General features: G+C 61.6%; 60 protein-coding genes and 1 tRNA gene (2 of these 61 only partly in view). 22 read left to right on the top strand and 39 right to left on the bottom strand.

Annotation, left to right across the window (positions count from 1 at the left end; translation table 11 throughout):
• The 6 genes from AACZ65_RS02345 to AACZ65_RS02320 form a co-directional block, all read right to left on the bottom strand.
• Positions 1-519: the 5' portion of a hypothetical protein gene (locus tag AACZ65_RS02345; protein WP_339667731.1), read on the bottom strand. It extends 420 nt beyond the left edge of the window; the window shows 519 of its 939 coding nt (coding positions 1-519); it begins with the start codon at positions 517-519; its stop codon lies off the left edge, out of view.
• 18 nt (positions 520-537) lie between these two features.
• Positions 538-1734 (bottom strand): integrase arm-type DNA-binding domain-containing protein, encoded by a 1197-nt coding sequence (locus AACZ65_RS02340; protein WP_339667730.1) that lies wholly within the window; start codon positions 1732-1734, stop codon positions 538-540.
• 164 nt (positions 1735-1898) lie between these two features.
• Positions 1899-1974 (bottom strand) — tRNA-Thr (locus tag AACZ65_RS02335).
• A 44-nt stretch (positions 1975-2018) separates the two neighbouring features.
• Positions 2019-3491 carry a heme biosynthesis HemY N-terminal domain-containing protein gene (locus AACZ65_RS02330; protein ID WP_339667729.1) on the bottom strand — a complete coding sequence of 491 codons (1473 nt, stop codon included), beginning with the start codon at positions 3489-3491 and terminating at the stop codon, positions 2019-2021.
• 19 nt (positions 3492-3510) lie between these two features.
• Entirely contained in the window at positions 3511-4728 is a 1218-nt protein-coding gene (locus AACZ65_RS02325; RefSeq protein ID WP_339667728.1) for a mitofilin family membrane protein, read from the bottom strand.
• A gap of 48 nt (positions 4729-4776) precedes the next feature.
• On the bottom strand, positions 4777-5508 hold the full coding sequence (locus AACZ65_RS02320) for a uroporphyrinogen-III synthase (RefSeq protein WP_339667727.1): 732 nt from the start codon (positions 5506-5508) through the stop codon (positions 4777-4779).
• 73 nt (positions 5509-5581) lie between these two features.
• On the opposite strand from AACZ65_RS02320, the gene tsaD reads away from it, so the two are divergent.
• The 4 genes from tsaD to AACZ65_RS02300 are packed head-to-tail and all read left to right on the top strand — an operon-like array spanning position 5582 to position 8320.
• Complete coding sequence (gene tsaD / locus AACZ65_RS02315; protein ID WP_339667726.1) at positions 5582-6679, top strand: tRNA (adenosine(37)-N6)-threonylcarbamoyltransferase complex transferase subunit TsaD; 1098 nt, start codon at positions 5582-5584, stop codon at positions 6677-6679.
• Positions 6676-7632: an NAD(P)H-dependent glycerol-3-phosphate dehydrogenase gene (locus AACZ65_RS02310; protein WP_339667725.1), complete on the top strand. Its 957-nt coding sequence runs from the start codon at positions 6676-6678 to the stop codon at positions 7630-7632. The genes tsaD and AACZ65_RS02310 overlap by 4 nt, the downstream gene beginning before the upstream one ends.
• Complete coding sequence (locus AACZ65_RS02305; protein ID WP_339667724.1) at positions 7632-7901, top strand: YciI family protein; 270 nt, start codon at positions 7632-7634, stop codon at positions 7899-7901. Before AACZ65_RS02310 ends, AACZ65_RS02305 begins: the two co-directional genes overlap by 1 nt.
• Positions 7901-8320: an EVE domain-containing protein gene (locus AACZ65_RS02300; RefSeq protein WP_339667723.1), complete on the top strand. Its 420-nt coding sequence runs from the start codon at positions 7901-7903 to the stop codon at positions 8318-8320. Before AACZ65_RS02305 ends, AACZ65_RS02300 begins: the two co-directional genes overlap by 1 nt.
• Here the strand turns inward: AACZ65_RS02300 and zapE are convergent.
• Both zapE and pip read right to left on the bottom strand, forming a co-directional pair.
• On the bottom strand, positions 8317-9378 hold the full coding sequence (zapE, locus tag AACZ65_RS02295; RefSeq protein ID WP_339667722.1) for a cell division protein ZapE: 1062 nt from the start codon (positions 9376-9378) through the stop codon (positions 8317-8319). The two genes, AACZ65_RS02300 and zapE, sit on opposite strands and share 4 nt — an antisense overlap.
• 4 nt (positions 9379-9382) lie before the next feature.
• On the bottom strand, positions 9383-10360 hold the full coding sequence (gene pip / locus AACZ65_RS02290; protein ID WP_339667721.1) for a prolyl aminopeptidase: 978 nt from the start codon (positions 10358-10360) through the stop codon (positions 9383-9385).
• A 48-nt stretch (positions 10361-10408) separates the two neighbouring features.
• On the opposite strand from pip, the gene ubiG reads away from it, so the two are divergent.
• The gene (ubiG, locus tag AACZ65_RS02285) at positions 10409-11152 is read left to right on the top strand and encodes a bifunctional 2-polyprenyl-6-hydroxyphenol methylase/3-demethylubiquinol 3-O-methyltransferase UbiG (RefSeq protein WP_339667720.1); all 744 of its coding nucleotides are present in this window, start codon (positions 10409-10411) and stop codon (positions 11150-11152) included.
• A 181-nt stretch (positions 11153-11333) separates the two neighbouring features.
• On the opposite strand, the gene AACZ65_RS02280 is transcribed toward ubiG, so the two are convergent.
• Genes AACZ65_RS02280 through AACZ65_RS02265 form a run of 4 tightly spaced genes read right to left on the bottom strand, consistent with a single transcriptional unit; the run spans position 11334 to position 13638 of the window.
• Positions 11334-11780 carry a MarR family transcriptional regulator gene (locus AACZ65_RS02280; protein WP_008282714.1) on the bottom strand — a complete coding sequence of 149 codons (447 nt, stop codon included), beginning with the start codon at positions 11778-11780 and terminating at the stop codon, positions 11334-11336.
• A complete protein-coding gene (locus AACZ65_RS02275) occupies positions 11781-12611 on the bottom strand; it encodes a carbon-nitrogen hydrolase family protein (RefSeq protein ID WP_339667719.1) in 831 nt (276 codons plus the stop codon).
• 5 nt (positions 12612-12616) lie between these two features.
• A complete protein-coding gene (gene grxC, locus AACZ65_RS02270; protein WP_008282716.1) occupies positions 12617-12874 on the bottom strand; it encodes a glutaredoxin 3 in 258 nt (85 codons plus the stop codon).
• Positions 12875-12906: 32 nt separating this feature from the next.
• A complete protein-coding gene (locus AACZ65_RS02265) occupies positions 12907-13638 on the bottom strand; it encodes a ComF family protein (RefSeq protein ID WP_339667718.1) in 732 nt (243 codons plus the stop codon).
• A 14-nt stretch (positions 13639-13652) separates the two neighbouring features.
• Here AACZ65_RS02265 and AACZ65_RS02260 point away from each other — a divergent pair, with 14 nt between their 5' ends.
• Together AACZ65_RS02260 and hemH are read left to right on the top strand one after the other, a co-directional pair.
• Positions 13653-14471, top strand: coding sequence for a methyltransferase domain-containing protein (locus tag AACZ65_RS02260; protein ID WP_339667717.1), 819 nt, complete (start codon positions 13653-13655; stop codon positions 14469-14471).
• Positions 14472-14530: 59 nt separating this feature from the next.
• Positions 14531-15595 (top strand): ferrochelatase, encoded by a 1065-nt coding sequence (gene hemH, locus AACZ65_RS02255; protein WP_339667716.1) that lies wholly within the window; start codon positions 14531-14533, stop codon positions 15593-15595.
• 71 nt (positions 15596-15666) lie between these two features.
• Here hemH and AACZ65_RS02250 read toward each other — a convergent pair whose 3' ends face one another.
• Positions 15667-15855, bottom strand: a complete 189-nt coding sequence (locus AACZ65_RS02250; protein WP_008282723.1) for a hypothetical protein — start codon at positions 15853-15855, stop codon at positions 15667-15669.
• 144 nt (positions 15856-15999) lie between these two features.
• The gene (locus AACZ65_RS02245) at positions 16000-16602 is read right to left on the bottom strand and encodes a L,D-transpeptidase (RefSeq protein ID WP_037276133.1); all 603 of its coding nucleotides are present in this window, start codon (positions 16600-16602) and stop codon (positions 16000-16002) included.
• Positions 16603-16773: 171 nt separating this feature from the next.
• Between AACZ65_RS02245 and AACZ65_RS02240 the strand changes: the two genes are divergently transcribed.
• A complete protein-coding gene (locus tag AACZ65_RS02240) occupies positions 16774-17286 on the top strand; it encodes a CAP domain-containing protein (RefSeq protein ID WP_339667715.1) in 513 nt (170 codons plus the stop codon).
• Here the strand turns inward: AACZ65_RS02240 and AACZ65_RS02235 are convergent, their stop codons facing one another.
• From AACZ65_RS02235 to AACZ65_RS02215, 5 genes are all read right to left on the bottom strand, one after another.
• Positions 17287-17790, bottom strand: a complete 504-nt coding sequence (locus tag AACZ65_RS02235) for a L,D-transpeptidase family protein (RefSeq protein ID WP_297543838.1) — start codon at positions 17788-17790, stop codon at positions 17287-17289.
• Positions 17791-17864: 74 nt separating this feature from the next.
• Positions 17865-19088 carry a class I SAM-dependent RNA methyltransferase gene (locus AACZ65_RS02230; protein WP_339667714.1) on the bottom strand — a complete coding sequence of 408 codons (1224 nt, stop codon included), beginning with the start codon at positions 19086-19088 and terminating at the stop codon, positions 17865-17867.
• Between the two features lie 42 nt (positions 19089-19130).
• Positions 19131-20276 (bottom strand): CCA tRNA nucleotidyltransferase, encoded by a 1146-nt coding sequence (locus AACZ65_RS02225; RefSeq protein ID WP_339667713.1) that lies wholly within the window; start codon positions 20274-20276, stop codon positions 19131-19133.
• Positions 20273-20878 carry a CoA pyrophosphatase gene (locus AACZ65_RS02220; protein WP_339667712.1) on the bottom strand — a complete coding sequence of 202 codons (606 nt, stop codon included), beginning with the start codon at positions 20876-20878 and terminating at the stop codon, positions 20273-20275. Before AACZ65_RS02220 ends, AACZ65_RS02225 begins: the two co-directional genes overlap by 4 nt.
• Positions 20853-21851, bottom strand: coding sequence for an Hsp33 family molecular chaperone HslO (locus AACZ65_RS02215; protein WP_339667711.1), 999 nt, complete (start codon positions 21849-21851; stop codon positions 20853-20855). Before AACZ65_RS02215 ends, AACZ65_RS02220 begins: the two co-directional genes overlap by 26 nt.
• A 76-nt stretch (positions 21852-21927) precedes the next feature.
• On the opposite strand from AACZ65_RS02215, the gene AACZ65_RS02210 reads away from it, so the two are divergent.
• On the top strand, positions 21928-22371 hold the full coding sequence (locus AACZ65_RS02210) for an NUDIX hydrolase (RefSeq protein ID WP_339667710.1): 444 nt from the start codon (positions 21928-21930) through the stop codon (positions 22369-22371).
• Here the strand turns inward: AACZ65_RS02210 and AACZ65_RS02205 are convergent.
• A complete protein-coding gene (locus AACZ65_RS02205; protein WP_339667709.1) occupies positions 22346-23632 on the bottom strand; it encodes a SpoIIE family protein phosphatase in 1287 nt (428 codons plus the stop codon). The genes AACZ65_RS02210 and AACZ65_RS02205 overlap by 26 nt on opposite strands.
• Positions 23633-23773: 141 nt before the next feature.
• On the opposite strand from AACZ65_RS02205, the gene AACZ65_RS02200 reads away from it, so the two are divergent.
• The gene (locus AACZ65_RS02200; RefSeq protein ID WP_339667708.1) at positions 23774-24106 is read left to right on the top strand and encodes an Hpt domain-containing protein; all 333 of its coding nucleotides are present in this window, start codon (positions 23774-23776) and stop codon (positions 24104-24106) included.
• A gap of 3 nt (positions 24107-24109) precedes the next feature.
• Here the strand turns inward: AACZ65_RS02200 and ilvA are convergent, their stop codons facing one another.
• Both ilvA and AACZ65_RS02190 read right to left on the bottom strand, forming a co-directional pair.
• The gene (gene ilvA / locus AACZ65_RS02195) at positions 24110-25348 is read right to left on the bottom strand and encodes a threonine ammonia-lyase IlvA (protein ID WP_339667707.1); all 1239 of its coding nucleotides are present in this window, start codon (positions 25346-25348) and stop codon (positions 24110-24112) included.
• Positions 25349-25387: 39 nt separating this feature from the next.
• The gene (locus tag AACZ65_RS02190) at positions 25388-26125 is read right to left on the bottom strand and encodes a threonine dehydratase (RefSeq protein WP_339667706.1); all 738 of its coding nucleotides are present in this window, start codon (positions 26123-26125) and stop codon (positions 25388-25390) included.
• Between the two features lie 125 nt (positions 26126-26250).
• On the opposite strand from AACZ65_RS02190, the gene AACZ65_RS02185 reads away from it, so the two are divergent.
• The 3 genes from AACZ65_RS02185 to msrA all read left to right on the top strand — a co-directional run bounded on the left by AACZ65_RS02185 (position 26251) and on the right by msrA (position 28916).
• Complete coding sequence (locus AACZ65_RS02185; protein WP_339667705.1) at positions 26251-27477, top strand: argininosuccinate synthase; 1227 nt, start codon at positions 26251-26253, stop codon at positions 27475-27477.
• Positions 27478-27482: 5 nt separating this feature from the next.
• Positions 27483-28121, top strand: a complete 639-nt coding sequence (tmpT, locus tag AACZ65_RS02180) for a thiopurine S-methyltransferase (protein ID WP_339667704.1) — start codon at positions 27483-27485, stop codon at positions 28119-28121.
• A gap of 126 nt (positions 28122-28247) precedes the next feature.
• Complete coding sequence (msrA, locus tag AACZ65_RS02175) at positions 28248-28916, top strand: peptide-methionine (S)-S-oxide reductase MsrA (protein ID WP_339667703.1); 669 nt, start codon at positions 28248-28250, stop codon at positions 28914-28916.
• Here msrA and AACZ65_RS02170 read toward each other — a convergent pair.
• Positions 28907-29770, bottom strand: a complete 864-nt coding sequence (locus AACZ65_RS02170) for a ribokinase (RefSeq protein WP_339667702.1) — start codon at positions 29768-29770, stop codon at positions 28907-28909. The two genes, msrA and AACZ65_RS02170, sit on opposite strands and share 10 nt — an antisense overlap.
• A 167-nt stretch (positions 29771-29937) precedes the next feature.
• On the opposite strand from AACZ65_RS02170, the gene mutS reads away from it, so the two are divergent.
• A complete protein-coding gene (gene mutS, locus AACZ65_RS02165; protein ID WP_339668008.1) occupies positions 29938-32571 on the top strand; it encodes a DNA mismatch repair protein MutS in 2634 nt (877 codons plus the stop codon).
• 18 nt (positions 32572-32589) lie between these two features.
• Here mutS and AACZ65_RS02160 read toward each other — a convergent pair whose 3' ends face one another.
• Positions 32590-33150: a nucleotide exchange factor GrpE gene (locus AACZ65_RS02160; RefSeq protein WP_037276165.1), complete on the bottom strand. Its 561-nt coding sequence runs from the start codon at positions 33148-33150 to the stop codon at positions 32590-32592.
• Between the two features lie 9 nt (positions 33151-33159).
• Entirely contained in the window at positions 33160-34224 is a 1065-nt protein-coding gene (gene hrcA / locus AACZ65_RS02155) for a heat-inducible transcriptional repressor HrcA (protein WP_339667701.1), read from the bottom strand.
• A gap of 116 nt (positions 34225-34340) precedes the next feature.
• Between hrcA and rph the strand changes: the two genes are divergently transcribed.
• From rph to hemW, 3 genes are read left to right on the top strand one after another with little or no spacing between them, the layout of a single operon-like run.
• Positions 34341-35057, top strand: a complete 717-nt coding sequence (rph, locus tag AACZ65_RS02150) for a ribonuclease PH (RefSeq protein ID WP_339667700.1) — start codon at positions 34341-34343, stop codon at positions 35055-35057.
• A complete protein-coding gene (gene rdgB / locus AACZ65_RS02145; protein ID WP_339667699.1) occupies positions 35050-35658 on the top strand; it encodes an RdgB/HAM1 family non-canonical purine NTP pyrophosphatase in 609 nt (202 codons plus the stop codon). The genes rph and rdgB overlap by 8 nt, the downstream gene beginning before the upstream one ends.
• On the top strand, positions 35651-36808 hold the full coding sequence (gene hemW, locus AACZ65_RS02140) for a radical SAM family heme chaperone HemW (protein WP_339667698.1): 1158 nt from the start codon (positions 35651-35653) through the stop codon (positions 36806-36808). Before rdgB ends, hemW begins: the two co-directional genes overlap by 8 nt.
• Here hemW and AACZ65_RS02135 read toward each other — a convergent pair.
• The 7 genes from AACZ65_RS02135 to hemJ form a co-directional block, all read right to left on the bottom strand.
• Positions 36805-37710: a ParB/RepB/Spo0J family partition protein gene (locus AACZ65_RS02135; RefSeq protein WP_339667697.1), complete on the bottom strand. Its 906-nt coding sequence runs from the start codon at positions 37708-37710 to the stop codon at positions 36805-36807. The genes hemW and AACZ65_RS02135 overlap by 4 nt on opposite strands.
• 16 nt (positions 37711-37726) lie before the next feature.
• Positions 37727-38536 (bottom strand): AAA family ATPase, encoded by an 810-nt coding sequence (locus tag AACZ65_RS02130; RefSeq protein ID WP_339667696.1) that lies wholly within the window; start codon positions 38534-38536, stop codon positions 37727-37729.
• On the bottom strand, positions 38529-39134 hold the full coding sequence (gene rsmG / locus AACZ65_RS02125) for a 16S rRNA (guanine(527)-N(7))-methyltransferase RsmG (RefSeq protein ID WP_339667695.1): 606 nt from the start codon (positions 39132-39134) through the stop codon (positions 38529-38531). The genes AACZ65_RS02130 and rsmG overlap by 8 nt, the downstream gene beginning before the upstream one ends.
• Positions 39131-40993 carry a tRNA uridine-5-carboxymethylaminomethyl(34) synthesis enzyme MnmG gene (mnmG, locus tag AACZ65_RS02120; protein WP_339667694.1) on the bottom strand — a complete coding sequence of 621 codons (1863 nt, stop codon included), beginning with the start codon at positions 40991-40993 and terminating at the stop codon, positions 39131-39133. The genes rsmG and mnmG overlap by 4 nt, the downstream gene beginning before the upstream one ends.
• A 12-nt stretch (positions 40994-41005) precedes the next feature.
• The gene (mnmE, locus tag AACZ65_RS02115; RefSeq protein ID WP_339667693.1) at positions 41006-42292 is read right to left on the bottom strand and encodes a tRNA uridine-5-carboxymethylaminomethyl(34) synthesis GTPase MnmE; all 1287 of its coding nucleotides are present in this window, start codon (positions 42290-42292) and stop codon (positions 41006-41008) included.
• A 26-nt stretch (positions 42293-42318) separates the two neighbouring features.
• On the bottom strand, positions 42319-43590 hold the full coding sequence (gene rho, locus AACZ65_RS02110; protein WP_339667692.1) for a transcription termination factor Rho: 1272 nt from the start codon (positions 43588-43590) through the stop codon (positions 42319-42321).
• A 123-nt stretch (positions 43591-43713) separates the two neighbouring features.
• A complete protein-coding gene (gene hemJ / locus AACZ65_RS02105) occupies positions 43714-44163 on the bottom strand; it encodes a protoporphyrinogen oxidase HemJ (protein ID WP_339667691.1) in 450 nt (149 codons plus the stop codon).
• Between the two features lie 419 nt (positions 44164-44582).
• Here hemJ and AACZ65_RS02100 point away from each other — a divergent pair, with 419 nt between their 5' ends.
• From AACZ65_RS02100 to dnaQ, 4 genes are read left to right on the top strand one after another with little or no spacing between them, the layout of a single operon-like run.
• Positions 44583-45182, top strand: coding sequence for a Maf family nucleotide pyrophosphatase (locus tag AACZ65_RS02100; protein WP_339667690.1), 600 nt, complete (start codon positions 44583-44585; stop codon positions 45180-45182).
• Positions 45179-46027: a shikimate dehydrogenase gene (locus AACZ65_RS02095; protein WP_339667689.1), complete on the top strand. Its 849-nt coding sequence runs from the start codon at positions 45179-45181 to the stop codon at positions 46025-46027. The genes AACZ65_RS02100 and AACZ65_RS02095 overlap by 4 nt, the downstream gene beginning before the upstream one ends.
• Complete coding sequence (gene coaE / locus AACZ65_RS02090) at positions 46024-46644, top strand: dephospho-CoA kinase (protein ID WP_339667688.1); 621 nt, start codon at positions 46024-46026, stop codon at positions 46642-46644. Before AACZ65_RS02095 ends, coaE begins: the two co-directional genes overlap by 4 nt.
• Entirely contained in the window at positions 46637-47332 is a 696-nt protein-coding gene (gene dnaQ, locus AACZ65_RS02085) for a DNA polymerase III subunit epsilon (RefSeq protein ID WP_339667687.1), read from the top strand. Before coaE ends, dnaQ begins: the two co-directional genes overlap by 8 nt.
• On the opposite strand, the gene secB is transcribed toward dnaQ, so the two are convergent.
• From secB to AACZ65_RS02050, 7 genes are all read right to left on the bottom strand, one after another.
• On the bottom strand, positions 47329-47823 hold the full coding sequence (gene secB / locus AACZ65_RS02080; RefSeq protein WP_037276206.1) for a protein-export chaperone SecB: 495 nt from the start codon (positions 47821-47823) through the stop codon (positions 47329-47331). The genes dnaQ and secB overlap by 4 nt on opposite strands.
• A gap of 55 nt (positions 47824-47878) precedes the next feature.
• Entirely contained in the window at positions 47879-48643 is a 765-nt protein-coding gene (locus AACZ65_RS02075; protein WP_339667686.1) for a response regulator, read from the bottom strand.
• A gap of 265 nt (positions 48644-48908) precedes the next feature.
• Positions 48909-49859, bottom strand: a complete 951-nt coding sequence (locus AACZ65_RS02070) for a hypothetical protein (RefSeq protein WP_339667685.1) — start codon at positions 49857-49859, stop codon at positions 48909-48911.
• Entirely contained in the window at positions 49856-50383 is a 528-nt protein-coding gene (locus AACZ65_RS02065) for a winged helix DNA-binding protein (RefSeq protein ID WP_297543904.1), read from the bottom strand. The genes AACZ65_RS02070 and AACZ65_RS02065 overlap by 4 nt, the downstream gene beginning before the upstream one ends.
• Positions 50353-51657: a TRAP transporter large permease subunit gene (locus tag AACZ65_RS02060; RefSeq protein ID WP_339667684.1), complete on the bottom strand. Its 1305-nt coding sequence runs from the start codon at positions 51655-51657 to the stop codon at positions 50353-50355. Before AACZ65_RS02060 ends, AACZ65_RS02065 begins: the two co-directional genes overlap by 31 nt.
• Entirely contained in the window at positions 51647-52207 is a 561-nt protein-coding gene (locus tag AACZ65_RS02055) for a TRAP transporter small permease subunit (protein ID WP_339667683.1), read from the bottom strand. The genes AACZ65_RS02060 and AACZ65_RS02055 overlap by 11 nt, the downstream gene beginning before the upstream one ends.
• Before the next feature lie 61 nt (positions 52208-52268).
• Positions 52269-53243, bottom strand: coding sequence for a TRAP transporter substrate-binding protein (locus AACZ65_RS02050; protein ID WP_339667682.1), 975 nt, complete (start codon positions 53241-53243; stop codon positions 52269-52271).
• A gap of 116 nt (positions 53244-53359) precedes the next feature.
• Here AACZ65_RS02050 and AACZ65_RS02045 point away from each other — a divergent pair, with 116 nt between their 5' ends.
• Positions 53360-55108, top strand: the 5' end (the start) of a protein-coding gene (locus AACZ65_RS02045) for a hydantoinase B/oxoprolinase family protein (protein WP_339667681.1). 1857 nt of this gene lie beyond the right edge of the window; 1749 of the gene's 3606 nt are visible here — the first part of the coding sequence; its start codon is at positions 53360-53362; its stop codon lies beyond the right edge, outside the window.

Here is a 55108-nt window from a genome sequence, read left to right as displayed (position 1 = left end):
AAAGTTGTCTTCGATCAAAGCGCGTCTTTTTAGGTAGAAGGCGAGAACATCACTTTGAACCGGCATCCCGTCTGTCCCTTCAAGAAGGTCGCCACAGGGTTCATAGCCAATGGAAAGTGCTACGGCTTCGTCCAGAGACCATTTTTGCATTCTGGCCCAGTGCTGGACATCTGCTTCGCGACCCTCCACGCCAAAGCCGCCCGCAAACCAGACTGGTTCCTGTCGGAACACCATTTTCAGCTCAGCGAGCGTGAGGCGTTCTGCCATTGTACGCGCCGGGTTGCTGACCTCTCCTCTGAGATCGAAGCGCTCAAAAAACTCCGCGTCCGTCATGTCCTGCAAGGTTTCCTTGCAGACCTTGATTGAAAGAGCCAAATCAAACGCAAAGCCATCAAATACGTCCGGATGGTACGGACCTCTGATGTTGTGGATGACAGGTTTTCTCCATTTCAGAAGCCTGCCATAGCGACGTTGCAATATCTTCGTCGTGATATACGCCCGCGACGGTTCGTTTGACATGTGACCATCCTTCTAACGCTAGTTGGAGGATCCTGCCTTCACCTCATCCAAATATCCAGCCCACCAGTTCGCCAACCTGACACGCTCTTCCCAATACTCGCCTCGGGCATAGATGCGGCGAATCTTGTTGCCATCGACATGGGCCAGCGCGCGCTCAATGGCGTCCAGGTTCCATAGGCCGCTTTCATTGGCCAAGGTTGAGAATGTTGCGCGGAAACCATGTGCTGTCATCTCATCACCATCGTAACCCAAACGACGGAGCGCGCCATTCAATGTGTTCTCGCTCATCGGTCGCTGCGCAGAGCGCAGGGATGGAAACAAGAAACTCCCATGACCCGTGATAGGCATTAACTCTTTCAGCAGAGCTATAGCCTGCGCGGACAGGGGCACAGAATGCGGCATGCGCATCTTCATTCTGTCAGCAGGGATAATCCAGATCGCCTTTTCAAGATCAAACTCCGCCCAAGTGGCCTGCCGCACCTCTCCCGGTCTCTGGGCGACGAGTGCCAGAAACTGCAGAGCGATCCGCGTTGTGGCTTGGCCTTGAAATTCATCGATAGCACGCAGCAGGCCGCCAAGGTTTTCCGAGTCTGTGATTGCAGAGCGGGATTTGACTTTGGGTCGGATCAGGGCATCCCGCAAAGCGAACGTAGGATCGTTCTCGGCGACGCCGGACGCGATAGCATAGCGGAAGACCGCGCCGATCTTGGCCCGCAAACGTTTTGCCGTCTCATGGTTCCCCTTCGACTCGACCTTACGAAGACAGGCGAGAACCATTGGAGACGTCACCTCTGCAATCGGTTTGTCCCCAAAGGCCGCAATAGCCATCCCCAAGAGCCACTCGGTCTTTACCTTGGTTGCTTCGGCCCGGCCTTCCTTCTCAGCCTTCTCCTTGTAAGCCTCGGCAAGTTTCTTGAAGGTGGTCTCGCGAATGATCTGCTTCTGGCGCTTGTCTTCTTTCTTGACCTCACCGGGATCTTCGCCCGCTGCAAGCCGTGAACGAGCCTCGTCGCGCAGCTTTCTGGCTTGCGCCAAGGAGACCGCAGGGTAAGCCCCAAACGACAGACGCTTTTCCCGGCCATCAATCCGATACTTCATGTGCCACAGCCGCGAGCCTGAAGGCGCGACCGTGACATAGAGCCCCTGAAAGTCAGTGACTTTGTAGGCCTTGTCTCTGGGCTTGAGGTTTCGAATCTGGGTGTCAGTAAGGGGCATCTGGGGGCATCGCATTTTCGCTTCACACGCGATGCCCCCACAGATGCCCCCAAATTGGGGGCATTCCACCGGATACGGCTGCACAGCATAGGACAACCTGCATCGCAAAAACACTTATAAACCAAGCATTTTCGGATGTCATCGGATGATTTTGGACAGGGAAATGGTGCCGCTGAAGGGACTCGAACCCCCGACCCCATCATTACGAATGACGTGCTCTACCAGCTGAGCTACAGCGGCCCCGGTGGCGGCGCTATAGCATCGCGTATGTCAGGGGAAAAGCCCTATTTTTCACCCTTGGCTGAGGCTTCTTCCTCGACGATTTCGGCATCCGGAACGGTGTCTTGGTCGTCGCGTTCAGGTTCAGGCTTGGGCTCGTCCAGCGCCCCGACGATGAGCGGCAGCATTTCCAGCCCCGTCGGCGTGGCAATTGGGCTGTTGGGCGGCGCGCGCCAGCTGAGCGTGTCGAAGGAATTGCAATTCTCGCAGGCGGGCGCCCATTCGGCATGGATATGTTGGCATTTGTCACAGACCCATTGCGGCCCGCGCGGCGCCGAGAGGGCCCGTGCCAGCCAGCCCTTGACCACCGCATCGGGCGCGCCTTCGCCCCGCTCGATGGCCGCCATGATGGTCAACGCACGCGCGTCCGGCTCGACCTCGGCCAGCGTGCCCAGCGCGCGGCGCGCGGCGGGAAAATCCTCTGCCGCCAGGTTCAATTCCGCCTCGAGCAGCCGGGTTTCGCGGTGCTCGGGATGCACCTTGAGGAGCTTGGCAAAGCGTTTCAACCGCTGGCGCGGTGACTCGTTCGGCTCGATCGCGGCAAAGGCCGCCGCCAGATCGGGATGCGGATGCACGAGCCACGCCTTGTTGATCACCCGCAGCGCGTTGCGCGTGTTGCCCTGGTCGAGATAGCCGCGCGCCGCCAGCACCGCCGCCGGAATGAGATCGGGCGATAGGCGATTGGCCTCGATCGCGGCCTCGCGCGCCTCGATGGTCTTGCCCTCGTCGAGCACGTCTCGTGCCTCGGACAGGGCCAGCACCGCATCGCGCCGCTTGTGGACATCGCGCGGCAGGCTGCCGTATTTCAGCTTGGCATTCAGCGTCTCGCGCGCACCTTTCCAATCTGCGGTTTTGGCCTGCAACTCGAGCAGCGTATCCTGCACCTCGCCATGGCGCGGCTTGAGCGCGAAGGCCGTCTTGGCCAGCTTCAGCGCGGTCTCGGTATCGCCCTGGGCCAGCTTTTGCCGCAAGATGCCGCGCACACCGACAAAGCGGGTTTTTTCATTGGTCAGAAGCTGCTTGTAAACCTCTTCCGCCTTGCGCCCGTTGCCCGCCATCTCGGCGGCTTGCGCGGTGATGAGGTTGGTCAGCGCCGGCTTGCGCAGATATTTCTCGGCCTTGGCGGCCTGCGCCATGGCCACGTCACCCTCGCCCGAGGCCAAGGCCAGCATCCCCTCGGAAAGCGCGCGATAGCCTTTGTCCTGACGGCTCCGGTCAAAATAGCGCGAGAGCGCGGTTTCATCGCCGTTGATGAACCGCAGCGAGGCGACGACAAGGCCAGTCAGTTTCATCAAAAGCCAGATGGCAAAGACCAGCACGCCCAACGCGATCACCGCCTTGATCGGTGTGAGATTGATCTCGACCCCCGCCATCACGATCCGCACGCCGCCATCGAGTTCGAGCAAAAAGCTCGCCCCCAGCGTCACGCCCGCCACGAGGGCAATGAAAACCGCTATCTTGATAATCGACCAAAGCATGGCGCTCGCCTTTTCTCGTTCAATTCACTTTTTCGGCCAGGGCCGCTGCGGCGGCAAGCGCCTCTTGTCGGCGCGTGGCCAGAGCGACCCAATCCGCAAGGGGCGCGCGCGCAGCCTCGGGCAGCGTCTCGATCTCGGTCAGCGCCTCGCTCAGGCGACCGTCGGCCAGGGCCGCCTCGGCGCGCGACAGCACCGCATCGGGGTCATCCCCCTCCTGCGGGCTGAGAGAGCGGATGCCGAGCTGGCTCTTGAGAAAGCCGCCGACGCCGGCCACCGCATCGCCGCTCTCGGCGCGGGCGGCGGCGAGCGCGGCGCGCGCCGCCTCGGGGAATGTCTCGATCAACGCGGCCTCGGTCGGCACACCGGTTTCGGCCTGTTCGGCCAGCACTTCGGGCACCTCGGCGCCGGTGTCGCGCAGCTCGGTCAGCGCCGGGGCAAAGTCGCTGCCCGTGTCAAGCGCGGTTCGCACCTGTGTCAGCGCGGCCCGGCGCAGCGTGGCCACGGCGCTGTCGCGCGCTGCTGCCTCTTGCGCATCCGCCGCCGCGCGCAATGCCTCGACCTCAGCCGCCTGCGCCGCAAGAGATGCGCGCAACTGCTCGATTTCGGCCACGGGCACGCCACCACCCTCTGCCACCGGGCGGGATTCAAGCGCCGCGATCCGCGCTTCCAGATCGGCGATCTGCCCGGTGAGGGCGGTCATTGTCTGGCTCAGCCCGTCGATCTCACCGCTCAAATCGGGGGGGCTTTGCAGCCCGTCCAAATCAGTGCGCAGCGCAGTCAACCGCGCATCGTGATCCGCCAGCGCCGCCTCAACGCCGCTCTCTTCGGGCGCAAACCACGCCGGGGGCAGCACATAGGGTGCCGCCGCAACGCCCACACCTGCCGCCACCACACCGCCCAGCACCATCGACCAGAACCCGCCTTGGCGCACAATCACCTGTTCGGTTTTGACCATGGCGGAGGAGTCGGACGCGGGTGCATCGGTACCCACATAGAGCGCGCCGGGCACCTCCTGCGTGTGATCTTCGGCAGCCTCCGCTTGCGCAGGTGCCTCGACCTCAGCACTTTGTGCTGTGTCCTCTGGGGCTTCTGTAGCGTCGGCCGCATTGCTCTCCGGGCGCTCTGGCTCTGACTCCTCAGGCTCTACGACAGTTGCTTGCTCCGCCTCCAGCGCCTTGTCATCAGGCAGAGCTTCTGCCTCAACCGCTTCCTTCGGAGCTTGCTTCTTGTCAGCCACCTTGTGCCATCCTTTCGAATCTCACCACACGTCCCTGTCAACCTGACCTTACTGCGGTCGTTTTCCACCCTCAAGCCGCTTGGCCATCTGCACCTGATGTTGCACCAGCGCAAGCATCCCCGGCAAATCCGGCATCTCGGCAATATCCACGCGCTGCGCCACACCCTCGGGCACGTTGTCCGCCACCTTGCGGCTTATGGCCGCGATGTAGAGCGGGGCAGTGATCGGCCCCGCCTGACCCAGCACGATCCGAGCGGTCCGGGGTGACATCAGCGGCAGGATAACCGGCTCATTCCCGAGCAAGAGCGCCTGCGCCTCGGCACTCAGCGCCGACTCGACCTGATCGTAAACCACCGCATCGCGCGCCATATGCCCCGCCGCCCTGAGCGCCCCGGCGATATCCGCGGCCACATGTGCGCCCCTCAGATGCACAAACGGCCCATGCGCCCCTTCCGCCGCGATCCGCGCCAAGAGCGCCTCGGCATCGCCCCCGGCGGAAATGGCGCGCATCCCTTGCGCCTCTGCCGCCTCTGCCGTGGCATCGCCCACCGCGTAACAGGTGAAATCCCGCCGCGCGCTCAGGCGGCAAAACCCCTCGACCCCGTGGCGCGAAGTAAAGATCAGAACCTCGCCCCCCGACATCTCGGGCAGCACCCCGTCATAGACGATCTGCATCACCGGCGAGATCACGACAGCCACCGCATCACACAGCGCTTGCACCTCAACGGCCATGCGACGCGCCTCAGGTTCGGGCCGGGTAATCAGGATCGTAACGGTCATGGCCCATCCAGAGTTGTTGCCTGCCTCATTCGGTGTTACCTGCCTTGCACCCTTCACGCAACGCATGGCCGCGATGACAGAGCCTTTGACCCTCCTGGGACTTGAGAGCAGCTGCGACGATACCGCCGCTGCAGTGTTGCGCATTGGCGCGGATGGCACCCCGGAAATCCTCTCCTCTGTCGTGCATGGGCAAACCGCGCTCCATGCCGAGTTCGGCGGGGTTGTGCCGGAAATCGCGGCGCGCGCGCATGCGGAAAAACTGGATGTCTGCGTGCGCGAGGCGCTGAACGCGGCGCGTCTGACGCTGCGCGACGTGGGGGCGGTGGCCGTTACCTCTGGTCCCGGCCTCATTGGCGGGGTGATCGCCGGTGTCATGTGCGCCAAGGGGATTGCGGCGGGCGCGGGCCTGCCGCTGATTGGCGTCAACCATCTTGCCGGTCATGCGCTGACCCCGCGCCTGACGCATGGCGTGGCCTATCCCTATCTGATGCTGCTGGTCTCTGGCGGCCATTGCCAGTTCCTGATCGTGCGCGGTGCGGATGATTTCACCCGCCTTGGCGGCACCATCGACGACGCCCCCGGCGAGGCGTTCGACAAGACCGCGCGCCTCTTGGGTCTGCCGCAACCGGGCGGTCCCAATGTGGAACGCGCGGCAATGCAGGGCGATCCCACCCGCTTTCGCTTTCCCCGGCCTTTGCTCGACCGTCCCGGCTGCGATATGTCCTTTTCCGGGCTGAAAACCGCCCTCCTGCGCGCCCGCGATGAAATAGTGACCGCGAAATCCGGGCTGACGCGGCAGGACCGCGCCGATCTCTGCGCCGGGTTTCAGGCCGCCGTGCGCGACGTTCTGGCCGAGAAAACCCGCCGCGCGCTGGCGCTCTATCTGCAAGAGGCACCGGCCACGCCGGTGATCGCCGTGGCCGGGGGTGTCGCCGCAAATACCGCCATTCGCGCTGAATTAGAGACTGTTGCGGCCGAGATGGGCGCAGCCTTTGTCGCGCCTCCGCTGGCGCTTTGCACGGACAATGCCGCGATGATCGCCTATGCCGGGGCAGAGCTTCTGGCGCTTGGGCACCGCGATGACATGACGCTTGCCGCCCGCCCGCGCTGGCCCTTGGATCACACCAGCCCCGCCATGCTGGGCGGCGGCAAGAAAGGGGCCAAGGCATGATCCTCATCTGTGGCGCAGGCGCATTCGGCACCGCTCTTGCGGTGACTCTGGCGCAAAATGGTCCCGTGACCCTCTGGGCGCGCGACGCGGCGCATGCGGCAGAAATGCAAGCCACCCGCGAGAATGCCCGCCGCCTGCCCGGCATCGCCCTGCCGGACAGCGTGACCGTTACCAGCGGCCCCGTGCCCAAGGGCGATACCCCCTGTCTTCTGGCCATGCCGATGCAGACGCTGGGCGGTTTTCTCTCAGAACATGCCAATGTCCTCGCCCATCGCCCGCTCGTCGCCTGCTGCAAGGGCATGGACCTGACCACCGGCCTTGGTCCAACTGGTCTAATCGCGCGCTCCTGTCCCACGGCGACGCCTGCCATCCTCACGGGGCCCAGCTTTGCCCGCGACATCGCGCTTGGCCTGCCCACGGCGCTGACGCTCGCCTGTGCCGATGAGGCCACCGGCCAGATGCTGCAACGCGCCCTGACCACGCCCACCCTGCGCCTCTACCGCGTCACCGACACTCTCGGCGCAGAGCTGGGTGGCGCGCTCAAGAACGTGATCGCCATCGCCTGTGGGGCCGTCATCGGCGCCGGTCTGGGCGAGAGCGCGCGCGCCGCTCTGATGACCCGTGGCTTTGCCGAGATGAACCGCCTTGCCGCCGCCTTGGGCGCGCAGCCCCAGACGCTCGCGGGCCTCTCGGGCTTTGGCGATCTGGCGCTGACCTGCACCTCTGACCAGTCGCGCAATTACCGCTATGGCCTCAGCATCGGTCAAGGCGCGGATTTTGATCCCACCATCACGGTCGAGGGCGCCGCCACCGCCCGCGCCGTGCTGGCCCGCGCGCAGGCGATGGGCCTTGATATGCCCATCACCCATGCCGTTACCGCGCTTGTCACAGGCGAATTGCGCGTGGCGCAAGCGATGGATATGCTGCTCTCACGTCCATTAAAGGAAGAATGATGCTGATTGCCCTGATTGCCCGCGACAAAGCCGGTGCCCTGCAAACCCGCCTCGACACCCGCGACGCGCATGTCGCCTATCTCAAGGAAACCGGCGTTGTCTCTCAGGCCGGTCCCCTGCTCGATGACGCAGGCCAGATGATCGGCTCGCTCGTCATCCTCGACGTGGCCGATATGCAGGCCGCACAGGATTGGGCCGTAGGTGATCCCTATGCCAAGGCCGGGCTTTTCGCCAATGTCGAGCTCATTCCTTGGAAAAAGGTCATCTGATGCGCTATTGGCTGTTCAAATCCGAACCCTCAACCTGGGGCTGGCATGACCAGTTGGCCAAAGGCGACGCAGGCGAGGAATGGGACGGCGTGCGCAACTATCAGGCGCGTAATTTCATGCGCGAGATGGCCTTGGGCGATCGCGGCTTTTTCTACCACTCCCAGAGCGAAAAATCCGTAGTCGGCACGGTCGAGGTGATCGCCACCGCCCACCCCGACAGCAAATCCGACGATCCGCGTTGGGAATGCGTGGACATCAAGGCGATTGAAACCGCCAAGACACCCGTGACACTGGAAACCATCAAATCCGATCCGCGTCTGGCCGATATGGTGCTTGTGAAAAATTCCCGCCTCTCGGTGCAGCCGGTGACGGACGAGGAATGGCGCATCATCTGCGGTATGGCGGGGCTTTCGGGCTAAGCCTCTTTCCCCCAACCCTCGGACTGCATTTCGCGCATCCGGCTGGCGGTGCGCTCGAACTCGAACGAACCCTCGCCTTCGATATAGAGATATTCCGGCACCGCCGCCGCCGAACAAATCAGCCGCACCCGCGCCTCGTAGAGCGCGTCGATCAGCGTCACAAATCGCTTGGCCTCATTGAAATTGCTGCGCCCCATCTGCGGGATGTTTTCGAGGATCAGCACCCGCGCCGCCTCGGCCAAGGCCAGATAATCCGCCGGCCCAAGGGGATTGCCGCAGAGGTCATAGAATGTCGCCCGCGCCACACCATTGTGAAACGCCGGAATCTCCACCGCCCGCTTGTTGACGATGATCGTGTGCGGCCCACCGCGCCCTTGGGTCAAATCCTGCCATATCGTCTCTATTTCGGCCCGACTCTCTGCATTTATTGGGGTGAAATAGCTGGGGCTGCCGGTCAGACGATCCTGTCGGTAATCGGTCGGGCTGACCATTTCGTGAATGATCATCCGCTCTTTCAAGAGATCGATGAACGGCAGGAAAAGCTGCCGGTTGAGCCCATTCTTATAGAGATCATCCGGCACCCGGTTCGAGGTGGTAACCACCACGACCCCCGCCGCAAAGAGCGCCTCAAAGAGCCGCCCCACAATCATCGCGTCGGTGATGTCGGAAATCTGCATCTCGTCAAAGGCCAGAAGCCGCACCGATTTCGCCACCTCCGCCGCCACCGGGGCCAGCGCATCCGCCTCGTTGCGCGCCCGCGCGGCATGCAGACCGGCATGGATTTCCTGCATGAAGGCATGGAAATGCACCCGCCGATTTGGCACCGCCAGCGTGCTCACAAAGAGATCCATCAGCATGGATTTGCCGCGCCCGACCCCGCCCCAGATATAGAGACCCTTGGGCGGCTCGGGCGCACGGCGAAACCAGCCCTTGCGCGGGGCCTCGTCCAGAGCCAGCCGAATCCGCTCGAACTCCGGCAAGAGCGCCTCTTGCGCCGGATCGGGCGTCAGTTTGCCATCGGCCACAAGGCGGGCATAAAGATCGGGCAGGGTTTCCATCGGCCTAGCGACTGCCGCGCGCCAGCTTTTGCATGACGCCGACCAATTCGGCGCTGATCCCCGGCTCTGACAGGGCATGGCCCGCCACGGGGATCATCCGCAGATCGGCCCCCGGCCAACGTTCCGCCAGCCGATGCGCCGTCACCGGCGGGCATATCATGTCATACCGCCCCTGCACGATGGTGCCCGGAATATGGGCGATCCGGGGCATGTCAGCCAGAATCTGACCATCGTGATCCAGAAATCCGCGATGGGTGAAATAGTGATTCTCAAGCCGGGCAAAGGCGCGGGCGTAATCGGCGGGGCTATCGCCACCCACGCCGGTTGAATGCACCGTCGCCAGCGCGTTCTCCCAGGCGGACCATGCCTTGGCATGGGTGACTTCCTCGCTCAGATTGCCGGAAAAGAGGCGCCGGTGATAGGCGGCAATCAGGTCGTCCCGCTCGTCTTCGGGGATCAACGCGACGAACCGTTCCCAGGTTTCCGGCCAAAAGGCCCCGGCCCCCCCGCCATAAAACCAATACAACTCCGCCTCTGTCATGGTGAAAACCCCGCGCAGCACCAGATGCTGCACCGGTGTGGGATGCGCCTGCGCATAAATCAGCGCCAGCGTCGCCCCCCAACTGCCACCGAACACGATCCAACGCTCGATGCCCAGGGTTCGGCGAATCATCTCGATATCGGCCACCAGATGCCACGTCGTGTTCGCCTCGACGCTGGCATGCGGACGCGAGCGACCACAGCCGCGCTGATCAAACAGGATGATCCGATAGACCGCCGGATCGAAATAACGCCGCATGGCCGGGCTGCATCCGCCCCCCGGTCCGCCATGCAGCACGATCACCGGCAGGCCATCGGGGCGGCCCGATTGCTCCATATAGACGCTATGCCCGTCGCCCACATCCAGCATTTGCCGGTCAAAGGGCTCGACCGGGGGGTGGAGATATTGCACTGCGCTCTTTTGGCCTGAGAATTTGTCCATGAATGTCCTATATAAGCCGCGAGACCAAAAGAGCATATGGAGAGCAGAATGCAAGCCGCTCAGAGCACGATTGATCCCACCGAGGTTGCCAAGTTCGAGGCGATGGCAGCGGAATGGTGGGATCCCAACGGGAAATTCAAGCCCCTGCACATGCTCAACCCCTGTCGGCTGGATTATATCACCGCGCAAATCGCCGCCGAGTTCGACCGTGATCTGCGGGGCACGACCCCCTTTGCCGGGCTGCGCCTGCTCGATATCGGCTGCGGTGGCGGCCTTTTGAGCGAACCGATGGCGCGTCTGGGTGCCACCGTGGTGGGCGCCGATGCCGCACCGCGCAACATCCCCGTCGCACAGGTCCATGCCGCGCAATCCGGGCTCGACATCGACTATCGCCACACCACGGCCGAGGATCTGGCCGCGGCGGGCGAACAGTTCGACGTCGTGCTCAACATGGAAGTGGTCGAGCATGTGGCTGATCCACTGACCTATCTCACGGCCTGCCAACAGCTATTGAAGCCGGGCGGGCTCCATGTCTGCTCGACCATCAACCGCAACCCCAAGAGCTATGCCATGGCCATCGTGGGCGCGGAATATGTCATGCGTTGGTTGCCCAAGGGCACCCATGACTGGGCCAAGTTCATAACGCCCGATGAGCTATATGATCTCTTGCGCAACGCCGGGCTCGATCCAGTGGATCGCAAGGGTTTCGTGTTCAACCCGATCACCTGGGGCTGGCGTCTGTCGGACCGGGACCTGAGCGTGAATTACGTGACGGCGAGCGTGAAGCGCTGAACGGCGCGGATCGCTGGGCCGGGGACTAGCGAAGCAACGGCTATGGATGCCACTTAATGCCAGTCAAGTCCGTATGACTTCACGGTAAAGCGCTCCCTCTCGAAATCGCTAGGCCGCGGGACGGCCCAGCGATCCGCGCGGCGGCGCTACGCGCCTTGTTCCGCGCGGGTAGCAGACGAATTCACGTCCCCGGCTCTAGCCGCGCCCGCAATTCGCGCAACACCGGCAGGCTGGCGCGCACGCGGTCTTCGCCCAGATCGCGGATGAGGTCCGACACCATCGGCGTGATCGCCGCCATCGCGGCATCGCGCGCCTGACGGCCCGAGGGGCTGATCGCCACCATCTTGCGCCGCGCATCGTCCCAATCGGGGCGGATATGCACATATCCCGCCCATTCCAGCTTGCTCAGCGTATTGGTCATCGCGCCGCGCGTGACGTGAAAGCTTTTCGCCAATTGCGCCGGGCTGCGTTCGTCCCCGATCCGCGCCAGATGGTTCAGCACCGAAAAATGCGAGATTTCCATACCTTTTGGCAAAACCCGTGTCAGGCGGCTGCGGATCAACTGCTCATTCGTGAGAATCTCGCTAAAGAGCGCCACGGCAAGGGAATTGCTGGTCGTATCGGTCATTCAGGGCCCGTCAAACGCTCGGTCATGGCGCAGCGAAGGCACGCGCCTGCGCGCTTGTGCCACCGCATCGGGGTCAAGATCAACCATCACGATGCCCGGTTCGACACCGCCATCGGCCAGAACCTCTCCCCATGGTGCCACAACCATACTGTGCCCATGGGTCTGACGGGTGCGGCCCGATGTCGCGGCATGGGTGCCGGTCTGTGCCGGGGCCAGCACGAAACAGCCGGTCTCGATCGCACGGGCGCGCAACAGCACCTCCCAATGCGCAGCACCCGTGACATAGGAAAACGCCGCCGGAACCGTCAGGATCGTGGCCCCCGCCTGTGCCAAGGCGCGGTGCAGATGCGGGAAACGCACGTCATAACAGATCGTCATCCCCAGCTTGCCCAGCGGCATATCCGCGACAACCGCGCGATCTCCGGGGCGGAACCCATCCGATTCGCGATAGGTTTCCTCGGGGCTGACATCCACATCGAACATGTGGATCTTGTCATAGCGCGCGACAATGCCGCCATCCGGCCCGATCAGGAACGACCGATTGGCAAAGCGCCCATCGGGATCATCGGTTTTCAGCGCGAGCGACCCGATCAAAAGCCAGACACCCGCCTCTGCCGCGCGCGCGCGCAGGCCCGCCAGTGTTGGATCGCTCTCTTCGGGATGCAGCACGGTGTTTTGATGCGCGCGGCTGCCCGAAACGCAATTCGTGACCTCCGGGGTCAGGATAAACTCTGCCCCCTGCGCAATCGCCGTGTCCATCATGCCCAGCGTGATCGCCAGATTGACCTCTGGATCATCGCTGCTGTTCAGCTGCAAAAGGGCCGCGCGCATCGCCATCACCCGCGCAACAGCGCGTCAAGCTTGCCCGCCTGCTCCAGCGCATAGAGATCGTCACAGCCGCCGACATGTGTGGTGCCGATAAAGATCTGCGGCACGGTATGGCGGCCATTGGCGCGCTTCATCATCTCGGATTTGCGCGCAGGCTGGGCCAGCACGTTGATTTCCGAAAAATTGACGCCCTTCTTCTGCAACAGGCGTTTGGCCGAATGGCAAAATCCGCAGAGCGGTGATGTATAGATTTCGACTGGCTTCATGATTGGGATCCCCGGTTCGCACTGGCGCGAACTTAGGCATCCTTGGCGGCGCGCGCCAGTGTCACAACGCTCACATCGCCGCTACCCGCCGAAATACATGCCTGCGCCGCCACCGAGAGCGTCGCCCCCGAGGTCATCACATCGTCCACGATCAGGATGGAGCGGCCCGCAATCAATCCCCGATGTCGCGCCGTGACCCGAATCGCATCGGTCAACATGGCGTGCCGCGCCTCGACACTCAGCCCCTTCAGGCTCTGAGTGCGTTTCAGCCGTGTCAGGAGGTCGGGGCACCAGGGCAATCCGGTTTCGCGCGCCAGGCCCTGCGCGAGGAGTGCGGATTGATTGAACCGCCGCGACAGCATCCGCCCCCAATGCAGCGGTATCGGCGCAATCAATGTGTCGGGCCGCAACAGGGTCTGCGCCGCCCGCGCCATCCATTTCGCGGCTGGGCGCACCACATCATGCCGATCGCCATGTTTCAACATAAGCACCAGTTTGCGCCCGTTCTCGTGATAGCGCATCGCCGCGCGCCCCTGCGCCCAGGGCCGCGCCATGCGCAGACAGTCATCGCAGTGTTCCACCCCGGCATGCACCTCACCGGGCAGGGGCACGCCGCAGGTGTCGCAAACCAGCCCGGAGATGAACGGCGTATCGCGCCAGCACGGGCCACAGAGGCCAAAATCGCTATCCACCACCGCGCCACAGAGCGTGCACCGCGCCGGATAGACGAGGCGAACCGCCGTTTGAAAAGCCTCTGCCAGCACTCTATTCTTGCCCCATGACCCAAACGCCCCTCACAGACCGTGCCGCCCTCAGTCGCAACCGCCAGCGCGCCCAGCGCGCCCCGGCCCTTTTCCTGCACGAGATCGCCGCCGATGAGGTCGAGGATCGCCTGAGCCTGGTTAACAAATCCTTTACCGCGCCCGCCGTGGTGACGGGATTTCCGCAATTCTGGCAATCCCGCTTGCCTGAGGCGCGGATCGTGCCGGATGATGAGGTGCTGACGCTGGAGCCGGGCGCGCATGATCTGGTTGTTCACGCGCTCTGCCTGCATTGGGCCAATGATCCCGTGGGCCAGCTCATTCAGGCGCGGCGTGCGTTGCGCCCCGATGGCCTGTTGCTTGTCGCCCTCTTTGGTGGCGGCACGCTTCATGAATTGCGCAGCGCGCTGGCGCAGGCCGAGGCAGAGGTGCGCGGCGGCCTCTCGCCCCGTGTCCTGCCCATGGCCGAAATCCGCGATCTGGGTGGGTTGATGCAGCGCGCGGGCCTCACCCTGCCGGTGGCCGACACAATGCCGCTCCGCACCAGCTATGCCGATCCTCTGGCCCTCATGCGCGACCTGCGCGCCATGGGCGAATCCAACGCCATGACGGCACGCCCCCGCACTCTGACCCGGCCGCGTATGCTCCGCCGCGCCTGCGACATATATGCACAAGCCTTTGGCACCAACGACGGGCGCATCCCCGCCACGTTCGAGATGATCTTCCTCACCGGCTGGTCCCCCGACGCCAGCCAGCCCCAGCCGCTGCGCCCCGGATCAGCCAGCGCGCGGCTCGCCGATGCGCTTGGGGCGGTGGAAAACCCGCTCAAAGATTGACCTTTCGGGCACAGCCTATATGTCACCCCTGTCCCGGAACTCACAGGAATGACCAAGCCATGCTTGATGCCAGCCATGATGCCGCCCGCCCAGAACATGCCGCCGCCGATCACCCCAAGGTGCCGCGCGCGAAAACCGGCGTGCTCTTGGCCAATCTCGGGACGCCGGATCACTATACCTACTGGCCGATGCGCCGCTATCTCAACGAGTTCCTGTCGGACCGCCGGGTGATCGACTACAGCCCGTGGAAATGGCAACCGCTCTTGCAGCTCATCATCCTGACCAAGCGGCCCTTTACCAGCGGGCACGCCTATAAATCCATCTGGAACGAGGAAAAAGGCGAAAGCCCCCTGATGACCATCACCCGAGCCCAGACCACCAAAATGGCCGCCGCGATGCAGGAACGCTATGGCGATCAGGTCATGGTCGAATTCTGCATGCGCTACGGCAATCCTTCGACCAAATCCAAGGTGCGCCAAATGGTCGAGGCGGGCTGCACCCGCATCCTCTTCTTCCCGCTCTATCCGCATTACGCCGGGGCCACATCGGCCACCGCGAACGACCAGTTCTTTCGCGCCCTGATGGATGAGACATGGCAGCCCATCGCGCGCGTGGTCGAACCCTATTTCGAGAACCCGCTTTACATCGAGGCGCTGGCGCAATCGGTCGAGCGCGCCTATGCCGCGGTCGAAAAGCGGCCTGAAATCCTTGTCGTGTCCTATCACGGGATGCCGAAGCGCTATCTGATGCAGGGTGATCCCTATCACTGCCAGTGCCAGAAAACGACCCGCCTGCTCAAGGAACGGCTGGGCTGGGCCAATACCGAGATCACCACGACCTTCCAGTCGGTCTTTGGCCCCGAAGAATGGCTCAAGCCCTATACCGTGGACGAGGTCGCGCGCCTGGCCCGAGAAGACGGCAAGAAACGTATCGCCGTGATGGCCCCCGCCTTTTCCGCCGATTGCATTGAGACGCTGGAAGAGATCAACGAGGAAATTCGCGAGAGCTTTGAAGAAGCGGGCGGCGAAGACTTCACCTATATCCCCTGCCTCAACGACGACGACGCCCATATAACGGCGCTGTCTTCCATCGTCGAAAACAACCTCAAGGGCTGGCTCGACTGACCCACGCTCTGCCACGCACAAAAAAAGGCAGTGGTTTCCCACTGCCTTTTCTTTTGGTGCCGTTGCCGGGCTTAGTCAGCAGCGATAACGGCTGCGACGATTGCCAGCAGAACCAGCGGAACCCAAACGCCTGCGGCGGACGAGCTTGCGGCGGTTTCTTCAACAACAACCGGTGCCTCGATGACGGGCTCCGACAGGTTGCCTGCGAAAGCGGTCGAAGCAGCGGCGCTCAGGGCAGCAGCGAGAACGAGTTTCTTCATGATTATCCTCCAGATATTGGCAAGACGCTGCAAAAGACAACGCCAAGCACCCAAGACTTAACCTCGTAAGATTTTCTAATCAGCAATCCGGAACGAATGCAATTATATCTTGGGTCCTTCGCTCCATAAATCGCCAATATTTCGTCAAATTAGCAACACCTGCGTGCCAACTTTGGTCAAAGAGAACAATTCCGCGATGTGCTCATTATAGAGACCCACGCAGCCATTCGATGACCGACGCCCGATCTTGCGCGTGTCATGGGTACCGTGAATGCGGTAATAGGTCCAGCTCAGATAAAGTGCGTGGGTGCCCAGCGGGTTATCCGGCCCGGGCGGCACAAAGGCGGGCCATTCCGGATTGCGCTTCAGCATCGACGGCGTCGGACGCCAGCTTGGCCCTTCAACCTTTTGCACCACCGCGGTGCGCCCGCGCCGCGTCAAATCCTCGGTCAACGGCACAGAGGACGGGTAGAGCTTGTACACAGACTGGTCCGCGCTCCAGAAATGCACCGCGCGCGAATCGATATCGACCAGAATGGCCCCGTTGTTCAGGTTCGAGAAATACGGGCGCCAATCCAGCATACGGAAACCAGAAATATTGCGCCGCACCGTTTCCTCCAGCGGGCGCTCCATCTCGACGGTACCAGCGCCATCCACGCTCTGCGCCAGCGCCGGTGCCCCCATCAACGCCGCAGCGCCAGTCAAGAACATGCGCCGGTTCCAGGAAATCCGAGAGTCATGGGTCATGGTGAAGAACTCCAGTCAGACAAGCCGATGATCCTTGACCTATAGGATGCCAAGCCTGCGGCCACAAATCAAGAAAGTCACAGCGCGCAAGGTTCTGCGCATGTGGGTTTGAATCGCAACGCAAGCCGGGCTAAAGCAGACATCGAAACAATATTCGGGTGGTTCTGCATCATGGCGCGTCTTTATATCCTGCTGGTTTCGGCTCTTCTGGCTTTGTCCGCCTGCGCCGCACCGCCCCCGCCGCAACTGGGTTCGGATGGCAAACCGCTGCCGCGCGTCTACCGAATCAAGGCTGGCGAGACCTCGGAAATCCAGTTCCGCATGCTCGATTCGGTCAATTCCCTGCGTCAGGCCGCGGGTCAGGCGCCGCTTACGCTTGATTCGGCCCTGACGGCCGCCGCCGCCACCCATTCCCGCGATATGTCGGTGCAAAACCGCCCTTGGCACTTTGGCTCAGACGGCTCTTCGCCGCTCGACCGGGTGCGCCGCGTCGGCTATTCCGGCCATCTCGTGGGCGAAACCATCTCGGAAACCTATGAGACAGAGCTTCAGACCCTCGCCGCCTGGATGGAGGAAGAGGGCACGCGCCGCGTGATTCTCGACCCCGACGCGCGCAAGATGGGCTTTGCCTGGCTTCAGGAACCCGGCGGCAAGATCTGGTGGACGATGATCCTTGGGGGCTGATCACGCATTGAGCGTGATCGGCGTCCCGTCGCGGACCATGGCATAGACATCCTCCATCTCGCGGTTCTTGACCGAGATACAGCCCGCTGTCCAATCGGGGCTGAACATGGCCAGCGCATTGGGCTCACCATGAATGAAAATATCGCCGCCCGGCGATCTGCCATGCGCCTTGGCATAGGCGATGTCCGCCTCATTGGGATACGAGATGCCCAACGACAGGTGAAACGCGCTGTTGGGATTGCGCCGGTCGATATGATACTCGCCCTCCGGGGTGCGCCCATCGCCCTCGAACTGCTTGTGGCCCTGCGGCGCAAAGCCAAGATCGACGCGATACCGCTTGAGCGGGCGATCATGGTGCAAGAGGAACATCTCGCGCTCGCCCTTGTTCACGATGATGCGCGTCACCTCGGGGCCGCGATAGGTCCGGAATTTGGAGTCCTGCCTGCTACACGCGGCAAGGGCACTCAGCCCCGCCAGCATTACGAAACGTCGGTTGGAGATCATTGTTGTCTTCCGCTTGCTGCTCGCGCGTTTCATACCTCAAATCAGGGGTATGGTGGTAGAGGGATTTGTCAGGATCACACCTTGTTCAGCGTGAATCCGGCCACCATCTCCACATGCGCCGACCAGCGGAATTGATCCACAACCCGCACCGGCCCCATCACATAGCCCGCCGCGATCAACACCCTGGCATCGCGGGCAAATGTCACCGGGTTGCAGGATACATAGGCCAGCCGGTGCAGGCCCGAACGCGCGATTTCGGCAATCTGCGCCTCGGCCCCGGCACGCGGTGGATCAATCACCGCCGCATCGAACCGCGCCAACTCATCCGGCAAGAGTGGGCGGCGAAAGAGATCCCGCGCCTCAACGCTCAGCGGATGAAACCCCGCAACCCCACGCCGAGCGGCATCCAGCGCCGCCAGCATCGCGGCCTCACCCTCGACCGCATGCACCTGCGCCCGCTGCGCCAAAGGCAAGGCAAAGGTGCCGCACCCGGAAAAGAGATCAACAATCCGCCGTGCACCAGCCAGAATAGTCTCTGTTTCTGCCAAAAGCGCCGCCTCACCCTCTGCTGTCGCTTGCAGGAACGCCCCCGGTGGCGGCACCACCCGTGCGGTCCCAAGGGCCTGCGCTGGCGCGCGCCGCGTCACCACCACCTCATCGCCCCAGGCCAGCCGCGCCAGATCATGCCGCTCAGCCAGTGCCGCCAAGGCAATCCGCAGCGGCCCATCCAGCGGCTTGCCCTCGGCCACCGCCACATCCAGCCCGACGAGGGACCGCGTGACGCTGACCGCCAGCGCCGCCTTGCGGCTTGTGCCCGTCGCGGCCAGATCGCAGGCCACGCTCAACCCGCGCAACACCTCGGGATGCAGCAAGTGACAGTCCGGCACCTCGATGATCACGTCGCTGCCACGCGCATGAAACCCTGCCATCGCGCCCTTTTTCGTGCGTTTCGCAGCAAAGACCGCCCGCCGCCGGGATTGCGGCGGCGAGACATGGATCGGCAGAAATTCAGCCGCGATGCCATGTGCCGCCAGCGCCGCACGCACCACCTCTTGCTTCCACGCGGCAACGAACCCGTCCGACGCATGTTGCACCTGACAGCCGCCGCAGGACCGAAAATGCCGACAGGGTGCGCTGACCCGATCCGAGGACGGCGTGATGATCCGCACATCGGTCAGGGTCTGACCGTTCAGCGTGCCCGATACCCGCTCGCCGGGCAGGGTCAGGGGCGCATAAACCGGCCCTTCGGCAATGCCGTCGCCCTGATGCCCCAATCGTATGATGTCATGTTCGCTCATGCCTGCGCCTTTAGCCTGCGTCGCCCTGCGGTGAAAGCCCGCTCAGAGCAGATCATCGCGCGTCAACGTAAAATTCGACTCGATCCAGCGCCGCTCCAACGCCTGCAACCGTTCGCCCAGCGCGGGGCCGGAGTACTCTGGCATCAGGTCCGCCGCCGTCACCGGAAATCGTGCCTTGGCCCCTTGGTCCAGATCCTCGGCAAGGCGCGCACTCCAGGGCATCTCCAAGAGCGCCGCACGCAGCAACAGGATCGCGCGCCCCTCTTCGACGCCGTGGCGATACCCCAATTCCGCCGCCTGCGTCGTTTCCGCCGCCGCCCTGCGCAAGAGGTCCAGCAGCCGCGCCTCGGCCCGCGACAGGCGCAACCGCTCTGCCACCGCTTCGCCACCCAGCGCAGCGAGTCGAAGAATCGCATCCGGGGCCGTGTTCGTCTCTGATTCCAGATGCACCAGCAGGGCCAGGGCGCGCGCGTCACTCCCCGGCAGCACCGCGTTCAACACCCCCGCCGCCTGCATCGCCGCCACCGAAGGGACCGGATCGGGCGCCCCCAAGAGCTTGCGCATCTCCGCCCCCACGCGTTCACGCGAGAGGCGCGCCAAGCCCTCGACATTGCCAGCACAGGCCGCCAGCCCCTCGGCATCAAGCCCGCCCTCGGGGTCGCCATACCAGGCGTGAAATCGGAAAAACCGCAGGATTCGCAGGTAATCCTCGCGAATTCGCTGATCCGCATCCTCGATGAACCGGACCCGCCGCGCCCGTAGATCCTCCAACCCGCCCAAAGGATCGACCACATCGCCATCGGGCCGCGCATAAAGCGCGTTCATGGTAAAATCCCGCCGCCGGGCATCCGTGTGCAGATCGTCGGCAAAGGCCACCACCGCATGCCGGCCAAAGGTCTGCACATCCTTGCGAAAGGTCGTAACCTCATGGCCAATGTGACCCGAAACCACCGTAATCGTGCCATGCTCGATCCCCGTCGGGACCGCCTTGAGCCCAGCCTCATCGGCCAGTTCCATCACTACCTCGGGCCGCGCGTCCGTGGCAATGTCGATATCCCCCACCGGCGCACCCAAGAGCGCGTTGCGCACGCAGCCGCCGACAAACAGCGCCTGATACCCCGCGCCGGTCAGCATCGCACAGACCGCCTGCGTCGCCCTGGCCTCGATCCATGCGCCGGAAACCTTCATTCCGACCCCGCCAGATCCGCAAGATTGCGCAAGATTCGCGCCGTGGCGCCCCAGATGTAATAGGGGCCATAGGGCACCGCATAATAGCGCCGCCAATCCCCACGCCAGCGGCGTTTCTCGACCCTATACAGGCCCAACTCGAGCACATGCGCCAGCGGCACGTCAAAGACCTCATCGACCTCGCCCTGCTCGGCGCGGGGCTGAAACGGCCCATGCAACCGCGCCAGAACCGGCGTCACGTCAAAGCCTGTCACAGTCTCATGCCGGGGCAGAAACCCCAACACCTCAACGTTGCGCCGGTCGATCCCGATTTCCTCCTCCGCTTCGCGCAGCGCCGTGGCTGTAATATCGGGATCACCCGCATCCTGTTTGCCCCCCGGAAAGGCGATTTGCCCCGGATGATGCCGCAGTTTCGAGGACCGCTTGGTCAGGATCACGCGCCCCTCGCGCACCGGTATCAGCACCGCCGCCGCCCGCAGCTTGCGCCCCTCGGGCAAGACGACACCGGGATTGAGATCATAATCCGACGAGGGCGCCTGCGCGGCCCGCAGCGCAGCCAGCACCCGATCGAGCGGATCAGTCACCGCCCCCGGCCTCGTCATCCTTGGCCTCAAACCCGACTGTCGCCGGATCCAACCGGTAATGCGCTCCGCAAAACTGGCAATCGGCGGTCACAAGGCCCTCTTGCGTCGTCATGGTCGCAATATCGCGCGCGGAATAGATCGACAGGCTGCTGCGCACGCGCTCCTCCGAACAGGTGCAGCCAAACCGAACCGCCTGCATATCGAAAACGCGCGGCCCTTCTTCGTGAAACAGCCGGATCAGCAAATCCGTCGGCGCCACCGACGGCCCGATCAGCTCCAGATCCTCGACCGTATCGAGCAGGACATTGGCACGATTCCAATTCTCGGCATCGTCGCCGTCCAGAATATCCTCGGCCTGCAAGAGCCCACCATCGCCCGATCCGCCGTCATTGGCAAAGGGCGACGCCTTGGGCATATGCTGCAGCATGACACCACCCGCGCGCCAGTGTTCGACGCCGCCTGCCTCGGTCGATTTCCCGAAACTCAGCGCAAAACGTGTCGGCAATTGCTCGGACTGGGCAAAATATGCCTCGGCACAGTGGCGCAACGCCTCTCCGGCGATGGGCGTGATCCCCTGATAGGGCGTCGTGCCCTGCCCCTGATCCAGCATCACCGCGAAATACCCCTCGCCCAACTGATCGAAGGGGCGCGCATGGCTCAAACGCTCTGCATCGAAACTGGCATAGGCGCGCATCCGCGCGGGCTCGCCCGGCTCGCTCGGGCCATAGTAATCCGTGGCGATCATCCGCACCGCACCGCGTGTCTGCACCTGCAATGACAGTTTCCACCGCAGCTTGATCGTCTGCCCGATCAACGCGGTCAAAAGAGCCATTTCCGCGATCAACGCCTCGACCTGCGGGGGGTAATCGTGCTGTTTCAGAATCCCGTCCAACACCCCGTCAAGCCGCACCACCCGCCCGCGAATATCGGCGCGGTCAAGCTGAAAGGGCAGGATCGTATCATCCCAGGCGATTTTCTGTCCAAGTGTCATGGGCTTTCCTTTGGGTCTCGACTTGGCATATCGCGCCTGTACCGTCAGGACAAGCCAACCCCAAGAGAGGTGCCAGATGATCAGACGATTCGGAGAGAGCCCCCGGCCCGATGTGGCCTATCGCCTGCGCCCCGGTGCCTATGCCATCCTGCCACATCGCGGCCGGCTGCTCGTGACTCATCAGGCGGACCCGCTGCCAGAGCTGCAATTGCCCGGCGGCGGCATTGATCCCGGCGAATCACCCGTACAGGCGCTCTACCGCGAGGTGTTCGAGGAAACCGGCTGGCTCATCGCGCGGCCCCGGCGTCTCGGGGCCTTTCGCCGGTTTACCTATATGCCGGAATACGACCTATGGGCAGAAAAGCTCTGCATCATCTTCCGCGCCCATCCGGTGCGACGACTGGGCCCACCCAGCGAGCCGGGGCACCGCGCGGTCTGGATCGAACCGGAGCAGGCCGCACAGGAGCTTGGCAATTCCGGCGATCGGCACTTTGTCAGCCGGGAAATCCGCTGCCTTTGAATTCCAGCAATACCCCTGAAATATCATCGTTGAATTCGGCATCCCCGGCAAATTCCGACAATTTCCACACCAGCGATTCGAGCAGCGCCATGCCGCGCGTCTGCCGCAACTCGCGCAGGATCGCGGCCAGCCCCTCCTCCTGCAACAGCGCGCCGGTTTGACCCGCGCATTCGATCACCCCGTCGGAATGGATCAAGAGCCGGTCGCCCGGCCCCATCTGCACCTCGAATTGCTCAAACTCGGCTCCGTCGATCAACCCCACAGGCAAACCGCCCGCGCCGATGAATTCCACCGTGCCATCCGCCCGCTGCACCGCCGGATGCGGATGCCCGGCCTGAGACAGGATCACCCGCCCGCTCTCCAGATCGACATCGGCCAGAACAAGGGTGAAATAATGCTCGGTCTCCATTTCTGACATGATCAGCCGGTTCAGCATCGCAATTGCCTGTGCCGGCGGGCGCGCCACGAACCGGCCATCGCGCGTCTTGCGCAGGGCGAGGTTCTGCTCCGGCACAGAGGCCGAGAGATAGCCCGCCAGTCGCGCCGTCATCAGCGCCGAACTGATCCCATGTCCCGACACGTCGATGCCATAGAGCCCGATGCGCGTGGCCCCGATCGGGAACATCCCCACCAGATCGCCGCCCACATGCCCCGCCGATTGCAGCATCAACGACACCTCCGCCGCGCCGAAATCACGATAGCGCTCGCTCACCAGCGATTGTTGCAGCTTCTTCGCCTCGATCAGATCACTGTCGAGCGAATCATACAGCGTTTGCAACTCGTCCAGCGTCGATTTGATCAGCCGGTTCTTCTCGGTCAGCTCGCGCTGCATCCGCAGGATGCGTGCCCCCGCCGAGATCCGCGCCCGCAACTCGGCGGCATTGACCGGCTTGGTCAGGAAATCATCCGCCCCGGCATCAAGGCCCAACGCCACCTCATCCTTGTCGCTTTTCGAGGTCAGAAGGATGAAATAGCCATAGCTCTCGTGCGGCATCTCTCTGAATCGGCGGCAGAATTCCAACCCGCTCAGCCCCGGCATCATCCAGTCGCTCATCACCAGATCGGGCGGGTGATCCCGGCAGAGACGCAAGGCATCCTCGCCTGATTCGGCCTCTTGCACCTCGAATCCCCAGCGCTGCAAGGATGCCGTCAGGATGCGCCGCTGCAATCGGCTGTCATCCACCACCAGGACGCGCTGGATCACCCCGCCGCCCGCATCCGTCCCTGCCACCTCTTCCGCTCGTGATCGCACCCGGGCCACCTTTTACACTGTCTCCGCCCTTCCTAGGCGCACAGGGTTTAACAGGAGGTGAATGGTAAAATTCGCACGGATTTCTGATCCGACTTAACCCTTTATCAGCGCTTTGCGTCCAGTCTGACAGCAGGTATCGGAGGGTAGATTATGATCGACTGGGGCCGCGTGCAGGACCTGCGCGATGAAATCGGGGCTGACGCCTTTGGCGAGGTGGTCGAGCTTTTCCTGGACGAGGTGGATACCGAAATCGGGAAACTGCGCCTGCCTGACCCTGGCCCAGACCTTGAGGCGCTGTTGCATTTCCTCAAGGGCAGCGCGCTCAATCTCGGATTTGCCGCCTTTGCTGATCTCTGTCATCAGGGCGAACGCGCCGCCGCCGCCGGTCAGCACGACGGGATCGACCTCGGCGCCGTGCTCGATTGCTATACGCGCTCGAAATCCGAATTCATCGCCGGTCTGGCACAGGTCATCGCCGCCTGACCCTCAGATCAGGAACTCGGCCAGCACCTCATCCCGTGTGATGTCGCGATACTCAAAACCCGCCGCATCCAGCCGCGTCAGGATCGGGGCGAAATTCTCGGGCCGGGTCGTCTCGATCCCGATCAGCACAGAGCCAAAGTTGCGCGCGGATTTCTTGAGATATTCAAACCGCGCAATATCGTCCTCTGGTCCCAATATCTCCAGAAACTCGCGCAGCGCCCCGGGACGTTGCGGCATCCGCAGGATGAAATACTTCTTCACGCCAGAGAACCGCTGTGCCCGCTCCTTGACTTCGGGCAAGCGCTCGAAATCGAAATTACCGCCCGAGGTGACACAAACCACCGTCTTGCCCCGGATCACACCCGCCATATCCTTGAGCGCATCAACCGCCAGCGCCCCCGCCGGCTCCAGCACAATCCCCTCGATATTGAGCATTTCCAGCATCGTGGTACAGAGCCGGTCCTCTTCGATCACCATCGCGCGGGCCGGATCGAGATCCGCCAGCCGCGCGAATGTGCGCGCGCCGATCTGCGCCACGGCCGCCCCATCGGCAAAGGTGTTCACGTGCCGCAAGCGCACAGGTTCCCCCGCCGCCAGTGCCGCACCCAAACAGGCGCCCCCCGCCGGCTCCACCAGCGTCAGCGCGGCCCGTGCGCCCACATAGCTGCGCACCCCCGCCGATAGCCCGCCACCACCCACCGGCAAAATGAGGTGATCGGGCATCCCGCCCAGTTGCGCTTCGATCTCGACCGCAACGCTAGCCTGTCCCTCGATCACATCCTCGTCGTCAAACGGCGACAGGAAATGCCCGCCCACCTGCGCGCAATAGGCCTGGGCCGCCGCCAACGTGTCGTCGAAATAATCGCCCGTCAGCCGGATCGCCACCGCATCGCCGCCAAACTTCTCGGTTTTCCCGATCTTTTGCTGCGGCGTCGTCACCGGCATGAAAATCACGCCCTTGACCCCAAAATGCCGGCACATGTAGGCCACACCCTGCGCATGATTGCCCGCACTCGCACAGACAAAGGTCGCCGTGTCCGGCCGCGCCGCCAGCACCTTGCGCATCGCATTGAACGCGCCCCGCAGCTTGTAGGAGCGCACCGGGCTCAGATCCTCGCGCTTGAGCAGGATTTCAGCGCCATAGCGCTCGGACAGGTGATCATTGCGTTGGAGCGGTGTGGGCTCGAACACGGCGCGCATCGCGGCCTCTGCGGCGCGGGCATTTTCCTGAAACTCGGTCATGCCCGCCTCAGTGCCGCAATCGTGCCCCCCTGACAAGGCTCAGATCGCGCGCTTCTCGATATAATAGCCGTAAAGCGTGGTCAGAATGCTGATATTGACCAGACCCGAGACAACTGTGCCCAGCACCATCAACACGATCCCGATCACCGGCGCCAAGAGCAGCAGCCCCAGCAAAAGCTGCAACGCGAATTGCGCCACACCCAGTATGAGCACAAGGATCAGGATCGTGACGCTGCTGCCTTCGGTCGCAATCCACGCCTCTTTCAACGTAAGCGGCTGCCCAATTGCCGCCGCAGGCAGCATCGTCGCGAGCCGAAAGAACACCACATTGGCCGCCACGATCACCGCGACACTCACAATCGTGACAATCAGGGGGGCCAGCCCGCCAACAACCCCAACCACCAGAAAGAGGGGCAACATCAGGCCCGTCATCACAAGGCCAAGCCAGAAAGAATGCCCGATATAAGACAGCATGCGATCCGTTCGCAGCACCGGCACCCAACCTTGGGGATATTCCGCGAGCAGGATAAAACGGTGCCACGCCACAATGACCCAGAGCGCCAGACCGATCAACACAAGCGCCAACAGGATCATCCCCGCGATCTGTCCGCCCGTCGCACCCTCGGAATCCGTCCCGTCCATCGAGACACCCAGAACCGCAAACAGGGCGATCGCCGCAATCCCGATCCCCATCGGCACCAAGACAATGCGCACCACCTGCGGCAGGTTGTTGAAAATCATCTGAACCGAATGGATGAAAATACGCCACGCCGCCATAACCGCACCTTTTGACAATTGCCCGCCGTCGCTAGCACAACCAGAGGCGCAGTCAACCGCGTCCACTTGCCCATCACCGCAAAAGCCGCTACTCCGCCAGCCAGATTTGACGCAAGGGGAATGACATGTCCGCGCCCAAGAAAGTTGTTCTGGCCTATTCCGGGGGCCTCGATACCTCGATCATCCTGAAATGGCTCCAGACCGAATATGGCTGCGAGGTGGTGACATTCACCGCTGATCTCGGTCAGGGCGAAGAACTCGATCCCGCGCGCCAAAAGGCCGAGATGCTGGGGATCAAGCCGGAAAACATCTTTATCGAAGATGTCCGCGAGGAATTCGTGCGCGATTTCGTCTTTCCGATGTTCCGCGCCAATGCGCTCTACGAAGGGCTCTATCTCTTGGGCACCTCCATCGCTCGCCCGCTGATCTCCAAACGACTGGTCGAGATTGCCGCGATGACCGGTGCTGATGCCGTGGCCCATGGCGCCACCGGCAAGGGCAATGATCAGGTGCGGTTTGAACTCGCCGCCTACGCGCTCAACCCGGACATCAAGGTGATCGCGCCCTGGCGTCTATGGGATCTGACCAGCCGGACGCGGCTCATCGACTTCGCCGAAAAGAACCAGATCCCGATCGCCAAGAACAAGCGCGGCGAGGCCCCCTTTTCGGTGGATGCCAACCTGCTGCACACCTCTTCCGAGGGTCGCGTGCTCGAGGACCCCGCCGAAATGGCCCCCGATTACGTCTATCAGCGCACCGTCAGCCCCGAGGATGCGCCCGATACGCCCGAGTTCATCGAAGTTTCCTTCGAACGGGGCGATGCCGTGGCCATCAACGGCACGGCCCTCAGCCCTGCCACGATCCTGACCGACCTCAACGAATATGGCCGCAAGCACGGCATCGGGCGGCTTGATTTCGTGGAAAACCGCTTTGTCGGGATGAAATCGCGCGGCATCTACGAAACACCCGGCGGCACCATCCTGCTCGAGGCGCATCGCGGCATCGAACAGATCACCCTTGATAGCGGCGCGGGCCATCTCAAGGATTCGCTGATGCCGCGCTATGCGGAACTGATCTACAACGGCTTCTGGTTCAGCCCCGAACGCTACATGCTCCAGGCCGCCATCGACAAAAGCCAAGAACACGTGACCGGCACCGTCCGCCTCAAGCTCTACAAAGGCTCGGTGTCCTGCGTTGGCCGCTGGTCGGATCACAGCCTCTATTCCGAGGCGCATGTCACCTTCGAAGATGACGCCGGCGCCTATGATCAAAAGGACGCCGCAGGCTTTATCCAGCTCAATGCGCTGCGCCTCAAACTGCTGGCGGCGCGCGACCGCCGACTCAAGGGCTAACCGCCGTGGAAGCCGATTTCTGGCATACCCGTTGGGAGAACATGCAAATCGGCTTTCACGAGGGCGACGTAAACCGCATGCTCTCGGCCCATATCGGCGCGCTGGGTCTCGATCCCGGCGCGCGGATCTTCCTGCCCCTCTGTGGCAAGACCCGCGACATCGCCTGGCTCCTCGCCCAAGGGTATCGCGTCGCGGGCGCCGAACTCAGCGACTTCGCCGTGTGCCAGCTTTTCGAGGAACTGGGCGTCACGCCAGAGATCACCGACCATGGCACGCTGCGCTCCTATGCCGCCCCCGGCGTGATAGTGTTTGCAGGCGATATTTTCGAGCTTACCCCTGATTTGCTCGGGCCGGTGGACGCGATCTACGACCGCGCCGCGCTTGTGGCCCTGCCTGCCGATATGCGCGCGCGTTACACCGCGCATCTTGTGACGCTGACCGCGACCGCGCCGCAATTGCTCGTGACCTTCGAATATGACCCCGCGATCATGGCCGGGCCGCCCTTTTCCGTGACGGCAGCAGAGGTGCACAGCCATTACGCATCCCATTACCGGATCACCCAACTGGCCGATCTCGACGTGCCCGGCGGGCTCAAGGGCATCTGCCCCGCACGCGAACTGGCGCTGCATCTGGCACCGAGCTGAGCCATCTTTTGACGGATTAACGCGCAGACGGCGAAACATTGCTCAATACCCTGTGACATCACGGCGTCGTGGATTGGGTCGAGGCTGCATTTGCAGCATGATGGGAACAATCAGGAGGGCAAAGCCATGATCACACATCTTCGCGAACTCAAGGCGGCATTGCTCGCAGGGCTGATCGTCGTCGGCCTCTGCGTACACGGCACCCGCGCCCACGCAGCGGATACCGAAACGCTGGTCGTCGCAGGTGGCTGTTTCTGGTGCGTCGAATCGGATTTCGAGCAGGTTCGCGGCGTGATCGCCGCCGAATCAGGCTTTACCGGCGGCACCCTGGAAAACCCCAGCTACAAACAGGTCTCGGCTGGCGGCACCGGGCATTACGAGGCGGTGCAAATCACCTTTGACCCCGCCCAGATCACCCGCGCGCAACTCTTGCAACTTTTCCTGCGCTCGGTCGATCCGACCGATGCAGGCGGCCAGTTCTGCGACCGGGGCGAGAGCTATCGCACGGCGATTTTCGTCTCTGATCCGGCGGAAAAGCGTATAGCCGAGAACGCGATCGCCAACGCGCAAGCAGCATTGGGCCAAGAGATCGTCACCCCGGTCCTGAACGCCCAGCGCTTTTACCCCGCCGACGCCTATCATCAGGATTATTACAAGAGCAGCGACATTGTCCTCACCCGCTTTGGCCCCCGAACCAAGGCCAGCGCTTACAAACTCTACCGCGACGCCTGCGGGCGTGATGCGCGTGTCAAAGAGCTTTGGGGCAAGGATGCGCCCTTCGCCGGTCACTCCTGAGCCAGAAACGCCGCAACCTGCGCCGCCGTGGGGATCGCCCCCGACGCACCGGGGCGCGTGACGGAAATGGCGGCGGCACCAAGCGCTTGACGCAAGGCGCGCTCTGGCGCGACCCCCACCGCCAACCCGGCCACCAAATACCCCGCAAAGGTATCGCCTGCGCCGGTCGTATCCACCGCAACCACCTCTGGGGCCGGAATAGTCACTATTCTGCCCAAATCCGACTCGATCCAGTTCACACCGCCCGCGCCCCGTGTGACGCAGAGCATCGGAACTTGGACCACGCCCATATCCCGCTCCATCTGCGCCGCCTCCCCCTCATTCAACATCAAAAGTGTGATATGAGGCAGCACCGCCCGCACCGCAGCCGCATCAAACGGTGCGGCGGAATACGCGATGCGTAGCCCCTTGGCCCCGGCCATCCGCGCGGCCTCGGCCTGCAAATTCGTCTCGTTCTGCATCAAGAACCAATCACCCGGCCCCGCCTCTGCCAGCGCGGCCTCAAGATCCTCAAGCCGCAGCGCCCGATTGGCGCCGCCGTGGACCAAGATCGCATTCTCGCCGCTCTGCTCAACCGTGACCACCGCATGCCCCGACGCGACGCACTCGCGACGCACATGCCGCACATCCACGCCCGCCTTGGCCAGGTCCGCCACCATCCAATCCCCATCTGCGCCCACTGCGCCGATATGCACCACCTCGGCCCCGGCCCGCGCCGCCGCAATCGACTGGTTGGTGCCCTTTCCGCCCAGCGCCCGCGCGTAACCCTGCGCCGCAACAGTTTCGCCCGCACGCGGCAGATGCACAACGCGGTAGACATGATCGGCATTGATCGATCCGAGATTGAAAATCATCCCACTCGCTTCTTTTTGGCCCAAATACTCAGTTTTCTTATCCAACGATAACACCGACGCGCCTGCCCGCAATCACGCTTTGGTCTTTCGTCCCGCACCATGGATTTGTAAGGTCGCCCGAGAAAGAGGGGGCACTGGTGAACACAACGGGATCAACCGTCACGCCGATGATGGCGCAATATCTGGAGATCAAGGCGCAGTACCCACAAGCGCTGCTCTTCTACCGCATGGGCGATTTCTACGAGCTATTCTTTGATGATGCCGCGGCCGCGGCCGAGGCGCTGGATATTGCGCTCACCAAACGCGGCAAGCATCTTGATCAGGATATTCCCATGTGCGGCGTGCCCGTCCATGCCGCCGAAGGCTATCTCTTGACCCTCATTCGCAAGGGTTTTCGCGTCGCCGTCTGCGAACAGATGGAGGATCCCGCAGAGGCGAAGAAGCGCGGTGCCAAGTCGGTGGTCCGGCGCGAGGTGGTGCGCCTTGTCACCCCGGGAACCCTGACCGAAGAAAGCCTGCTTGAGGCCCGCCGCCACAATTACCTCGTCAGTTTCGCAAATATCCGGGGCGCGGGCGCACTGGCTTGGGTCGATATTTCAACCGGCACTTTTCATGTCATGCCCTTGACCCCCGCCCGCCTTGGCCCCGAACTGGCCCGGCTCGCCCCGCGCGAGGTGCTGCTGGCCGAGACGGACATTGCCGGTTTAAGCGAAATAGTCTCTGAATCCGGGGCCTCTCTCACCGGTTTGGGACAAGCCGCCTTTGACAGCACAGCCGGCGAGCGGCGGCTCTGCCAGCTCTATGGCGTGGATACACTTGACGCCTATGGGGCCTTCACCCGTCCCGAAATTGCCGCCATGGGTGCCATCGTCGATTGGCTCGACATCACGCAGAAGGGCAAATTGCCTCTGTTGCGGCCGCCAACCCGCGAAAACGAGGCGCGGGTGATGCAGATCGACGCCGCCACCCGGCGCAACCTTGAACTGACCCACAGCCTGGGCGGCACGCGCGCCGGATCACTGCTGGCCGCGATCGACCGGACAGTGACAGCCGGAGGTGGACGGCTTCTGGAGCGGCGCATCTCCAGCCCAAGCCGCGTGCTCGACACCGTGCAGACGCGCCTTGACGCGGTGCAGTTCGCGCTGGAACAGAGCCGCATTTGCACCGATCTTCGAGAGGCTTTGCGCAAGGTGCCCGATCTGGACCGCGCCCTGTCGCGCCTCGGGTTGGATCGCGGCGGTCCGCGTGATCTGGCGGCGGTGCGCAACGGTCTGGCACAGGCGACGGAGATTGCCGCGCGTCTTGGCGGCTCTGATCTGCCGCCTCTTTTGCAAGAGGCCGCCTCGGGTCTGACCGGGCATGACGCGCTTCTCGACCTCCTCGATCAGGCGCTTGTGGCCGAACCACCGCTTCTGGTGCGCGATGGCGGCTTTGTGGCACCCGGCTATGACAGCGACCTCGACGAAGCGCGCCAATTGCGCGACGAGGGGCGCGGCGTCATCGCGCGGATGCAGGGCGATTACATCACGCAAACCGGGATTTCCTCGCTCAAGATCAAGCATAACAACGTGCTGGGCTATTTCATCGAAGTGACCAGCACCCATGCCGACCGGATGCTGGGCGCCCCGCTGAACGAGACGTTCAAACACCGTCAGACCACCGCCAATCAACTGCGCTTTACCACCGTGCCCCTGAGCGAGATGGAAACCCGGATTCTCAACGCAGGCGGTCGTGCGCTCGAGATTGAAAAACGTCTCTATGACAGCCTGAAAACTGCAATTCTCGACCACGCGGCCAAAATTGCCCAATGCGCCCGCGCGCTGGCAGAACTGGATCTGACCGCCGCTCTGGCGGATCTGTCCCGCGCCGAAAACTGGTGCCGCCCCGTGGTGGACCAGAGCCGCACACTCCGGATCGAGGGCGGGCGGCATCCGGTGGTGGAACGCGCGCTGCGCGCCCAAGGCGGCGACCCCTTCATCGCCAATGATTGCGATCTGGGCGAGAGCAGTGACATCTGGTTGCTGACCGGCCCGAACATGGCGGGTAAATCCACCTTTCTGCGCCAGAATGCGCTCATTGCCCTATTGGCGCAAATCGGCAGCTATGTGCCTGCAAAATCCGCCCATATCGGAATTGTCAGCCAACTCTTCAGTCGCGTCGGCGCCTCGGACGATCTGGCGCGCGGGCGCTCGACCTTCATGGTCGAAATGGTCGAAACCGCCGCGATTCTCAATCAGGCGGACAATCAGGCGCTGGTGATTCTCGATGAAATCGGGCGCGGAACAGCCACTTGGGACGGGCTCAGCATCGCCTGGGCCACGCTCGAACATCTGCATGAGGTGAACGGCTGCCGCGCGCTCTTTGCCACGCATTACCACGAATTGACGCAACTCAGTGACAAACTTGCCCGGGTCGACAATGCCACCGTGCGCGTCAAGGAACACGACGGCGACGTCATATTCCTGCACGAAGTGCGCCGTGGCGTGGCGGATCGCAGTTACGGTGTGCAGGTGGCGAAACTGGCGGGGCTGCCTGCCTCGGTCGTGGCGCGGGCGCGCGTGGTGCTCGATGCGCTGGAAAAGGGCGACCGAGAGGGACACAGATCGCAAAAGGCGCTGATCGACGAGCTGCCGCTCTTCGCCGCCGTGGCTCCGTCGCCAGCACCAAAGCCAACCCGCGAGTCGGCGGTAGAAACGCGGCTTGCCACTATCCTGCCCGACGCTCTCACGCCGCGCGAGGCGCTGGATCTGATCTATGAACTCAAGGCTATCGCCGAGGCACGGGCCGACAAGGCGGGGTAAACCCCGCCTTTGCACTCATTAGCCGCGATTCGATGACACGCCGACCTGCGCGGGGCGCAGGATGCGATCATGCAGCATGAACCCTTGGGTGGACACCTGAATGATGTCACCCGCTTTGGTGCCAGGCAGCGGTGCCTCAAACATCGCCTCGTGATGCTGCGGATCGAATCGGTCGCCGACCTGCGGATCAATCACGGTGATGCCGTGTTTGGCAAAGACATTGAGCAGCTCGCGCAGGGTCAGCTCGATGCCCTCAAAGAGCGCGGCAGACCCGGCGCGCTGCTCTTCGTTGACCGTTTCCAGCGCTCGCTTGAGGTTGTCATGCACTGGCAACATGTCGCGTGCCAGCTTGGACCCGCCGTAATTCTCGGCCTCGCGCCGATCCTTCTCGGACCGCTTGCGCGCATTCTCGGCATCGGCCAGCGCACGCATGAACTTGTCACGCAGCGCGTCCCGCTCGGCGCGCAGCGCATCAAGCTCTACTGCGTCATCGCTCATATCGTCATCCATGCGCTCGCGCTCTTGCGCGGCGGCCTCTTCGATATCATCGAGAAAGCTGTCTTCTTTCGGCTCTGCCATTCTTCACCTCTAGCTCCGGTCGGAGATCAGTTTGCCCACGAGCTGCGCCGTGTAATCCACGATCGGCACAATCCGCCCGTAATTGAGGCGCGTGGGGCCGATAACCCCCACCGCACCGATGATCTTACGGTCAGCGTTCATATATGGAGAGACCACCAAAGAGGAACCCGAAAGTGAGAAAAGTTTGTTCTCGGAGCCAATAAAAATGCGCACACCGGCCCCCTCATCGGCCAGTTCCAGAAAATCTGCGATGTCGCGCTTGCGTTCGAGATCGTCAAACAGGATGCGAATCCGCTCCAGATCCTTTTCCTCAGAGGCGCCGCTCAGCAGATTTGCGCGCCCACGCACGATCAATCGCTCGTATTTGTCGCCCTCGCCCTCCCAGACGGCAAGTCCGCTATCAATGAGATCGCGGGCAAGCTGATCAATCTCCTGCCGCCGCGCCGCGATCTGACGCGCGATCACGGTCTGCAGATCCGACAGCGTCTTGCCCTCGATCAGCGCATTGAGAAAATTCGCAGCCTCCCGCATGGAACTTGGTGTTTGCCCCGGCGGCGGGGTGAAAATCCGGTTCTCGACATGACCGTCGGAAAACACCAACACCACAAGCGCGCGATCATGACCAAGGCTCACAAACTCGATATGCTTGATCGGGGCCTCATGTTTGGGCGCCAGCACCAAGGATGCACCCCGCGTCACACCAGAAAGCGCCGCCCCGATCCGGTCCAGCACGCCGCCGACATCCTGCGAATTGCTGCCCACTGTTGCATCAATCGCCTGCCGGTCCGTGGCCTCTAGATTGCTGACCTCAAGCAGACCATCGACGAACATACGCAGGCCCTCTTGCGTGGGTATCCGACCGGCGCTGATATGGGGACTGCCCAAGAGACCCATATATTCCAGGTCCTGCATCACGTTGCGGATTGTGGCGGCACTGACCTTTTCGCTGAAGTCGCGGGTCAGGGTGCGCGACCCGACCGGATCACCATTGGCCAGATAACTCTCGACCACGCGGCGAAACACCTCGCGTGAGCGGTCATTGAGCTGTTCAAGGATCGAGGCGGCGTCTGTCATCTGCTTGGCTTCCTGTCTCTTGAGCTATTAAGGACCGCAACGGCCAAAGGTCAATCGGGGTTGCCATGGGAGGCCTAGCCCATATATCCCGGGGCGACCAAGGAAAGGGACCTGTCATGCGGCCGTCGGGAAGAAATTTAAGCGAAATGCGCTCTGTTTCAATTGAAACAGGCGTTCTCAAACATGCAGAGGGCTCTTGCCTGATCAAGGTGGGCGATACCCATGTTCTGTGCACCGCCACCATCGAAGAGCGTGTGCCGCCCTTTGTCAAAGGCTCAGGGCTGGGCTGGGTCACGGCGGAATATGGCATGCTGCCCCGCTCGACCGGGAGCCGCATGCGCCGTGAGGCAACAGCAGGCAAACAGGGCGGACGCACCGTTGAAATCCAGCGCCTGATCGGCCGCAGCCTGCGCGCAGGTGTGGACCGCGTGGCATTGGGCGAGCGTCAGATCACGGTGGATTGCGACGTAATTCAGGCAGACGGCGGCACCCGCTGCGCCTCGATCACCGGCGGCTGGGTCGCGCTCAAACTGGCGGTACAAAAACTGATGAAGGCGGGAGACGTACTGAGCGATCCGCTGACCGACCCGGTGGCCGCGGTGTCCTGCGGCATCTACGCCGGCCAGCCCGTTCTCGATCTCGATTACCCCGAGGACAGCGAGGCCGGAGTCGATGGCAATTTCATCATGACCGGCACCAAGCGCCTGATCGAAGTGCAGATGAGTGCCGAAGGCGCAACCTATAGCCGCGACCAGATGAACGCATTGCTTGATCTGGCCGAACAGGGCATCGACCAATTGGTTGCGATACAGCGCGAGGCGACGGGTGCGTAAATTCACCGCCGACCGGCTGCTGGTCGCCACGCATAACGCAGGCAAGCTCGACGAAATTCGTGCGCTTCTTGCGCCTTACGGAGTCGAGGTGGTCGGCGCGGCAGCCCTTAGCCTGCAGGAACCTGCCGAAACAGAGACGACTTTTGTCGGGAACGCGCGGATCAAGGCCCATGCGGCCGCCCAGGCCACCGGCCTACCCGCGCTCTCGGATGATTCTGGCATCGCAATTGACGCGCTAGACGGTGCACCTGGCGTCTATACGGCGGACTGGGCCGAAACAGAGACTGGGCGTGACTTTAACAAAGCGATGCTGCGCGCCCACCATGCGCTCTTGGACAGCAAGGAACCACAGCCCTGGACAGCGCGATTTTGTTGCACCCTGGTCTTGGCCTGGCCTGACGGGCATGACGAAGTTTTCGAGGGCACGATCGAGGGCTGGGTGGTCTGGCCCACGCGAGGCGCGGAGGGGCATGGCTATGATCCGATGTTCCAGCCTCTTGGCCACGATCTGACCTTTGCTGAGATGACGGCATCGCAAAAGAATCGCATCAGCCATCGCGCAGACGCCTTTCGTAAACTGGTCGCTGGCTGTTTTGGCTGAGGATTGGCAACAGGGTGGCTTTGGCCTCTATCTCCATTGGCCGTTTTGCGAGGCCAAATGTCCTTATTGCGATTTCAACAGCCATGTCGCGCGGCAGATCGATCAAACCCGCTGGTGCGCGGCCTATCTGAGCGAAATTGACCGTTACGCGGCGCTGGCGCCCGATCGGGTGCTGAACACGATATTTTTCGGCGGGGGAACGCCGAGCCTGATGGCGCCCGAAACGGTGGCGGCAATTCTGGACCGTATCAGACAGCATTGGCCCATGGCCAATGATCCGGAAATCACACTCGAGGCGAACCCCGGTTCGGTCGAGGCCGGACGGTTTCGTGCCTTTGCCCAAGCGGGCATTACCCGCGTGTCGATGGGCATTCAGGCGTTGAACGATCGCGATCTTCGACGGTTAGGCCGTATCCACACCGTTTCAGAAGCAAGGCAAGCCTTTGATATTGCGAGAGAAAACTTTACGCGTGTCTCTTTCGACCTGATCTATGCCCGTCAGGATCAATCCCTCTCGGATTGGGCATCCGAACTGCGTGACGCGCTCTCGATGGCGGCCGATCACCTGTCTCTCTATCAGCTCACCATCGAATCCGGCACCGCCTTTGGTGATCGCTACGCGGCAGGCCGACTGCGCGGCTTGCCAGAGGACGATACCGCCGCCGAAATGTATGAGGTAACGCAAGACATCTGCGAGGCCGCGGGCCTGCCCGCCTATGAGGTATCGAACCACGCGCGCCCCGGGGCGGAATCACGGCACAACCTGATCTATTGGCGCTACGGCGATTATATCGGCATCGGGCCCGGTGCGCATGGCCGACTCACCCGCGATGGTCGTAAATGCGCGACCGAGGCGCTTCGCCCTCCGGGCAAATGGCTGGGCAGTGTTGAACATCGCCAAGCAAGCGAAACATGTGATCTTCTATCCGGTCCGGATCAGGCTGTGGAATACCTGCTCATGGGCCTGCGGATCACGGATGGAATTGATCCGGCACGGGTTGCAACGCTTGGGGGAAAGCCGCTGGACGAAGGCGCCATCAAACACCTCAAGTCCATTGGCATGATCGAAACGCACGGTCACCGCTTGCGCGCGACCCGCGCGGGGCGAGCGGTGCTCAACGCGGTGATTCGTGATCTCTTGCCGGATTAAATACTGAGCATACCAATCAGGCGATCCAATTGATCGAGTGACGCATAATGTATGGTGATCCGGCCATTCTCTTGCCCCGGAACATGCTCAATCTCGACCTTCATCGTAAGGCTGGCCGACAAATCATCCTCGAGCGCCCGCGTGTCGGCATCCTTGAGAACTTCCTTACGCGGCTTGGCTGAGCGTCCGGTTTCCATGAAAATGTTACCGATTCCGGTCTTGACCATCTTTTCGGTGTCACGCACGGACAGGGACTTTTGAATCACTTGCCGGGCCGCGGCAGCCGGGTCGTCCAGCGTGATAAGCGCACGCGCATGGCCCGAAGACAGCTTGCCCTCGCGCACATACCCCAAGACCTCGTCGGGAAGCGACAAAAGCCGCACCGAATTGGCGATGTGACTCCGGCTCTTGCCAAGCGCCTCAGCCAGACGTTCCTGCGTATGGCCAAATTTCTGCATCAGTTGCTGGTAGCCAAAGGCCTCTTCCACCGGATTGAGATCGGCGCGCTGAATATTCTCGATGATCGCAACCTCGAGAACCTCGGTATCGTTAAAATCACGCACCAGAACAGGGATCTGATGCAGCTTGGCCATTTGCGCCGCCCGCCAGCGGCGTTCCCCGGCGACGATTTCATATTCTCCTTCCCGATCCGCGATGGGACGCACGATCAGTGGCTGCAAAACGCCCTTCTCCGCAATCGAGCGCGCCAGATCCTCGAGCAGCGCGCTGTCGAAATCGCGTCGCGGCTGGTTTGGATTGGGTCGGACTTTTTCCACCGGCACCAACAGATCTGGGCGCCGTGGCGTATCGGCAGGGCGCTCCGGACCCTCTGTCGTGACATCCGCCATCAACGCTGACAGCCCACGGCCCAGACCACGCGGTTGAGATTTTTTGCCGGTCATAGCCGATTCCCTTTGATCAGGCGGCGATTCGCGCCGTGTTTTCAATCAGTTCCTGCGCCAGATCGCGGTAAGCCTGCGCCCCCTTGGACAGCGGATCGTAACGTAGCACAGACATCGCATAAGACGGCGCTTCGCTTACGCGCACGTTACGCGGAATCCTGGTCCGGAACACCAGCTCGCCCAGATTGTCGCGTGCATCCTGCTCAACCTGCGTGGAGAGATTGTTGCGCGAGTCGAACATTGTCAACACGACCCCCTCAATCCGCAACGCCGGATTCGCGGTCTGCCGGATTTCGCGTATGGTCAGCAAGAGCTGCGACAGGCCCTCAAGGGCAAAAAACTCGCTCTGTAGCGGCACCAGAACAGAATGCGCCGCAACCATCGCATTCACCGTCAAAAGATTGAGCGACGGAGGGCAATCGATCAGCACGTAATCAAACGCATACCCATCCATCGCAGGCTGCCGAAGGGCATCATGCAGCAGAAAGCTGCGTTTTTCGTTCGAAATGAGCTCAATATCCGCAGAGGAAAGATCGACCGTGGACGGAATGATCGAGAGCCCATCCTGCATGGTAGGCTGGATAACCTCGCCCAGAGGCGCCTCTTCCAGCAACAGGTCGTACACCGTGACGCGCCGCGCGGCGACCTCAAGCCCAAGCCCGGTCGAGGCATTACCCTGCGGATCAAGATCAACGATCAGCACGCGCGCGCCCGTTTCTGCGAGCGCCGCCGCCAGATTTATGGTCGTCGTCGTCTTGCCCACCCCGCCTTTTTGGTTGGCAATCGCGATGATTTTCGGTCCTTCGGGGCGCGTCGGATCAGGCACGGGACACTCCTGTAATGGCGAAAATGACGGGACCGTCTTCTGTGGCACTTTTAACAAGTCGATGGTTGAAACACCACGTTCTTTCGGCAGCGGTCAGCTCATTTTCCCAGCTTACACCTTTGGGAAAGAGCGCAACACCGTCCGGCGCCAAATGCCGCTCAGCAAAAGCCAACAGCCCGTTCAGGTCGGTCAACGCGCGCGCCGAGAGCACATTTGCATGTTGCCGCTCTGTTTTCTCGATCCGCTCGTTGAGGACCGTGGCATTGAGGCCTGCTTCACGGATGACAACCCGCAGAAACGCCGCCTTTCGAGCGTCCGATTCGATCAGGGTTACCCGTCGCGGCGACTCGTGGTCCTGGCCCAGAATCGCAACCACCAAACCTGGAAAGCCGCCCCCCGATCCCATATCGACCCAATGGTCGACGGGATGCGGGGCCATCGCATAAATCTGCGCCGAGTCGGCAAAGTGCCGGGTCCACATCTCTTCCAGGCTCTTTTTTGACACCAGGTTGATGCGCGGGTTCCACTTGGTCAGCAAATCCCCATAGATTTCTAGCCGCTCTTGTGTTTCACGTGAAACATCCGGCAAGCCGGTCACGCGATCTTCTCCCGTGCGGCCTGTCGCAACTTGGAAAGAATCAAACTCAGCGCTGCCGGCGTCATCCCTTCGATCCGAGCCGCCTGGGCGAGGTTTTCCGGACGCACCCGCTCCAGCTTCCCCTTGAGCTCGTTGGACAGCCCCTCGATCCGCCGATAGGAAAATCCTTCGGGAATGGAATGCGCCTCATCCCGTTTCATCATCGCCACATCCCGGGCCTGCCGGTCGATATAGCTGACATAAAGAGCGTCGCGTGCAAGCTGCTCCTGACACTCGGGATCAATCACGCCATATTCTGGATCAAGCCGCAGGAGATCGGCAAAGGAGACATCAGGAAAAGACAGAACCTGAAAGGCGCTGCGCCGCGCACCGTCCTGATTGACCCTGAGGCCGCTTTCAGCCAATTGACGCGGCGTGTAGCTCGCCGCCTCCAGCAGCTCTCTACCTTGCACCAACCGCTCCATCTTGTCATCAAATGCGGCGCGGCGCACGGCGCCCACACAGCAGAGCTCAATACCCAGAGGCGTAAGCCTTTGATCGGCGTTATCCGCACGCAGCGACAGACGGAACTCCGCGCGTGACGTGAACATCCGATAGGGCTCGCTGACGCCACGGGTGGTCAAATCATCAATCATCACCCCAATATAGCTGTCTGTTCGACTAAAATGTACCGGATCGCGCCCTTTCGCCTCCAGCGTCGCATTCAGACCTGCAACCAGTCCTTGCGCCGCAGCTTCCTCATATCCTGTGGTCCCATTGATCTGCCCCGCAAGGAAAAGCCCGGGGACGGACTTAACCGCCAGGCGGCTATCAAGCGCGCGCGGATCCACATAGTCATATTCAATCGCATACCCTGGCTGCAGAATCTCAACCTGCTCGAGGCCCAGAATAGAGCGAACGTAGGCCTTTTGCACCGATGCAGGCAGGGATGTTGAAATTCCGTTCGGGTAAATCACATGATCAGAGAAGCTTTCTGGCTCCAAAAAAACCTGATGCGATGCTTTATCGGCAAATCGAACGATCTTATCCTCGATTGACGGGCAATAACGCGGCCCGATCCCGTCGATATGACCGCCATACATCGCAGATCTGCTCAGATTCTCCCTGATAATCGCATGGGTCTGCTCATTCGTATGGGTAATCCCACAGGAAATCTGCCGTGCCATGGGGCTTTTCGACAGAAACGAAAATAGGACAGGCTCATCGTCCCCGGGCTGTTCCTCCAAACGCGACCAGTCAATCGTTCTGCCGTCCAGTCGTGGGGGCGTGCCCGTCTTCAATCGCCCCATCGGAAGGCCAAATCCATCCATGCGCTCCGCCAGACGTATGGCCGGGCGATCTCCCATTCGACCACCCGGATAGGATTCGTCGCCAATATGAATGACACCACGCAAAAAAGTACCCGTCGTCAACACCACCGCGGAACCAGCGATCTCACTACCATCCGCCAGCTGCACGCCGACCACCCGGTCGCCCTGCATCAGAAAATCTGCGGCCTCCCCCTCAACGATATCCAAGGTTGGGCAGCCCTCCATTTCGCGCAACATCTCCTCGCGATAAATCTTGCGATCCGCCTGCGCCCTTGGCCCTTGAACTGCGGGGCCTTTGCGTCGATTCAAAAGGCGAAACTGGATGCCCGCCCGATCCGCAACTCGGCCCATGACGCCATCCAGCGCATCGATTTCACGAACCAGATGTCCCTTGCCCAGCCCCCCGATTGCCGGGTTGCAGGACATTACGCCAATTCCGCCACGGCTCAACGTCACCAGCGCTGTCCGCGCCCCCATCCGTGCCGCCACATGCGCAGCTTCGACACCGGCATGCCCGCCGCCAATCACGATGACGTCAAAATGTTTCACGTGAAACACCTCTCATTTACCCAAGCAAAAGCTGGCGAAAATCTCGTCGAGAACCATCTCAACATCTATTCGTCCTACCAGAGAATCAAGAGCGCGGATAGCTATACGTAATTCCTCCGCTGCCACCTCCGCCACGGATTCCCCACGAGGAAGAATGTCCAGAGCCGCCTGCAAAGCCAACAATCCACGCTCCATCGCTTGCCGATGCCGTGCCCGCGTCGCAATACCGGCATTGGCCACCCGCGCACTCAATACCTGCCCAATACTCTCCACCAGCGCGCCAACGCCCAATCCGGTCTTGCCTGAAACAGCGTTCCCCGCGTCCCCCAGCAAATCCGCCTTGGCCCACACAACGATATCATCCGCACGCGGCTTCATTTCGGGCTTTTGTCCAGCCTCTACCAAAAATACCCGTAAATCGGCCGCATCCGCTCGCGCCCGCGCCTGCGCGATGCCAATGGACTCAATCGCATCCGCCGTTTCTCGCAAGCCCGCGGTATCGAGCAACGTCACCGGCAACCCCGCCAAGTCCATCCGCACCTCGATCACATCGCGCGTGGTCCCAGCATATTCCGAGGTGATCGCCGCCTCCCGCCCCGCCAAACTATTCAGAAGCGTTGATTTTCCGACATTTGGCGCACCGATGATTGCAACTTCAAATCCGCTTCGAATCCGCTCGCTAACCCGGCTACCTGCAATTTCCTGCTCCAGCGCCGTAGAAACCTGACGCACCAAGCCCGTCACCTCCGGCGAGACGTCAACCGGTACTTCCTCATCCGCAAAATCAATCGTCGCCTCCAAAAGCGCCACCGCGCGGATCAAAAGACCGCGCCAACGCTCGCATTTTTCACCCAAGCCGCCGGAAAACACCCGCAGCGCCTGTTTGCGCTGTGCTTCAGTCTCCGCATCAATGAGATCCGCAAGCCCCTCAACCCGCGCCAGATCAAGCCGTCCGTTCTCCAACGCCCTGCGCGTGAACTCACCGGGTTCCGCCAGCCGAAGCCTCTCGATCCGCCCAAGCCTGTCAAGAACAGCCGCAACCACCGCTGCGCTGCCATGCAGATGAAATTCCACCGTCTCCTCACCAGTGAAACTCTGCTTCTCTGCGAATGTCAGGACCAGAGCCTGATCCAGACGCTCACCATCGCCGTCCCGTAGCACCCGCAGGGCCGCGCGGCGCGGTTCAGGCACGTCGCCACAGATTTGATTGCACGCGTCAAAGGCACAGGGCCCACTCACACGGACAACTGCAACCCCCGCCTTCCCCTGCGCTGTGGCCAAGGCATAGACCGTGTCCATCCGGACACCTCCATTTCCGCTCCGACTCAGGTATTCATCGAGTCAAAAAACTCGGCATTCGTCTTCGTCTGCTTGAGCTTCGACAACAGAAACTCGACCGCATCCGTGGTCCCCATCGGGTTCAAAATCCGGCGCAGAACAAAGGTCTTCTGCAGATCACCCTTGTCAATCAACAGGTCCTCTTTCCGCGTGCCCGACTTGAGAATATCAATCGCCGGGAACACGCGCTTGTCCGCTACCTTGCGATCCAGAACGATTTCAGAGTTGCCGGTGCCCTTGAATTCTTCAAAGATCACCTCATCCATCCGGCTACCGGTGTCGATCAAGGCTGTCGCAATGATCGTCAACGATCCACCCTCTTCGATATTCCGCGCTGCCCCAAAGAACCGCTTCGGTCGCTGCAACGCATTGGCATCCACACCCCCGGTCAGCACCTTACCCGACGACGGGACCACCGTGTTATAGGCCCGGCCCAGGCGCGTGATCGAATCGAGCAGGATCACAACATCCCGCTTATGCTCGACCAACCGCTTGGCCTTTTCGATGACCATCTCCGACACCGCAACATGCCGTGTCGCCGGCTCGTCGAACGTCGAACTTACCACCTCGCCCTTGACCGAGCGCTGCATGTCCGTCACCTCTTCGGGCCGCTCGTCAATCAGCAGCACGATGAGATAACACTCCGGATGATTCTTCTCGATGCTATGCGCGATATTCTGCAAGAGAACGGTCTTCCCGGTGCGCGGCGGCGCCACGATCAAGGAACGCTGCCCCTTCCCAATGGGCGCAACAAGGTCGATGATCCGCGCGGACCGATCCTTGATGATCGGATCCTCGATTTCCATCTTGAATCGCTCATCAGGATAGAGCGGCGTGAGGTTGTCAAACGCGATCTTGTGCCGCGCCCGCTCCGGCGCCTCGAAGTTGATCTGCGTCACCGAGGTCAGCGCGAAATACCGCTCGGTTTCATCGGGCTGCTTCATTTGCCCTTCGATCGTATCCCCGGTCCGCAACGAATACTGCCGGATCATGTCGGGCGAGACATAAATATCATCCGGACCCGGCAAGTAATTCGCCTCCGGCGACCGCAGAAAGCCAAAGCCGTCCTGCAGCACCTCAAGCACCCCATCGCCATAAACGGTCCAATCCTCCTCGGCCCGCTCCTTGAGGATCGAAAACATCATCTCGCCCTTACGCATGGTCGAGGCGTTCTCGATCTCCAACTCTTCGGCAATCGTCAACAATTCCTTGGCGCTCAGCGCCTTGAGGTCGGACAGGTTCAAACGGTCTTCGGACATGGAAAATCCTCTGGTGACACCCGGGGTCGGATGCGGCCTATGGTCAGAAACGGGGATTCGACAGCCACCAGAACAGCGGCCCAGCGCCTTCATAGGCAACAGGCCCCTCCGCGTCAATCCAGCTCAGAATTTCACCACGACCGACAACACGATCACCACCATCGCCAGCGTCGGCACCTCGTTCATGATCCGGTGCTGCCGGCCCGTGCGGGTATTGGCGCCTCGGGCAAATTCCTTGCGCCGCAGAGCCAGCCATATGTGAAACCACGTCATGACAACCACACCCGCAAATTTCGTGTAGGGCCAAACCGATCCCCAATCGACAATCCCCGGCGTCATCACAAGCAACAGACCAAAACCCCAGGTCGCGATCATTGACGGCTGCATGATATACCGCAACAGCTTGTATTCCATCACTTGAAATACTGCGTCCCGGCTATCCCCCGGCTGTGATTGCTCCGTGTGATAAACAAACAGACGCGGTAAATAAAACAGCCCGGCCATCCACGCGATCACCGACATGATATGCAGCGCCTTGATCCAAGGGTAGGCGAGGCTCAAAATATCACTCATGCTGCGCTCCGGTCCATTCCTGGTCTTCTTAAATATTAAGTAAGATATAAGAAAGGATGTAGTGTGATGTAGGGGGTTCCAAGTCTGTGGATAATCCGCAACCCCACAGGATTATCCCCATGGGGACAACTGTGGTGACGGATTTCCAACATCTCTCTGGACTCTATCGAAGATCTCCATTTTCGTGTTTAATATCAAAGTTATACTAAAATCGGATGTCCCACGCTTAGGGCCTCGCTTCTGTGAATAACTCTGCCAGATCCGACCTATCCCAACCCTCCAGTTATTCTTTCCCACAGCCGCAAAACTCAGGTGGAATTTTCCCGAAATTCGCTCTTGTCCCCAGTCGCGCGCACGGGATGGATTTCTCCCGCAATTGTTCCTAGACATTCCATCACGTTATTCCGCAGGTTATCCACATGAACACCCCTCTCATCCTCGCCTCAAGCTCCGCCATCCGCCAGAGCCTTCTGCGTAACGCGGGCCTCGCGTTCGAGACCGCGACACCGCGCGTAGATGAAGAAAGCGTGCGTGCCGCGCTTCTCGCCGAAGGGGCCAAACCGCGTGACATCGCCGATGCGCTGGCAGAGCTCAAGGCAACCAAGATCAGCGCCCGCCATCCCGCCGCGCTCGTGATCGGTTGCGATCAGGTGCTCGACCTGGGCGGCACACTTCTCTCGAAACCCGAAACTGTCGATGAGGCCCGCGCTCAGCTTTCCGCCATGCGGGGCAAGCGTCACGATCTCCTCTCGGCGGTTGTGATCTGTCAGGCGGGCCGCCCGCTTTGGCGTCATATCGGCACCGCGCGCATGACCGTGCGCCCCTTCTCCGACGACTGGCTCGATGGCTACCTGTCCCGCAACTGGCCCGATATCGCCGAGAGTGTCGGCGCCTACAAGCTCGAGGCCGAAGGTGTCCGCTTGTTCTCTCGCGTTGATGGTGATTATTTTACGGTTCTCGGCCTGCCGCTGCTCGATCTTTTGTCCTTTCTCACCCTCCGAGGAGACCTGCAACAATGAGCGATGACAAACAGCCTCTGGCCAGAATTCCGCTGGCAGGCGTGATCGGATCGCCCGTCGCCCATTCGAAATCGCCGCAATTGCACGGCCACTGGCTCAGAACGAATGGCATCGCGGGGTATTATATTCCCATGGACGTCGGTGCCGACGATCTGGCGCAAGTGTTACAAACCTTGCCTAAAATGGGCTTCGTCGGCGTCAATATCACCGTCCCGCACAAGGAACGCGCGCTTGCCCTGGCCGATCTCGTAACCGACCGTGCCACCCTGATCGGCGCGGCCAACACGCTCATTTTCCGCAAGGACGGCAAATTGCATGCCGACAATACCGACGGCTACGGCTTCATCCAGAACCTGCGCCAAAACGCCCCCACATGGAGGCCAGAGGCCGGGCCTGCCGCCGTCCTTGGTGCCGGTGGCGCTGCGCGGGCGGTTGTCGCCTCGCTTCTCGATGTCGGTGTGCCAGAGATATTCATTTCCAACCGCACCCGCATCCGCGCCGAGGCGCTGCAATCCGAATTCGGCAAGCGTCTGACCGTTGTCGATTGGGTTCAGGCCGGAAATATGCTCGAAGACGCCGTGACCGTCGTCAATACCACCTCTCTCGGTATGTTGGGCAACCCCCCCTTACGTGTCCCGCTCGATGGCTTGCGGCGCGGGGCTTTGGTCACGGATCTGGTTTACGCGCCCCTCAAGACCCAGCTTCTGATCGAGGCCGAGAAAATGGGCTGCGTCACCGTCGATGGCCTTGGCATGCTCTTGCATCAGGCCGTGCCAGCCTTCGAGCGCTGGTTCGGCGTGCGCCCCATTGTCGATAGCGCCACCCGCGCGGCCGTTTTGCGATGACCGTTCTGATTGGCCTCACCGGTTCGATCGGCATGGGCAAGTCAACCACCGCCCGTCTCTTTAACCAAGAGGGCTGTCCGGTCTGGGATGCCGATGCCGCCGTGCATCGCCTCTACGCCCCCGGCGGCGCAGCCGTGGCACCCCTGGCCGAGGTTTTTCCCGAGGCGGCCGACGAGGGTGGCATCTCCCGCGCGCGGCTCAAATCGATCATCACGGCTGATCCTTCGGCGCTTGCCCGTATCGAATCCATCGTGCACCCACTCGTCGCGCGCGACCGTGCGGATTTTGTACAAAATCACCGTAAGAACCTTACAGATCTTACACAGACAGCGCCCATCGTCGTGCTCGATATCCCCCTCCTGTTCGAGACCGGTGCAGATAAGGGCATGGATTACACCGTCGTGGTCAGCGCCCCCCCCGAGGCGCAGCGCACCCGCGTTCTCGAACGCGGCACAATGACGCCCGAGCAATTTGAAAATATCTTGCAAAAACAAATGCCTGATGCAGAAAAGCGTGCCCGCGCCGATTACGTGATCACGACAGACACCCTTGAATCTGCCCACGCGCAAGTGCAGTCTGTCCTGCGTGACATACGGCAAAGGGTGGCCCATGCGTGAAATCGTCCTCGACACGGAAACCACTGGTTTTGAACCAGAATCCGGCGATCGCATCGTCGAGATCGGCGCTGTCGAGCTCTATAATCACATGCCGACGGGCCGCACTTTCCATAAATACATTAATCCCCAGCGCACCATGCCGGAAGAGGCCTTTGCCGTGCATGGTCTGGGGGATGATTTCCTGCGCGACAAGCCCTTGTTCGCTGAAATTGCTCAGGAATTTCTGGATTTCGTGCAGGACGCACGGCTTGTCATCCACAATGCCGCCTTCGATATGAAGTTTCTCAATGCCGAACTGGGCTGGCTCAAACTGCCGCAATTGCCTTGGGACCAGGCCATCGACACTCTTGCCATCGCCCGCAAGAAATTTCCCGGCTCTCCAGCCTCTCTCGATGCGCTATGTCGCAGATTTCAAATAGATAATTCCGCACGGACGCTGCATGGCGCCCTGCTGGATTCCGAGATTTTGGCAGAAGTTTATCTTGAACTGATCGGCGGCCGGCAGCCGGATTTCGTGTTGGCAACAGGTCCAGCCACAAAATCTGGTGGGCTGACCGAAACATCCACGTGGCGGCCCATGCCGCGCCCGACGCCCCTCGCCCCGCGTCTGACCGCGTCCGAGGCGGCCGCCCATCAGGCCTTTGTGGACAAGATGGGCGACGCTGCTCTCTGGCGAAAACTGTCTTAGGCGTCTGCCTTGGGGGCTGCGGCCTGCGCCTGACGGCGGGCAATTTCGCTGCGATAAAGCTGAACGAAATCAATATTTTCAAGGTTCAGCGGCGGGAAGCCGCCGTCATGCGTGATATCGCTGACGATGCGTCGGATGAATGGGAAAACCATGCGCGGACATTCGATCAACAGGAACGGATGCAGCTGCTCATCTGGCACGCCCTCAATGTGGAAAACGCCGACATATTCCAGCTCCAGCACGAACAGAACCTCGTTCGCAGCCTTGTTCCGCGAGTTGATGGTCAATTTGACCACCACTTCATATTGATGTTCCACGCTACGTTTCTTGGCGTCCAGGTTTACCGATACCTGAACATCCGGCTGCACCTCTCCCCCGGTGCCGCGCTGCGCCAGCACGTTCTCAAAGGACATATCGCGGATGAATTGCGATAGAATGTTCATTTTCATTTGTGGCCCGGCTTGTGCGGTGCCATTTTCATGTTCGGCCATGAAAACCTCCTGAAGGGATAATGTTGCCCTCCCTTAGCAGGACGCGGCCCTTCTCTCAATGCCCATCCTGTGCTGTGACAGGGTTGAGCTTCTCAATTGCCGTGAACAAACACTTGCGAAAGAACGGCTTGGCTAACACCATATTTTGTTTCCGCGGGATCAGAATGTCGAGGGTTTCCTTCTCCGCGCGATTGCTCATCAGGATGACCGGCACTTGTGCAAGGCCGCTGCGGATATACTCCAGCTCTTGAGGCACCGCACTTAGCCCACCAATGTGATCGACATCAACAATCAACAAGGACCACCGCTCTGGCCTCGCAATCAGGTCCCCGATCAACGTGTCGTGGTCCGAACACAGATGCACCTCGCAATCGTAATCGGCGAGCCACTCACAGCATTTACGGCTGTTCCGGTCACTCGCCGCACTCACCGCCACCCGCCGCACACGGCTCAGCCCATCCATCCTCGGCCGATAGGACAACCAGACAGGCGGTTCGGTATCAATGATCCGATCATGGATCCCGTCCCAGCTCTCAGCGTCATAGGGGCTTTGCGGCTCTCTCGCAGTGATGCGCATGTAGTACCCACCAAGCATCACGAGAATAAAGCTGACCTGCGCCGCATAAGCCACAAGAATGGCCCACCATAACGACGAGAGGACAAAACCCGCCGCGGCAAACACAACAATCGCGACCCCGAGGCTCAGCAGCACCGCGGTGATTGCAAACCCAGGCTTGGATCGTTTTTGAGCGCGCAAAGCATCATGGCCATTCCCAGGCCCATTGTCCGAGGTCGCGTCGAAACGCGGCTGTATACTCATATTTCTCACTCTGCCCTCGATCGGTGGGGTCGCTCAGGTTTTGGGAAACACAACCATAAGTGGAAACGGTACCGCTAGGCGGTACACGATAGCGGGGGCCATTTCAGGGTCCGAAACCCGTTTCTCATCAAGAGATTGGTATTTCTATCAATAAAACGGCACCTTAGTCGACAAACGCAGCATATCAAACCGCAGGGTCTAGTAAAAGGTGCAACTGAAAGTGTCCAAAGGTTTAATCTGTCTGGGGTTGTAAATCATCAGATAGCTAAGACGTCGTATCTGACGCCCTGTTTGTTCTTCGGCGCATCACCGGTCCCATGACCAGCGGGGTGACATACATCGGCACTTGATAGCAGCCGATGAAAAGCAGCAGGTCAGCGGCAGTGTCCACTGGCAGCGCCCCAAGGAATAGCGCGAGATTGCGATTCCCGGCAATGATGGCAAGCGGCGGTGCCGTCGCAACCCGGCCAAACCGGTCTACGGTGAGAAACACCACAAGTTGCGCCCCGAAATTCAGGCCAAAGACCAACGCCAATGTGCGCCAAAGGTCAGGGCTTGCCGTCAGCAATGCCGGGCCGACAGCCGACATCAATCCAACCACGACCACTGCCATGACCCCGGTAATCAGACCCTCGACCGCCCTTTCCCCTTGATAAGATTGAAAGAACCGCACACGTCTGCGCAGGATCAGGCCAAGTACCCCCGCGACCGCAATCACCGCAAGAAGCTTGGCCGCTGCGATGGCTACCATTGCCGGGCCGCCAAACACCGGCATCACCCAAAACACTGGCAAGGCCGTCAGCGGCAAGAGCATCGTGCCAATGATCAGTTGCCGCAGCGCAGGCGCGGGATCGCCCCCTACCATCAGTGTCAAGCCCGGACTCCCTGTCAGCGGGGCGGCAGCCAGCACCAACACCACCCCGATCCCCAGGGTTGACGCAAGCCCGCCGGCCAAACCGAGGGCGCCGATGGCGGCCATCGGCATGACGACCTGCATGATCAGCGTAATCGCGACATAGCCGGGAACATCACCCCAAGCTGGAAACGCGTGCAAGACGTCAACGCGCAAGGTGCTAAGAAACAGAAGAAAAACAATCATTGGAAAGATCAGAGAGGCCAGGCTTTCGGCGGCCTCGGGCACCAGGATTCCCACGATCAGCCCGAGAACGAGCATCAATCGCCCGTGTCGCGCCAATCCATGCAGCAGCGTGATCAAATCGCTGCCGCCCCGCGCGCCGCCTGATCATATCCGCCCGACAGCGCGCGCAGCAGCGCCGCCAACCGCGACAGTTCTGCCGGGTCCACGCCGATCTGTTGCACCGAGCGCACCAACAAGGCCTCACGCACGCGACCATACTGCGCGCAGTAGTCCTGCCCCGTTTCGGTAATGGCGATGGTTTTTTCCTTACCATTACGACCAGCCCTCACAAGCCCTTGTTTTTCAAGCTTTTTAACAGCGTAATTGACCAGATGCGTGTCCTCGATATTGAGCACGAGGCAGATATCGGCAAGGCTCTTGGCGCGCTCGCGGTGATACACCAGATGCACGATCAGGACCTCCAGCGGTGTCAGTCCCGGCATCCCCGCGGCCGTCATGCAGCGCACCATCCAGCGCTGAAACGCGTGGTTCGCCATCGTCAAAGCAAACTCCATCTCGGACAGTTCCGGCAAACCCGAATCTGCCAGATGCGCCGATGAGACAACAGGTCCTAACGGGCGAGCATTGTCTGAGGTATCCATAGGGCGATCTCCGGAAAGAGTGTCAGAATTGCCGTGGCCAGCACCAAGAGCAGAAAGAACGGAAAGGCATAGCGCGCGATCTCGAAAATGCTGCGCCCGGTAATGGATTGCAGAACAAAGAGGTTGAAGCCCACCGGCGGGGTGATCTGGCTCATCTCCACAACGAGGACGAGGAAAATGCCGAACCAGATCGGATCAATCCCTGCCGCCAGAACCATCGGAAGGATGACCGAAGTGGTCAGGACCACAATGGAAATGCCATCGAGGAACATGCCGAGAATGACAAAGAACACCACAAGCGCCGCAAGAAGCAGATTGGCCGAATAGCCCTGTTCCCCGATCCAGGCCGCAAGCGCGCGCGGGATGCCCGTATAGCCCATGGCAACGGTGAGAAAGGCAGCGCCTGCCAGAATAAAGGCGATCATGCAGGTGGTGATCGTCGCCCCGCGCAGCGCCTCCCACGTTCCCTGCCAATCCAGCGAGCCACCGATGGCCGAGAGGATCAGCGCACCCAGAACGCCCACGACAGCCGCCTCTGTGGGCGATGCCAATCCTGCATAGATCGACCCGATCACCGCGACAATCAACAGGATCGTTGGTCCCAAGAGCGTGATCGCCCTGAGCTTTTCGCCCCAGGACGTCGCTGGCTCGCGCTCCGGCATACGCTCTCTGTTCATCAGCGCCCAGATCATCGTATAGCCCGAGAAAAGCGCGGCGAGCAGAATGCCCGGCCCGATCCCGGCCAGAAAGAGCCGCGCAATGCTCTGCTCTGTGGCCGCGCCATAGACGATCAGGATGATCGACGGCGGGATGAGAAAGCCGAAGGTGCCCGATCCGGCCAGCGTGCCAATGATCATCCGGTCGTCATAGCCGCGTTTCGTGAGTTCCGGCACCGACATGCGCCCAACGGTCGCTGTGGTTGCGGCAGACGATCCCGACACGGCCGCAAACAGCGCGCAGCCAAAGATGTTGGCGTGAAGCAATCGCCCCGGCAGCCGCCCGGTCAGCGGGGCAAGGCCCGAAAACATGTCAGATGACAGCCGCGAGCGAAACAGGATTTCCCCCATCCAGATGAACATCGGCAGCGCCGTCAGATCCCAGATGTTCAGCGCCCCCCAGACCTTTGTGCCAAAGACCAGTTCGGCGGGCGCGGAACTGGCCAGCATCATCGCCACCAGCCCCACGGCGATCAGCCCGAAGCCAACCCAAAGACCAAGCGCCAGGGCACCAAAGAGCACCGCAACCAGCAGCAGAGAGAGGATTTCAATGCCCATCCTGAATGCCCTTTCCGTCTTCGGCCCGTTGAAAGGCAGGGCTTGATCCGCTCAGCAGCACGATCAATTCGTCAAGAAGCGCGATCCAGAACAACATCAACCCAAGCATCATCACCGCTTGTGGTATCCAGAGCGGGAACTTTGCCATCCCAAAGGAAACCGCGTTGAACGTCCAGGAATCCAGCGCCTGAACCCCGGCGCTATAGAGCGCAAAGCCACAAAGACCGAGCGCCAGAACAAGCGCCACCGCAGAGAGCAGGCGGGCAAAGGACGCCGGGACCGAATGGATCAAGAGCGTCACCCGCACATGCCCCCCGGCCCGCAGCGTGCCCGCAAGCGCCAGAAATGCCGCGCCAACGAACAGAAACCCGCCAAGTTCCGACAAAGAGGTGATGGCGATGCCCACCGGCTCTTGATCGAGGGAAATCAGGCTCTTGTCGATCACCCGGCCAAGGACCTGCACCAGAACCAGAAGGGCAATTGCCACCAGCGACAGGGCAGCAAGCACAAAGCCCGCAGCATAAAGACGATCCAGCAGCCCGCGCAGCATCCGCAGTCTCCCTTTGTGTCAGAGGAATGCGGCGCGGGTCGCGACCCGCGCCGATTTGGGGTCAGCGTGCGGAATAGGCCGACAGGATTGCAGCCCCGACATCGCCCGCGCTGGCGCGCCACTCGTCGGCCATCGTCTCGCCGATCTCACGCAGACCGCGTGCAAGCTCTTCTGACGGGGCCGAGACCTGCATGCCGTTCTCCTTGAGGATCGCGATTTTTTCTTCGGTTTCCGCAAGCGACATTTGCCAGCCGCGCGCCTCGGCCATCGCCGAGGCTTCGAACAGCGCCTGTTGCTGCGCCTCGCTCAGCGCCTCAAAAGCGCTCGTGTTCACGAAAACCATGTTCTTGGGCAGCCAAGCTTGCGTGTCGATGTAGTGGCTCACGAAATCCCAGGCCTGCGAGGATACGCCCGTCGAGGGCGAAGTGATCATCGCGGCAACGCGCGAGGTCGAAAAGGCGGTCGGAATATCGCCCGCCTCAACCGTCGTGGGCACTGCGCCCATCAGCTGCGCCAGACGCTCGGTCGCGGTGTTGTAGGCGCGAAAACTGACGCCTTTCATCTGCTCGAGAGAGGTCACTTCCTCGGTCAGGTAGAGGCTCTGGCCCGGCCATGGCACAGCGAAAAGCAGGGTCAGACCCTGCTCCGCCAAGCGCGCCGTCACCTCGTCGCGCGAGGCATCCCAGAGTTTCTTGGCGTCGTCATAGCTTGCCGCCAGAAACGGCACCGAATCGACGCCAAACACGGCATCCTCATTCGCCAGCTGCGACATGAGGATCTCTCCGATGGGTGCCAGCCCCCGGCGCACGGAATCCCGAATTTCGGGATGCGCATAGAGCGAACCTGCCGAATGCACGGTGATGGTCAAGTCGCCGTTGGTCGCGGTTGCGACATCCTTGGCAAACTCCATGATGTTCTGGGTGTGGAAAACCGAGTCGCCGTAGGGCGTGGGCATATCCCAGGTCGTTTGCGCCTGCGCTGCCCCAAAGCTGAGGGCGAACGCCCCCGAGAGGGCAAGAGTGGTGAGGTGTTTCATTGTCGTCTCCCTGATTGAACGATGTGGCCGGTTGTTGCCCCGGTTCAAGGAAAGCTTGACGGATCATTTATAATTTGTCAACAAAATGTAAATGATCCGAAATGGGGACGAATGATATGAACAAGGTCTGGGATTTCTGGATTGACCGCGGTGGCACCTTTACCGATGTGATCGGGCGCAGCCCCGAGGGCGCGATCGAACCGCTCAAGCTCTTGTCCGAGAATCCTGAGGCTTATGAGGATGCGGCCATCGAGGGCATCCGCCGTCTTCTTGGCGGCACCATCGACGCGGCGCGCATCGGAACGGTTCGTATGGGCACAACCGTTGCCACCAACGCCCTGTTGGAGCGCAAGGGCGACGCCACGGTTCTCTTGATCACGCGCGGCTTTCGTGACGCGCTGCGCATCGCCTATCAGGCACGGCCAGATATTTTCGCCAAGGAGATCTTGCTCCCCGAACAGCTTTACTCCCGAGTGATCGAGGTGCCCGAGCGCCTGCGCGCCGATGGCACAGTCGAGAGCCCGCTCGACCTGAGCGCCGTCGCCGACGGTCTGGCCGAGGCCCGCAGCGCCGGGATTGATGCCGCCGCCATCGTGCTGATGCACGCCTGGAAAAACCCCGCGCACGAACTGGCCCTGGCTGATGCGGTGCGCGATGCGGGATTCGCGCAGGTGTCGGTCAGCCATGAGGTCTCGCCGTTGATCAAGCTGGTGGGGCGAGGCGATACGACGGTGGTTGACGCCTATCTGTCACCCATCCTGCGCCGTTATGTGGCGCGGGTTGCCGCAGCACTTGGCGCAACCCCGCCGGGTCAGCCGGGCCCTACGCTGCAATTCATGATGTCCTCGGGCGGCCTTACCGCGGCTGAGCGCTTTCAGGGCAAGGATGCCATTCTCTCTGGCCCTGCCGGGGGCGTCGTCGGCATGGCGCAGACCGCCGCGATTGCCGGGTTTGACAAGGTCATCGGCTTTGACATGGGCGGCACCTCGACCGATGTGGCGCATTACGCGGGCGAGTATGAGCGCGCTTTTGACACCGAAGTGGCGGGCGTGCGGATTCGCGCGCCGATGATGCGGGTGCATACCGTGGCTGCGGGCGGCGGCTCGATCCTTCATGCCGAACCGGGGCGGTTTCGTGTTGGGCCTGACAGCGCAGGCGCCTATCCCGGCCCTGCCTGCTATCGCAATGGCGGGCCGCTGACCGTGACCGACGCTAACGTCATGTTGGGCAAGCTCAACCCCGATTTCTTCCCGCCGATCTTTGGCCCGGGACAGGATCAACCGCTGGATCGCGATATGGTTTCAGCGCGCTTTGCCGAGATCGCCGCAGAGGCGGGCGACGGTAAATCACCCGAGGAAGTGGCCGAAGGTTTCGTGCGCATCGCCGTGGAAAACATGGCCAACGCGGTCAAGAAAATCTCGGTGCAGCGCGGCTATGACGTGACCCGCTATCTCTTGAACTCCTTTGGTGGCGCAGGCGGTCAGCATGCCTGCCTTGTGGCCGATGCTCTGGGCATGGAAAAGGTTCTGATCCATCCGCTTTCCGGCCTTCTGTCGGCCTATGGCATTGGGCTTGCCCGTGTTAGCGCGTCGCGGCAACAAATGGTGGTGGAGCCATTGGAGGACGGCAGCGATAGCCTCATCACCTCCGTGCTTGATGACCTGAGCGCACAGGTCATGCAGGAAATGCAGGCCCAGGGCGTGACCGGGGCCGAAATCCGTCCGCGTCTCTACCTGCGCTATGACGGCACCGATACCGCGCTGCCTGTGGCCTATGGCACCCCGGCGCAGGCACGCGCAGAATTCGAGGCGGCGCATCTGGCGCAGTTCGGTTTTACCACGCCAGACAAACGCGTCATCATCGAC

The sequence above is a fragment of the uncultured Roseovarius sp. genome (assembly GCF_963972555.1).
GTDB lineage: Bacteria > Pseudomonadota > Alphaproteobacteria > Rhodobacterales > Rhodobacteraceae > Roseovarius > Roseovarius mucosus.
The sequence above is the reverse complement of the archived record's forward strand: the minus strand, read 5'-3'. Positions and strand labels throughout refer to the sequence as shown.

Coding starts and splice junctions, on each gene's coding strand:
- AACZ65_RS02170 (WP_339667702.1), bottom strand. CDS start 29,770: ATGATTTTCAATCTCGGATCGATCAATGCCGATCATGTCTACCGCGTT.
- AACZ65_RS02280 (WP_008282714.1), bottom strand. CDS start 11,780: ATGACCGATACGACCAGCAATTCCCTTGCCGTGGCGCTCTTTAGCGAG.
- AACZ65_RS02240 (WP_339667715.1), top strand. CDS start 16,774: ATGGCGCGTCTTTATATCCTGCTGGTTTCGGCTCTTCTGGCTTTGTCC.
- hemJ (WP_339667691.1), bottom strand. CDS start 44,163: ATGAGTGATATTTTGAGCCTCGCCTACCCTTGGATCAAGGCGCTGCAT.
- hrcA (WP_339667701.1), bottom strand. CDS start 34,224: ATGACAGACGCCGCCTCGATCCTTGAACAGCTCAATGACCGCTCACGC.
- AACZ65_RS02095 (WP_339667689.1), top strand. CDS start 45,179: ATGAGCGATGACAAACAGCCTCTGGCCAGAATTCCGCTGGCAGGCGTG.
- AACZ65_RS02060 (WP_339667684.1), bottom strand. CDS start 51,657: ATGGGCATTGAAATCCTCTCTCTGCTGCTGGTTGCGGTGCTCTTTGGT.
- secB (WP_037276206.1), bottom strand. CDS start 47,823: ATGGCCGAACATGAAAATGGCACCGCACAAGCCGGGCCACAAATGAAA.
- AACZ65_RS02055 (WP_339667683.1), bottom strand. CDS start 52,207: ATGCTGCGCGGGCTGCTGGATCGTCTTTATGCTGCGGGCTTTGTGCTT.
- AACZ65_RS02310 (WP_339667725.1), top strand. CDS start 6,676: ATGATCCTCATCTGTGGCGCAGGCGCATTCGGCACCGCTCTTGCGGTG.
- mnmE (WP_339667693.1), bottom strand. CDS start 42,292: ATGGACACGGTCTATGCCTTGGCCACAGCGCAGGGGAAGGCGGGGGTT.
- AACZ65_RS02160 (WP_037276165.1), bottom strand. CDS start 33,150: ATGGCAGAGCCGAAAGAAGACAGCTTTCTCGATGATATCGAAGAGGCC.
- rph (WP_339667700.1), top strand. CDS start 34,341: ATGCGGCCGTCGGGAAGAAATTTAAGCGAAATGCGCTCTGTTTCAATT.
- AACZ65_RS02340 (WP_339667730.1), bottom strand. CDS start 1,734: ATGCCCCTTACTGACACCCAGATTCGAAACCTCAAGCCCAGAGACAAG.
- tsaD (WP_339667726.1), top strand. CDS start 5,582: ATGACAGAGCCTTTGACCCTCCTGGGACTTGAGAGCAGCTGCGACGAT.
- AACZ65_RS02275 (WP_339667719.1), bottom strand. CDS start 12,611: ATGCGCGCGGCCCTTTTGCAGCTGAACAGCAGCGATGATCCAGAGGTC.
- AACZ65_RS02100 (WP_339667690.1), top strand. CDS start 44,583: ATGAACACCCCTCTCATCCTCGCCTCAAGCTCCGCCATCCGCCAGAGC.
- AACZ65_RS02235 (WP_297543838.1), bottom strand. CDS start 17,790: ATGATCTCCAACCGACGTTTCGTAATGCTGGCGGGGCTGAGTGCCCTT.
- AACZ65_RS02065 (WP_297543904.1), bottom strand. CDS start 50,383: ATGGATACCTCAGACAATGCTCGCCCGTTAGGACCTGTTGTCTCATCG.
- zapE (WP_339667722.1), bottom strand. CDS start 9,378: ATGGAAACCCTGCCCGATCTTTATGCCCGCCTTGTGGCCGATGGCAAA.
- ubiG (WP_339667720.1), top strand. CDS start 10,409: ATGCAAGCCGCTCAGAGCACGATTGATCCCACCGAGGTTGCCAAGTTC.
- AACZ65_RS02075 (WP_339667686.1), bottom strand. CDS start 48,643: ATGAGTATACAGCCGCGTTTCGACGCGACCTCGGACAATGGGCCTGGG.
- AACZ65_RS02230 (WP_339667714.1), bottom strand. CDS start 19,088: ATGAGCGAACATGACATCATACGATTGGGGCATCAGGGCGACGGCATT.
- AACZ65_RS02330 (WP_339667729.1), bottom strand. CDS start 3,491: ATGCTTTGGTCGATTATCAAGATAGCGGTTTTCATTGCCCTCGTGGCG.
- rho (WP_339667692.1), bottom strand. CDS start 43,590: ATGTCCGAAGACCGTTTGAACCTGTCCGACCTCAAGGCGCTGAGCGCC.
- AACZ65_RS02190 (WP_339667706.1), bottom strand. CDS start 26,125: ATGGCGGCGTGGCGTATTTTCATCCATTCGGTTCAGATGATTTTCAAC.
- AACZ65_RS02050 (WP_339667682.1), bottom strand. CDS start 53,243: ATGAAACACCTCACCACTCTTGCCCTCTCGGGGGCGTTCGCCCTCAGC.
- AACZ65_RS02210 (WP_339667710.1), top strand. CDS start 21,928: ATGATCAGACGATTCGGAGAGAGCCCCCGGCCCGATGTGGCCTATCGC.
- coaE (WP_339667688.1), top strand. CDS start 46,024: ATGACCGTTCTGATTGGCCTCACCGGTTCGATCGGCATGGGCAAGTCA.
- hemH (WP_339667716.1), top strand. CDS start 14,531: ATGCTTGATGCCAGCCATGATGCCGCCCGCCCAGAACATGCCGCCGCC.
- AACZ65_RS02250 (WP_008282723.1), bottom strand. CDS start 15,855: ATGAAGAAACTCGTTCTCGCTGCTGCCCTGAGCGCCGCTGCTTCGACC.
- AACZ65_RS02305 (WP_339667724.1), top strand. CDS start 7,632: ATGCTGATTGCCCTGATTGCCCGCGACAAAGCCGGTGCCCTGCAAACC.
- AACZ65_RS02320 (WP_339667727.1), bottom strand. CDS start 5,508: ATGACCGTTACGATCCTGATTACCCGGCCCGAACCTGAGGCGCGTCGC.
- AACZ65_RS02215 (WP_339667711.1), bottom strand. CDS start 21,851: ATGACACTTGGACAGAAAATCGCCTGGGATGATACGATCCTGCCCTTT.
- AACZ65_RS02245 (WP_037276133.1), bottom strand. CDS start 16,602: ATGACCCATGACTCTCGGATTTCCTGGAACCGGCGCATGTTCTTGACT.
- AACZ65_RS02185 (WP_339667705.1), top strand. CDS start 26,251: ATGTCCGCGCCCAAGAAAGTTGTTCTGGCCTATTCCGGGGGCCTCGAT.
- AACZ65_RS02200 (WP_339667708.1), top strand. CDS start 23,774: ATGATCGACTGGGGCCGCGTGCAGGACCTGCGCGATGAAATCGGGGCT.
- AACZ65_RS02300 (WP_339667723.1), top strand. CDS start 7,901: ATGCGCTATTGGCTGTTCAAATCCGAACCCTCAACCTGGGGCTGGCAT.
- msrA (WP_339667703.1), top strand. CDS start 28,248: ATGATCACACATCTTCGCGAACTCAAGGCGGCATTGCTCGCAGGGCTG.
- pip (WP_339667721.1), bottom strand. CDS start 10,360: ATGGACAAATTCTCAGGCCAAAAGAGCGCAGTGCAATATCTCCACCCC.
- AACZ65_RS02135 (WP_339667697.1), bottom strand. CDS start 37,710: ATGACCGGCAAAAAATCTCAACCGCGTGGTCTGGGCCGTGGGCTGTCA.
- AACZ65_RS02260 (WP_339667717.1), top strand. CDS start 13,653: ATGACCCAAACGCCCCTCACAGACCGTGCCGCCCTCAGTCGCAACCGC.
- ilvA (WP_339667707.1), bottom strand. CDS start 25,348: ATGACCGAGTTTCAGGAAAATGCCCGCGCCGCAGAGGCCGCGATGCGC.
- dnaQ (WP_339667687.1), top strand. CDS start 46,637: ATGCGTGAAATCGTCCTCGACACGGAAACCACTGGTTTTGAACCAGAA.
- mutS (WP_339668008.1), top strand. CDS start 29,938: ATGATGGCGCAATATCTGGAGATCAAGGCGCAGTACCCACAAGCGCTG.
- AACZ65_RS02220 (WP_339667712.1), bottom strand. CDS start 20,878: ATGACGAGGCCGGGGGCGGTGACTGATCCGCTCGATCGGGTGCTGGCT.
- grxC (WP_008282716.1), bottom strand. CDS start 12,874: ATGAAGCCAGTCGAAATCTATACATCACCGCTCTGCGGATTTTGCCAT.
- AACZ65_RS02225 (WP_339667713.1), bottom strand. CDS start 20,276: ATGAAGGTTTCCGGCGCATGGATCGAGGCCAGGGCGACGCAGGCGGTC.